The sequence below is a fragment of the Mixta intestinalis genome (genome assembly GCF_009914055.1).
GTDB lineage: Bacteria > Pseudomonadota > Gammaproteobacteria > Enterobacterales > Enterobacteriaceae > Mixta > Mixta intestinalis.
In genome coordinates this window covers 173,014-230,684 of sequence record NZ_CP028271.1, presented here as the reverse complement: position 1 = coordinate 230,684, position 57,671 = coordinate 173,014, and the positions used below count along the sequence as shown (strand labels likewise).

The 57,671-nt window shown below is 53.6% G+C and carries 50 protein-coding genes, 3 tRNA genes, 3 rRNA genes and 3 pseudogenes (1 of these 59 running past the window's edge); 18 read left to right on the top strand and 41 right to left on the bottom strand.

The window, feature by feature from the left end; genetic code table 11:
* Positions 1-215: 215 nt before the first annotated feature.
* Positions 216-365, top strand: a complete 150-nt coding sequence (locus C7M51_RS22200) for a hypothetical protein (RefSeq protein ID WP_167522356.1) — start codon at positions 216-218, stop codon at positions 363-365.
* 81 nt (positions 366-446) lie between these two features.
* Here C7M51_RS22200 and C7M51_RS01005 read toward each other — a convergent pair whose 3' ends face one another.
* The 3 genes and pseudogenes from C7M51_RS01005 to C7M51_RS22375 form a co-directional block, all read right to left on the bottom strand.
* Positions 447-764: a hypothetical protein gene (locus tag C7M51_RS01005; RefSeq protein WP_244323783.1), complete on the bottom strand. Its 318-nt coding sequence runs from the start codon at positions 762-764 to the stop codon at positions 447-449.
* Positions 757-960: a hypothetical protein gene (locus tag C7M51_RS22380; RefSeq protein ID WP_244323782.1), complete on the bottom strand. Its 204-nt coding sequence runs from the start codon at positions 958-960 to the stop codon at positions 757-759. The genes C7M51_RS01005 and C7M51_RS22380 overlap by 8 nt, the downstream gene beginning before the upstream one ends.
* A gap of 174 nt (positions 961-1,134) precedes the next feature.
* Positions 1,135-1,212, bottom strand: a pseudogene (locus C7M51_RS22375) (hypothetical protein); the annotation flags it as partial.
* A 262-nt stretch (positions 1,213-1,474) separates the two neighbouring features.
* Here C7M51_RS22375 and C7M51_RS22855 point away from each other — a divergent pair.
* Positions 1,475-1,619 (top strand): annotated as a pseudogene (locus C7M51_RS22855) (SymE family type I addiction module toxin); the annotation flags it as partial.
* 45 nt (positions 1,620-1,664) lie between these two features.
* Here C7M51_RS22855 and C7M51_RS00990 read toward each other — a convergent pair.
* The 7 genes from C7M51_RS00990 to C7M51_RS00960 form a co-directional block, all read right to left on the bottom strand.
* Positions 1,665-2,111, bottom strand: coding sequence for a hypothetical protein (locus C7M51_RS00990; protein WP_160619752.1), 447 nt, complete (start codon positions 2,109-2,111; stop codon positions 1,665-1,667).
* Between the two features lie 175 nt (positions 2,112-2,286).
* Complete coding sequence (locus tag C7M51_RS22850; RefSeq protein WP_160619751.1) at positions 2,287-2,817, bottom strand: RHS repeat-associated core domain-containing protein; 531 nt, start codon at positions 2,815-2,817, stop codon at positions 2,287-2,289.
* A 229-nt stretch (positions 2,818-3,046) separates the two neighbouring features.
* Positions 3,047-4,048 carry a hypothetical protein gene (locus C7M51_RS00980; RefSeq protein ID WP_160619750.1) on the bottom strand — a complete coding sequence of 334 codons (1,002 nt, stop codon included), beginning with the start codon at positions 4,046-4,048 and terminating at the stop codon, positions 3,047-3,049.
* Positions 4,049-4,057: 9 nt separating this feature from the next.
* On the bottom strand, positions 4,058-6,658 hold the full coding sequence (locus C7M51_RS00975) for an RHS repeat-associated core domain-containing protein (RefSeq protein ID WP_160619749.1): 2,601 nt from the start codon (positions 6,656-6,658) through the stop codon (positions 4,058-4,060).
* Positions 6,659-6,715: 57 nt separating this feature from the next.
* The gene (locus C7M51_RS00970) at positions 6,716-8,713 is read right to left on the bottom strand and encodes a DUF6531 domain-containing protein (RefSeq protein WP_160619748.1); all 1,998 of its coding nucleotides are present in this window, start codon (positions 8,711-8,713) and stop codon (positions 6,716-6,718) included.
* 27 nt (positions 8,714-8,740) lie between these two features.
* Positions 8,741-9,184, bottom strand: coding sequence for a DcrB-related protein (locus tag C7M51_RS00965; protein WP_160619747.1), 444 nt, complete (start codon positions 9,182-9,184; stop codon positions 8,741-8,743).
* Between the two features lie 15 nt (positions 9,185-9,199).
* A complete protein-coding gene (locus tag C7M51_RS00960) occupies positions 9,200-11,236 on the bottom strand; it encodes a type VI secretion system Vgr family protein (RefSeq protein WP_160619746.1) in 2,037 nt (678 codons plus the stop codon).
* A gap of 527 nt (positions 11,237-11,763) precedes the next feature.
* Here C7M51_RS00960 and C7M51_RS00955 point away from each other — a divergent pair.
* The 4 genes and pseudogenes from C7M51_RS00955 to C7M51_RS22845 form a co-directional block, all read left to right on the top strand.
* Positions 11,764-12,993 carry a sensor histidine kinase gene (locus C7M51_RS00955; RefSeq protein WP_208852114.1) on the top strand — a complete coding sequence of 410 codons (1,230 nt, stop codon included), beginning with the start codon at positions 11,764-11,766 and terminating at the stop codon, positions 12,991-12,993.
* 15 nt (positions 12,994-13,008) lie between these two features.
* Positions 13,009-14,061 (top strand): response regulator transcription factor, encoded by a 1,053-nt coding sequence (locus tag C7M51_RS00950; protein WP_160619745.1) that lies wholly within the window; start codon positions 13,009-13,011, stop codon positions 14,059-14,061.
* A gap of 184 nt (positions 14,062-14,245) precedes the next feature.
* A complete protein-coding gene (gene metK / locus C7M51_RS00945) occupies positions 14,246-15,367 on the top strand; it encodes a methionine adenosyltransferase (RefSeq protein WP_425280989.1) in 1,122 nt (373 codons plus the stop codon).
* A gap of 15 nt (positions 15,368-15,382) precedes the next feature.
* Positions 15,383-15,646 (top strand): annotated as a pseudogene (locus C7M51_RS22845) (BMC domain-containing protein); the annotation flags it as partial.
* A gap of 415 nt (positions 15,647-16,061) precedes the next feature.
* Here C7M51_RS22845 and C7M51_RS00935 read toward each other — a convergent pair.
* The 15 genes from C7M51_RS00935 to dnaQ all read right to left on the bottom strand — a co-directional run bounded on the left by C7M51_RS00935 (position 16,062) and on the right by dnaQ (position 30,117).
* Entirely contained in the window at positions 16,062-16,967 is a 906-nt protein-coding gene (locus C7M51_RS00935; RefSeq protein ID WP_160619742.1) for a DUF7973 family transport facilitator, read from the bottom strand.
* 135 nt (positions 16,968-17,102) lie between these two features.
* A complete protein-coding gene (locus C7M51_RS00930; protein ID WP_160619741.1) occupies positions 17,103-18,020 on the bottom strand; it encodes a glycyl-radical enzyme activating protein in 918 nt (305 codons plus the stop codon).
* A 100-nt stretch (positions 18,021-18,120) separates the two neighbouring features.
* Positions 18,121-20,664, bottom strand: coding sequence for a glycyl radical diol dehydratase GrpM (grpM, locus tag C7M51_RS00925; protein WP_160619740.1), 2,544 nt, complete (start codon positions 20,662-20,664; stop codon positions 18,121-18,123).
* A gap of 347 nt (positions 20,665-21,011) precedes the next feature.
* On the bottom strand, positions 21,012-21,314 hold the full coding sequence (locus tag C7M51_RS00920) for a BMC domain-containing protein (RefSeq protein ID WP_167522355.1): 303 nt from the start codon (positions 21,312-21,314) through the stop codon (positions 21,012-21,014).
* A gap of 20 nt (positions 21,315-21,334) precedes the next feature.
* Complete coding sequence (locus tag C7M51_RS00915) at positions 21,335-22,861, bottom strand: aldehyde dehydrogenase family protein (protein ID WP_160619739.1); 1,527 nt, start codon at positions 22,859-22,861, stop codon at positions 21,335-21,337.
* A 49-nt stretch (positions 22,862-22,910) separates the two neighbouring features.
* On the bottom strand, positions 22,911-23,696 hold the full coding sequence (gene pduB, locus C7M51_RS00910) for a propanediol utilization microcompartment protein PduB (protein WP_160619738.1): 786 nt from the start codon (positions 23,694-23,696) through the stop codon (positions 22,911-22,913).
* A gap of 21 nt (positions 23,697-23,717) precedes the next feature.
* Positions 23,718-23,999, bottom strand: coding sequence for a propanediol utilization system shell hexameric protein GrpH (gene grpH / locus C7M51_RS00905; RefSeq protein ID WP_141176918.1), 282 nt, complete (start codon positions 23,997-23,999; stop codon positions 23,718-23,720).
* Between the two features lie 200 nt (positions 24,000-24,199).
* The gene (gene tdcD, locus C7M51_RS00900; RefSeq protein ID WP_160619737.1) at positions 24,200-25,408 is read right to left on the bottom strand and encodes a propionate kinase; all 1,209 of its coding nucleotides are present in this window, start codon (positions 25,406-25,408) and stop codon (positions 24,200-24,202) included.
* Positions 25,409-25,439: 31 nt separating this feature from the next.
* Positions 25,440-25,940, bottom strand: a complete 501-nt coding sequence (locus C7M51_RS00895) for a GlcG/HbpS family heme-binding protein (RefSeq protein WP_160619736.1) — start codon at positions 25,938-25,940, stop codon at positions 25,440-25,442.
* A gap of 22 nt (positions 25,941-25,962) precedes the next feature.
* The gene (locus tag C7M51_RS00890; RefSeq protein WP_160619735.1) at positions 25,963-26,235 is read right to left on the bottom strand and encodes a EutN/CcmL family microcompartment protein; all 273 of its coding nucleotides are present in this window, start codon (positions 26,233-26,235) and stop codon (positions 25,963-25,965) included.
* Between the two features lie 11 nt (positions 26,236-26,246).
* The gene (locus C7M51_RS00885) at positions 26,247-26,966 is read right to left on the bottom strand and encodes a flavoprotein (protein WP_160619734.1); all 720 of its coding nucleotides are present in this window, start codon (positions 26,964-26,966) and stop codon (positions 26,247-26,249) included.
* 63 nt (positions 26,967-27,029) lie between these two features.
* Positions 27,030-27,722 carry a phosphate propanoyltransferase gene (pduL, locus tag C7M51_RS00880; protein WP_160619733.1) on the bottom strand — a complete coding sequence of 231 codons (693 nt, stop codon included), beginning with the start codon at positions 27,720-27,722 and terminating at the stop codon, positions 27,030-27,032.
* 79 nt (positions 27,723-27,801) lie between these two features.
* Complete coding sequence (locus C7M51_RS00875; protein WP_160619732.1) at positions 27,802-28,917, bottom strand: 1-propanol dehydrogenase PduQ; 1,116 nt, start codon at positions 28,915-28,917, stop codon at positions 27,802-27,804.
* 261 nt (positions 28,918-29,178) lie between these two features.
* Positions 29,179-29,255 (bottom strand) — tRNA-Asp (locus C7M51_RS00870).
* A 133-nt stretch (positions 29,256-29,388) separates the two neighbouring features.
* Complete coding sequence (dnaQ, locus tag C7M51_RS00865; protein WP_160619731.1) at positions 29,389-30,117, bottom strand: DNA polymerase III subunit epsilon; 729 nt, start codon at positions 30,115-30,117, stop codon at positions 29,389-29,391.
* On the opposite strand from dnaQ, the gene rnhA reads away from it, so the two are divergent.
* Complete coding sequence (gene rnhA, locus C7M51_RS00860; RefSeq protein WP_167522354.1) at positions 30,071-30,637, top strand: ribonuclease HI; 567 nt, start codon at positions 30,071-30,073, stop codon at positions 30,635-30,637. The two genes, dnaQ and rnhA, sit on opposite strands and share 47 nt — an antisense overlap.
* On the opposite strand, the gene C7M51_RS00855 is transcribed toward rnhA, so the two are convergent.
* Entirely contained in the window at positions 30,622-31,356 is a 735-nt protein-coding gene (locus C7M51_RS00855) for a class I SAM-dependent methyltransferase (protein ID WP_160619729.1), read from the bottom strand. The genes rnhA and C7M51_RS00855 overlap by 16 nt on opposite strands.
* Before the next feature lie 42 nt (positions 31,357-31,398).
* On the opposite strand from C7M51_RS00855, the gene gloB reads away from it, so the two are divergent.
* Both gloB and mltD read left to right on the top strand, forming a co-directional pair.
* The gene (gene gloB / locus C7M51_RS00850; protein ID WP_160619728.1) at positions 31,399-32,154 is read left to right on the top strand and encodes a hydroxyacylglutathione hydrolase; all 756 of its coding nucleotides are present in this window, start codon (positions 31,399-31,401) and stop codon (positions 32,152-32,154) included.
* 70 nt (positions 32,155-32,224) lie between these two features.
* Positions 32,225-33,613, top strand: coding sequence for a murein transglycosylase D (gene mltD / locus C7M51_RS00845; protein ID WP_160619727.1), 1,389 nt, complete (start codon positions 32,225-32,227; stop codon positions 33,611-33,613).
* A gap of 40 nt (positions 33,614-33,653) precedes the next feature.
* On the opposite strand, the gene C7M51_RS00840 is transcribed toward mltD, so the two are convergent.
* Positions 33,654-34,457: an endonuclease/exonuclease/phosphatase family protein gene (locus C7M51_RS00840; protein ID WP_160619726.1), complete on the bottom strand. Its 804-nt coding sequence runs from the start codon at positions 34,455-34,457 to the stop codon at positions 33,654-33,656.
* 195 nt (positions 34,458-34,652) lie between these two features.
* On the opposite strand from C7M51_RS00840, the gene yafC reads away from it, so the two are divergent.
* On the top strand, positions 34,653-35,552 hold the full coding sequence (gene yafC / locus C7M51_RS00835) for a DNA-binding transcriptional regulator YafC (RefSeq protein WP_160619725.1): 900 nt from the start codon (positions 34,653-34,655) through the stop codon (positions 35,550-35,552).
* Positions 35,553-35,713: 161 nt separating this feature from the next.
* Here the strand turns inward: yafC and C7M51_RS00830 are convergent.
* From C7M51_RS00830 to gmhB, 6 genes are all read right to left on the bottom strand, one after another.
* Positions 35,714-35,790 (bottom strand) — tRNA-Asp (locus C7M51_RS00830).
* A 71-nt stretch (positions 35,791-35,861) separates the two neighbouring features.
* Positions 35,862-35,977: ribosomal RNA gene (gene rrf, locus C7M51_RS00825) — 5S ribosomal RNA — on the bottom strand.
* Between the two features lie 114 nt (positions 35,978-36,091).
* Positions 36,092-38,992: ribosomal RNA gene (locus C7M51_RS00820) — 23S ribosomal RNA — on the bottom strand.
* A 195-nt stretch (positions 38,993-39,187) separates the two neighbouring features.
* Positions 39,188-39,262, bottom strand: a tRNA-Glu gene (locus tag C7M51_RS00815).
* An 83-nt stretch (positions 39,263-39,345) separates the two neighbouring features.
* Positions 39,346-40,886: ribosomal RNA gene (locus tag C7M51_RS00810) — 16S ribosomal RNA — on the bottom strand.
* The 16S, 23S and 5S rRNA genes sit together here with 2 tRNA genes alongside, the layout of an rRNA operon.
* 373 nt (positions 40,887-41,259) lie before the next feature.
* Entirely contained in the window at positions 41,260-41,820 is a 561-nt protein-coding gene (gene gmhB / locus C7M51_RS00805; RefSeq protein ID WP_160619724.1) for a D-glycero-beta-D-manno-heptose 1,7-bisphosphate 7-phosphatase, read from the bottom strand.
* 194 nt (positions 41,821-42,014) lie between these two features.
* Here gmhB and metN point away from each other — a divergent pair, with 194 nt between their 5' ends.
* From metN to proS, 6 genes are all read left to right on the top strand, one after another.
* Positions 42,015-43,046, top strand: coding sequence for a methionine ABC transporter ATP-binding protein MetN (metN, locus tag C7M51_RS00800; RefSeq protein ID WP_160619723.1), 1,032 nt, complete (start codon positions 42,015-42,017; stop codon positions 43,044-43,046).
* Positions 43,039-43,692: a methionine ABC transporter permease MetI gene (locus C7M51_RS00795; protein WP_160619722.1), complete on the top strand. Its 654-nt coding sequence runs from the start codon at positions 43,039-43,041 to the stop codon at positions 43,690-43,692. The genes metN and C7M51_RS00795 overlap by 8 nt, the downstream gene beginning before the upstream one ends.
* A gap of 33 nt (positions 43,693-43,725) precedes the next feature.
* The gene (locus C7M51_RS00790) at positions 43,726-44,541 is read left to right on the top strand and encodes a MetQ/NlpA family lipoprotein (protein WP_160619721.1); all 816 of its coding nucleotides are present in this window, start codon (positions 43,726-43,728) and stop codon (positions 44,539-44,541) included.
* 221 nt (positions 44,542-44,762) lie between these two features.
* A complete protein-coding gene (gene rcsF, locus C7M51_RS00785) occupies positions 44,763-45,167 on the top strand; it encodes an Rcs stress response system protein RcsF (RefSeq protein WP_160619720.1) in 405 nt (134 codons plus the stop codon).
* Entirely contained in the window at positions 45,164-45,871 is a 708-nt protein-coding gene (gene tsaA, locus C7M51_RS00780; protein WP_160619719.1) for a tRNA (N6-threonylcarbamoyladenosine(37)-N6)-methyltransferase TrmO, read from the top strand. The genes rcsF and tsaA overlap by 4 nt, the downstream gene beginning before the upstream one ends.
* A 104-nt stretch (positions 45,872-45,975) precedes the next feature.
* Positions 45,976-47,697, top strand: coding sequence for a proline--tRNA ligase (gene proS / locus C7M51_RS00775; protein ID WP_160619718.1), 1,722 nt, complete (start codon positions 45,976-45,978; stop codon positions 47,695-47,697).
* A 127-nt stretch (positions 47,698-47,824) separates the two neighbouring features.
* On the opposite strand, the gene arfB is transcribed toward proS, so the two are convergent.
* Complete coding sequence (gene arfB / locus C7M51_RS00770; protein WP_160619717.1) at positions 47,825-48,235, bottom strand: alternative ribosome rescue aminoacyl-tRNA hydrolase ArfB; 411 nt, start codon at positions 48,233-48,235, stop codon at positions 47,825-47,827.
* Positions 48,236-48,513: 278 nt separating this feature from the next.
* Between arfB and C7M51_RS00765 the strand changes: the two genes are divergently transcribed.
* Positions 48,514-48,714, top strand: coding sequence for a YaeP family protein (locus C7M51_RS00765; protein WP_160619716.1), 201 nt, complete (start codon positions 48,514-48,516; stop codon positions 48,712-48,714).
* Positions 48,701-48,964 (top strand): Rho-binding antiterminator, encoded by a 264-nt coding sequence (rof, locus tag C7M51_RS00760; RefSeq protein ID WP_160619715.1) that lies wholly within the window; start codon positions 48,701-48,703, stop codon positions 48,962-48,964. The genes C7M51_RS00765 and rof overlap by 14 nt, the downstream gene beginning before the upstream one ends.
* Before the next feature lie 30 nt (positions 48,965-48,994).
* On the opposite strand, the gene C7M51_RS00755 is transcribed toward rof, so the two are convergent.
* The 7 genes from C7M51_RS00755 to dnaE form a co-directional block, all read right to left on the bottom strand.
* Positions 48,995-49,303: a c-type cytochrome gene (locus C7M51_RS00755; protein WP_160619714.1), complete on the bottom strand. Its 309-nt coding sequence runs from the start codon at positions 49,301-49,303 to the stop codon at positions 48,995-48,997.
* The gene (tilS, locus tag C7M51_RS00750) at positions 49,300-50,619 is read right to left on the bottom strand and encodes a tRNA lysidine(34) synthetase TilS (protein WP_160619713.1); all 1,320 of its coding nucleotides are present in this window, start codon (positions 50,617-50,619) and stop codon (positions 49,300-49,302) included. Before tilS ends, C7M51_RS00755 begins: the two co-directional genes overlap by 4 nt.
* A gap of 54 nt (positions 50,620-50,673) precedes the next feature.
* On the bottom strand, positions 50,674-51,063 hold the full coding sequence (locus tag C7M51_RS00745) for a VOC family protein (RefSeq protein WP_160619712.1): 390 nt from the start codon (positions 51,061-51,063) through the stop codon (positions 50,674-50,676).
* 78 nt (positions 51,064-51,141) lie between these two features.
* Positions 51,142-53,310 (bottom strand): lysine decarboxylase LdcC, encoded by a 2,169-nt coding sequence (locus C7M51_RS00740; protein ID WP_160619711.1) that lies wholly within the window; start codon positions 53,308-53,310, stop codon positions 51,142-51,144.
* A gap of 105 nt (positions 53,311-53,415) precedes the next feature.
* The gene (locus C7M51_RS00735; protein ID WP_160619710.1) at positions 53,416-53,601 is read right to left on the bottom strand and encodes a YegP family protein; all 186 of its coding nucleotides are present in this window, start codon (positions 53,599-53,601) and stop codon (positions 53,416-53,418) included.
* A gap of 156 nt (positions 53,602-53,757) precedes the next feature.
* Complete coding sequence (accA, locus tag C7M51_RS00730; RefSeq protein WP_160619709.1) at positions 53,758-54,717, bottom strand: acetyl-CoA carboxylase carboxyl transferase subunit alpha; 960 nt, start codon at positions 54,715-54,717, stop codon at positions 53,758-53,760.
* A 12-nt stretch (positions 54,718-54,729) separates the two neighbouring features.
* Positions 54,730-57,671: the 3' portion of a DNA polymerase III subunit alpha gene (dnaE, locus tag C7M51_RS00725; protein WP_160619708.1), read on the bottom strand. Its footprint extends 541 nt past the window's final position; 2,942 of the gene's 3,483 nt are visible here — the last part of the coding sequence; the start codon falls outside the window, past its right edge; it ends in the stop codon at positions 54,730-54,732.

The following is a 57,671-nucleotide window of genomic DNA, read 5'->3' as shown; positions in this document are numbered from 1 at the left end:
GCTCCCGTTAGTTTAGGTGCTGAAAGGCATGAGACAGGATTTTTTCTTGAGAGAGGTTAAATCTTCAGATGTGGAGATTTTAATTGCGCGGATTGGAGCTGCTCCGTTTTCCGTTTTGCTAAGGGAAGTAAGATTTTTAACAACCGTAAAACGGGGGATTTATCGGCGCATCATGCGCAACGGCAAATTCCTGAAAAGCCCCTCTGAGGAGAGGCATGCGCCCGGATGATGTAACGGTGAAGATTTCGAAGGGCTGCATTGTGCTGATGGCCGAGAGCAACGAGGAACAGGAGCTGCGCGAACAGCTTTATCAGGCTACACAGGTGGTTAAGGGGATTAAGGGGATTAAGGATGCGCTTATTTAGTGGATTGAACGGGGAATTAAATAATAAACAAGCCGGAAAGAGTTGTTTTTCTTTCCGGTTTTAAACATTTGTAAAGCATAATTAGGTAAACATATTAATATCGTCAAGTGCATCTTCAGCTCTCGATGATATTATCTCATTTGAACTATTAATTTTCTCTTTCAAAAATGGAATTACAATATTCTTACTAATTTTACTATTTATTCTGGCTATATGTCCCAAGCAAGTTAAGGCCAATCCGCTAATATCCTCATCAAGACTATTTGCCATCCTCATTAACTGTTCTTCAGCCCATTTAATATCATTTATATTATGAGCGATATAAAGAAGAGCCTCTGTAACCTTCTCTGGTTCGCCAGAGTTAAGTAGTGTTTCTAAGCGTAATTTATCTTCAGACACCACAGATCTTTCCTTTTCTAGTTGTTTTACCAGACTTGATCAAGGCAGATTGTTGCTTGTTATCCAAAGCATCCCAATCACGAACATGCCCATGATATTCATCTATTTGATCTGATAAAGATCGCGTTTTATCTAATACAACAATTTCATTATTAGCAATATCAATCCCAACTCGTCTTGGTGATGTTGGTTTCACTTGAACAGAGTTATCTAAAGCTGCCTGACCATTTGTTCGTGCTCGGCTTTTTACTGAATTATCAGAAGTACCATGATACGGAGCATCCTTATATATGTTTACCTTATTACCACTCAGTCCTAACGGATCAACCCACGTCAGCGGATTCGGCGCGTACGCGTACTGGTTCAGCCCGCCCGCCAGCCCGATCGGGTCCGGCTGGGTAAAGTGCCCGTTCTCCGGATCGTAGTAGCGGAAGGTAGTGTAGTGCAGCCCCGTTTCGTGGTCAAAGTACTACCCGGCAAAGCGCAGATTCTGCCGCAGACTTTCCCCTTCTCCGTTACAGCTCTCCAGCTTCAGCGCGCCCCACTCGTCGCAGCGGCCCCGCCACACCGCGCGGCCCGTCCGGTCATGCAGCGACTCCGGCAGCCCGTTCAGCGCCGTACGGTACCAGTACAGCCGGTAGCCGCCGCACGCCTGCCGCTCCGCCCTCGCGCGTCAGCGTCTTACCAATGCGCCGCCCCAATTAGTGACCGGGCGCAGCGTGAAGGTTTTACAGGGGTGTATGTGCTGATGGCTGAGAGCAACGAGGAGCAGGAACTGCGCGAACAGCTTTATCAGCTTAAACAGGTGGTTAAAGGGAGTAAGGATGGATGTTTAGTATGCTGAACGAGGGTTAAATAATAAAAAGCCGGGAAGACTTAATTTCTTACCCGGCTTTTATATCAATTAATTTCCTTTAGCTTTATATTAAAATTATTTTTTACAATGAGATCTTTGAATAACTCGCTTACTAAAAATCTAGTGCTTTCCATAATGTCTCTAGCGATGTAAAAATTCTCTGGAGTGTTACTTAAATAAGCCGGGGAAGTTAAAATAGGCTTATCGCTAGGGTCTGATAACTTCATATATTCAGAATTATCATAATCTATTAATTGACATTTTGTTTTTATTTTACACGCGTAATATTTATACTTATTATCAACTAAGCAAGGGTAAAAAATAACGTCCCTGGACAAAGATTCTCCAGCTTTTATTTTGAAATTTTCTGAAAAAACAGGAATATTTATTGTTGCGTTAACTGCATCAAGGTTAGACAATAGGTTTGCCGTTAGCCCACTCTGTGCGGAAGCCGTTAGCTCTTTTCTTGTTACAGCATTATCAACATCCATAATAAAAAACTTAAACATATCAGGTAGATGTTTTTTTCAAAATCAATAGATGAGTCTTCGTTATCAATTTGATGACATAATTCATATAGTTTCATTACTTACACCCCTTGGAATTTAAAATTTTCCTTGTATCATGCTGTAAATTAAGGGCTTCCTTTGTAGCTCTATTATTATCCTACCCATCTAAAACGGCTCGTTCTTCCAGTGCATCTAATATCCCTCCCAGTTTCTTATTGTAATCTGCATGAGGAAGTCCATCGAGTTTAAAATCTACGTGAATCACTTTCGTCGGATGGACTCCATCAGCAACAGGAAGATATATCATGTTGGTAGCACCATTAATATTTATATTCGTTCTCTGTAAAAACGGATGATTTCTAAATTCATAAGGAATTATATGATGCCTATTATAACCTTGCTTTGTTGGCATCCAAGAAGGATAACGATCTAATCCAAGCGGATCTATCCAAGAGAGTGGATTAGGCGCATAAGCATATAAGTTTATTCCGCCCGCCAGCCCGATCGGGTCCGGCTGCGTAAAGTGCCCGTTCTCCGGATCGTAGTAGCGGAAGGTAGTGTAGTGCAGCCCCGTTTCGTGGTCAAAGTACTGCCCCGCAAAGCGCAGATTCTGCCGCAGACTTTCTCCTTCTCCGGTACAGGTCTCCTGCTTCAGCGCGCCCCACTCGTCGCAGCATCCCCGCCACACCGCGCGGCCCGTGCGGTCATGCAGCGACTCCGGCAGCCCGTTCAGCGCCGTACGGTACCAGTACAGCCGGTAGCCGCCCCAGCTCGTCGTAGCAGTAGCGCCCCCCGGTACGCCGGGTGCCCGCTGAACGCCACCCGCACCAGCGATACTTGCGAAAACTGGAACCTTATAATTACTTGACTATTAAAGTAAATGTTTCATCCCTGTCCAATAAATAATCAAAAAATAATTAAAGTTCAAATAACATAGCGTAGTTATTCCTCTTGAATAACTCCCTTCTTATTTTTAATGATAAAGTATTCAGTGAGTAATTTTTTTCATCTTTGATGAATGGCATAAAGGCATCTATTACAGGATGACTAATAAAATCAACATTTTTACCACAACTCTGCCTTATGACAAGCAAGCAAATAATTTCAACAGGGAAATACTGCCATATTGTATTATCAAACTCGTAGAACGTTTTCCGATTACTTTTGCTTCTTTCCAGGTGAAAATCGCCTAATTCCTTAAATAACGAAGTTACAAACCCTATATCATCACTCAAAAAACCCAACCAAGTCCGTCGGTATAGATCATTAAAGTTTTCTAAAATTATGGGGCTTAAAATATTTTTTTTATCATCCATTAACCCGCTTAAATCAGTTACTATATTTTCTTCACCAGAAAATTTATTATACAAATTTATGCTCAATGGTAAAACTGTATGCCCTCCATAACAAATCTTGTAAACTGGATTATTTTTTTTATTCGCATCTTTGATTCTGTTTTTTAATCTCCTACTCAGCTGCATCATGATTATTTTTTTTTCATCAATCGGAAAAAATGCCATACATAGCATAATAACCAAGCTTAAATTAGTGTCTAACCTAGCAGGTAATTCTTTCCCCTCAAAGTAAGCCGCAATATTGGCTAAAACCTCAACATAATAACAATTAATTAATTTATTAAAATTATCCAAATTAGGAGATTTATTAAATACTTCAGCGGCTAAATAAATTTCATTAACTTTAATACTTAGGACCGTTGCAATTGTCTGGTTTACTATTCTATAACCTACCTTGTCATTAACAAAATATTCATATGAAAAATCTTCTTTTCCATCCAAATACTCCAGGATATTATTATTTATCCTTGCATATTGCTCACTTTCATTTTCCCTGATATAACGCGCAGCTTTTGTTATATCTTTAAAAATGCGAGCAACATTTGAATTTTCTATATTTGCCATAATGTTTTATCACCATGAAATAAAGATAATTTTTTCGACAAACCAGCGCCCATTCACACCACTCCCTACGTAGACTTCAACCTTTTGAGTAATGCCAACATTGTTTAATATATCTATAGGATTATATCCATGTAAATCATAGCCTCCTTTAGGTACATCAATGGTTAAAACAGTATCAATAAAGGAATTAGCATCATATTGCCGAGCTGTTAAATCTCCAGCGACACCTGTTCTTGTGGTTTTCACCTCAAAAATATCAAATTTACCATCAGGGCGTGCTCCAACCAGATCAATACCATGATTCGAAGCATTTTGAATTGAAAAAATTTCATCATATTTCCCCGAGGCTTCTAACTGTGCTTTTACTTTAGCTTCCCCAAAATCGCCTAATCTTTTTTTAACACACCAGCCTAACGGGTCTGTATATATCAGCGCATTCGGCGCGTACGCGTACTGGTTCAGCCCGCCCGCCAGCCCTATCGGATCCGGCTGGGTAAAGTGCCCGTTCTCCGGATCGTAGTAGCGGAAGGTAGTGTAGTGCAGCCCCGTTTCGTGGTCAAAGTACTGCCCGGCAAAGCGCAGATTCTGCCGCAGACTTTCCCCTTCTCCGGACCGGCTCTCCTGCTTCAGCGCCCCCCACTCGTCGCAGCGGCCCCGCCACACCGCGCGGCCCGTCCGGTCATGCAGCGACTCCGGCAGCCCGTTCAGCGCCGTACGGTACCAGTACAGCCGGTAGCCGCCGCCCGCCTGCCGCTCCGCCCTCGCGACGGGCTCGTGGCCGCCTTCGTTATAAAAATAGAGCGTGCCGGTCTCCGGCGCGTCCCCGCTCCGCTCGCCGTACAGCCGCAGCCCGCACCACAAAAATCCGGTCTCCTCCTCCCGCCCGTCGTGGCGCGTCAGCGTCTTGCCGGTGCGCCGCCCCAGCGCGTCGTAGCGGTAGCGCGCCTCCCGGTACGCCGGGTGCCCGCTGAACGTCACCCGCACCAGCCGGTGCTCGTCGTCGTAGTAAAAGCGCTCCGTCCGGTTACGCCGCCTGTCCGTTCGTTCCGCCAGCCGCCCGAAGCCGTCGTAGCGGCAGCGCGCCGTGCCGCTGTGGCCGGGACGGTTGTGCAGGATGTTCTCCTCCTGCGGCGACAGCAGGCTGCCCGCCGCGTCGTAGTGCCACCGCCGGGTGCCCTCCTCATCCTGCGCGCTCAGCAGATGGTCGCGCAGGTCGTAGCGGTACTGCGCCCCGCGCTGCTCCGTGTAGCGCCCCGCCGCCCCGCCGCGCGCCTGCCAGCGGCGCCGCACCAGGCTGCCCGCCGCGTCCCAGCCGAAGCGCGTTTCCGCCAGGGCGGTGCCGCAGGCCGACTCGTCCGCGCTTATCCGCTTTTCGGTGACCCGCCCCACCGCGTCGTACACCACGTGCTGCCACAGCGCCCCCTGCGAGCGCGCGGTTTCCCGGTGCAGCCGGTCACGCCCGTACGCCGCGATAACGTGCCGCTCTCCCGCCGCCAGCAGGTCCAGCTGCTGCAGGTGGCCGCTGCCGTAATAATGGTACGCCAGCCGCTCGCCGCCCGGCAGCCGCGTCTCCAGCAGGTTGCCCAGCACGTCATAACGGTGCGCGATGCGGCCGCCCCGGTTCTCCTCCGCCGTCAGCCGCCCCTCCGGGCTGCAGGTAAACGCCAGCCGCTCCTGCGACCGTGCGGCGCGCCCTTCCCGCTGCGCCTGCTGCCACTCCGCCAGCGCGAAGCGCTCCACCGTCAACGTGCCGCCCTGATGGTCATAGCGGGTATGGTGCCGCGCCGTGGTTTTGCCCGTCAGCCGGTCCAGCGCGTCCCACGTCAGCCGCGTGGTCAGCGGCGGCTCGTCCTGCGCGCCCGGATAAGGGTAATGCACCGTTTCCACCGGCCTGCCCTGCGCATCGTAGCGCCAGGTGCGGCGCTGCCCGGACCAGTCCGTCTCCTCCGTCAGCCGCCCGCGCACGTCGTGGCGGAAGTACCATGCCGCGCCCTTTTCATTAAACAGCACCGCGGGCAGCCCCGCGTCGTCGTAGTCACAGCGCAGCCGCGTGCCGTCCGGCCTGACCAGCTCCGTCACCTGGCCGCGCCCGTTGCGGGTAAAGCGGCTCACCCGTCCGCCCTCGTCGCGCACGTGGCTCAGCCGCCCTGCGGCATCATAGCCGTACTCGCGCCGCCCGCCGCCCGGCAGCGTCTCCGCCAGCAGCAGCCCGGCGGCGCTGCGCTGCCACGACACGTCGCGGCCCGCCGCGTCGCTGATGCGCTCCACCCGTCCCAGTTCGTCATAGAAAATGCGCGTCAGGTAGCCGGAGCAGTCGAAGCGTTTGATAAGCTGCCCGCGGCTGTTGTGCTCCAGCCGGGTTTCATTGCCCGCCGCGTCCACGATGCGCACGGGGTTGCCCTGGCCGTCATAGTAAAAGCGGGTCAGCCCGCCCTCGCGGTCGCGCAGCGCCGTCAGGTCTCCCTGTTCGTTATACTCGCGGTACTCCTGCGTGCCGTCGGCAAAGGTGTGCAGCACCGGCAGCGACAGGTCCTCCACCCAGGTCTGCGTCTCTTTTTCGCCCAGCGGATTAATCCAGGCGATGGGGTTGCCGCGTTCGTCATACTCCATACGGAATTCGTCGCCCGACGGCGTGATGAGGGAAATCAGGCTGGAGGCATCGTCCGGTCAAAGGTCCAGCGGGCGCCCCGTCTCGTCCGTGTAGTCCGTTATCTGTCCCAGCCGGTCCCAGCGGTGGTGGGTGGTGCCACGGTCGCGGCGCGTCACGCTGGCCTGATACGCCTGCGGGCAGTAGTCAAATTCATAATGCTCCAGCGCCCGCCCGCGCTCTTCCAGCCAGTGCTGCGTAACGTACCACGCCTCCTCTTCCCCCTGTACCTGCGCGTTGAACACCGGCAGCCGTCGCCAGCGGTAGTGCGCGCTCAGCCCGCCCGCATAGTGATGGGCGGTCATGCAGCCGTGCGCCGGGTCGTACTCAAAGCGACGGGTGACGCGCCCGTCGGCGTCGGTGACCGCCGCCAGGCTGCCCGCCGCGTCATACGCATAGCCCGCCAGCCGCCGCTCGCCATCGTCGGTCAGCAGCCACACCTCCGCGAGCCGGTTCAGCGCCGGATGCCAGTGCAGCCGCAGGCTGACCTCGTAAGCGTCGTCGTGGATGGCGGTGAGCTGGCCGGCGTGGTTGTAGCGGTAGAGCAGCGCGTAACCGTGGCGGTCAAGCTGCTGCGCCAGCCGCAGCCGCCCCGCCGCCTGCGGGTCGGGCTCAAACACCGAGTAAAGCCCGTCGTCGTCCTCCAGCATGTAGACGTCCTGCAGGCTGCGCCAGAGCCGGAAGCCCTCGTCGGGGTAGTGCACGCCCTGGCCGCGCACCAGCGCCCCCAGCCCCAGGGCGCGTCCGCTGCGGTCGGTGAAGGTCACCTCCGTCGCCGCGGGCTCGTCCGCCACCGGCGTCAGCGTCAGGAAATACTCGTGCGGCAGCGTCCAGCCCCGGCCCAGCGCCCCGGCGGCGGCGTTGCGGCTGTTGTAGAGGCGCTGCCAGACCAGCGGCAGCCGGCCGTCGAGGGTGAAATCGCACTCCTCTTCGCCCGCCAGGATTTTTGCCCCGGTGGGGATATGCACCGGATAACCGCGCGAGGTCGCCTCGCTGAATATCCGCGCGGCCCCCTCGCCCAGCATCCCGGCAACGTAGCCCAGCAGCGCGCTGCCCACCTCTCCGCCCAGTATGCAGGCAACCGAACGCGTGCACATGCGTCCAATGGAAGCAATCTTCCCCGCGGCAAACGCCCCGACGATTTCCCCTGTAAAGGCGGCCACCACATTTTTGCCGCTGCGAATATCGCGTACCGTGACCGTTGGCCCGCCGATACGCACCCTGGCCCCCTGCTGCCCGTGTTTTATTTTCGCCTCGCAGGTGCTGCGGTCGTCGTTGCGGCAGGCGGGCTGACTGTTGATAAAGACCTTTTTCGAGCCTTCGGCCAGATAAAGCTTACTGTCGGAAAATATGTGTAACTTTTCACACGCGATGGTGTCGTGATCTGCCGGGCTGGCGTAGGGGTGCTTAGCGGTCACCACCGGAGAAATCACGCTCTCCCATACAGGGCCTTCCGGCGAGGGAACCGGCTTCGGCGCATCCGGATCGGGCGGCGGTTCTTTTTCCTGGTTTCCCGTCAGCACACCGGCAAGGGCATTTACTAACCCTCCGCCAGGCAGCAGAATACTGGTTAACATCGCCGCGCGCTCCAGCGTGCGAACGGCAATTAACAGCGCTTCAGGGTACTGTGGCGAAGGGTTCGCCCGCTCCGCCTCCAGTTCGGCCCGTATCACCTCCGCCGGGATTTTTCCTGCGGCGCGCGCCGCCGGTTTGCCTTTGGTTCTGACGTCCGGCGAACCGCTGGTGATAATGCCGTCCGGCGGGCCTTTCAGGCCCAACGCCTCTAACGCTTTATCCGTTAACTCACCAACAAAATCGGCTAGCGCATCCACCGCCTCGCCGAAAATAAAGCCGACCGCGATTACCGCCAGGAAGCCCCATGGCCCCATAAGAAAAGCGGCCCCTATCCCGACGGCCGCGTAGATCGCCCCTTTAACCACGCCGCCCATAAAATCGGCGAACCACGAGGAATGCACCAGCGGATCGTCGAGTTTGGCGGCCAGGTAGTCACTTCCCATCGCGTGTTGCTCCCTGCGGTTGCTTTATTAAACGGCCTCGCCCGGCGACGTTTGCGTCAGGCAGATGCTTTCCTTGATGCTTTGCCAGCAGGCGATGCTTTCGGCATCAAAGGGGGAATGGCGGGTAAAGGCAAACACCAACACCTGACGATCGTTAACTGCCATCAGTAACTGCTGATGGATGCTTTTCCCCTGCTGTTGAAACTGGCAGCTGAACTCATAACAGGGAATAGCTGGCGACTGGGTTAGCGTGACCGGCCGCTTTTCTCCAGGCAGAAAATTTTTCATCGATTTGCGTAACAGCTGCATCTGCTGCTGGAAATAATCATCCGGCTTCAGATCCGCAGCCAGCTGCTCCCGGCTGATAACCAACGTCGCCTGCAATGCTTTCAGGCGGAAAATATTCATGGTGCTGTCTTCAACATCTGACGGCAGGCTCAGGTACCCTTCGTTAAAACGATATCCGTTCATTATTACGTCCTTTGTTTACTTATCAGGCTTAGTGGATTTATTCGCGTTTCCGGGTTTATCAGCCTTATTACTTTTTTTCGATTCATCCGGTTCATCCGGCTTAGGCGGAAACTCGCCAGCTACCTTTGCGCTAATCTCACCCGGCTCCGGGGCGGTTCCGGTGCCAGCTTTCGCGCCATCCATATTTAAATCCAGCATATTCCCGGTCGCGATTTGCCCCTCTTTTTGCGCATAGATATTGAAGTTATTGCACACCATGTTGATATTGCCGGCGTTGTCCAGCTCAATTGCCGCTCCGTTGCATACCAGACGGATGCTGGTAGCAGAGGCGATAACCACCGATCCCTGACTCCAGAGATCGGTCTTACCACCAACGACGGTACTGTGATCCTCTTTTACCGCCAGATCGTTATTGATATGAATGTGGGTACGACGATTTTTCTTTACGTTGATGGTTTCGTCTGCCCCGACGCTTTTCGTGATATTGGCACCAATAGTTTTCGTGAGATTCTTACCAACCGTATGGGTTTCGTCTTGCTTGACGTTGGTATCCATATTGCGCTCGGCCTGTAGCCATAGCTGCTCGCTGCCTGCCTTATCTTCAAAGCGCAGCGCGTTGGCGTTAGCGGGCGTACCATCTTTGGTACGGCTTAAAAAGCCCATCTGTGTCGCCGCCGCCGGTAACGTCCACGGCGGCATACTTGCCTCGTTATAGACGCGTCCGGTGATGATGGGGCGATCGGGATCGCCGTTGATGAAATCGATCACCACTTCATCTCCGACGCGGGGAATCTGCACGCCGCCAAATCCCTGTCCTGCCCAGGCGCTGGATACGCGGATCCAGCACGAACTGGTTTCATCGCCTTTGGCTTCACGATCCCAATGGAACTGCACTTTTACCCGCCCATATCGGTCGGTCCAGATGCTTTCTCCCTTCGGGCCGACTACCCGCGCCGTTTGCGGGCCGTAGGTTCTCGGCCAGCGCGTCGTCTGCGGCGGACGCCAGGTCACATCAGCGGGAATTACGGTAAATTCAGTCAGGCAATGACTACCTTCATCACCGCTGGCGTAGCGGTTTTCCTGAAAGTCATATTTCGCTGAGGTGATCAGGTATTCACCGTTGTCATTAAAAAAAGGTGCATGAGTCAGGGTAAAGGTGTGCCCTGGCGCGATACCGCGTGAAGGGCTTGTGGCGGCGGTCTGGTGATGCTCTACCTGCCAGCGCTGCTGGCGGATTTGTGCATAAAACTCGGCATGGCTGTGTTCAATAAATCGCCCTGGCCAGTCGTAAACATCAATACTGCCGGGCGTGGGTGAACTGGGATTCTGGCGAGCCTGGAACATCCAGGCATGGGGCTTGCGGAAATCATAGTCGTCAAGGCTGTAAAGGCCCGGCGTCACGCTATCTTCCGGCGCCCACTGGCTGATGCCATCTTCATCGGTACTGCCGCCGGTCGCGGTAGGCAGGTAGCGAATAACCTCATAACCGGTAAGCGGCTGGTAAGCGCTGGCATCGTCGGTAAGCACCATTACATGACGTTCCCGCTCATGGCGGAAGTGATAACCGATGCCCTCCAGCTCCATCAGCCGACTGATAAAGTTAAAGCTACTTTCCTGATACTGAACGCAATATTCCCAGTCACGATACTTACCGCACAGTTTATCCTCCACTTCAACCTGATATTCGCTTAGCAACGTTTTAATAATTTGCGGCACATTTTGTTTCTGAAAAATACGCAAATTACGATCACGCTGCATCGGCCAGATATCCGGTTCCAGCGTCAAACGATATTCCGCATAGCGCACACCGGAAAGCTCCGTGGCATTTACCGCCACCCGCGTAATTTTCCCGTTAAGGTAGCGAGGAAGCAGGCTGCGGGTCGGCAGAATAACGGTTAGCGGCTGACCCAGCAGACCGGCACGATCGATGCGGGCATCGGTAGCCAGCAGGCTGACGGTAAAAGAAAACGGTTTGCTGAGCGCTTCATTTCCGCTGAGTTTCCAGAAACGCAGCCCCGCTACAGAAAGCTGTATGGTAATACGATCGATCATATTAATTATATCCATGCACAATAGTTTCGGTTTTTGCCGAACAGTGGCAGGCAACAGAAAGAGGAATCGTTGAACCAGAAAATTTCTGTTTTAGCGGCAACGTCAGCCGTCAGAGCGGCAGCCGGAATGACAAACAGAATTTGCCACATTCAATTAATGAAACATTGCCTGTCAGGCAAAGAAAATAATTATTATCCATGTCTGCCACCAGGTGACAACGGCACGTGTAGACAAAAAATAAATAACTTTTATTTAAAATGTCGATAAACAAAAAAGTAGTCAGCGAACGTTATTATTTAATCCCTTCTCATTCGCATCTCTATAAATTGAATTACGATTTATCCTGGATAACCTTGAAAGCCAAAAAAGATAAATAATGTCGAAAAATAACATAATTAGTAAAACATTAAACTATATAAGATAACACTTTTCCTACAATTGGATTTCTTATTTGTGAGCTAATTCATCATTTCAGTTAAGTAAATAAGCTATGGTTTAATATTATTCAGTATGGGCGGATCAATATCATGAACAATAAATATAAGCTACATGAGTTTCTTGATGTTAATCGCCTACAAACGCTTCAGGATAACTTCAGTAAATCGATGATGATCGCGCTGGTGATTGTCGATCGGGAAGGCGTGCCGGTGACGCGTCCCAGCGGCTTCTCAGATTTCTGCGCACGCTCCAGAATGAACCAAACTTTGGCCCAGCACTGCTACGATAGCGATCGTGCGGGCGGCGAAGCCGCTATGCGCGCCGGAAAACCGGTGGTTTATCGCTGCTATTGCGGCTTTGTAGAATTTGCCGTTCCCATAATGATTAACAATCATTATCTTGGCGCTTTTATTTCCGGTCAGGTGAAGGTAGAAGAGGAAAAAGAGCAAAGTATCCCTTTTATTTTAAAGGACAATCTTCTTTATCAGGAGAGTCCCTGGCTCACCGATTTACATGCTCAGACACGTCCGATGCCCTACGAGCGCTTTGAGTCAACCGCAGATACGTTGCTCCATGTCGCTTCCTATCTGGTCGAACAGGCACATGCCAATAACATTCAGCGTGAGCTACGACAAAAAGATCTGGAATTGAATAATGAGCTACATAAGCGCGTTGAGATTGAGCGCTCGCTGCATGAGGCTGAATTCAAAGCGCTTTCTTATCAGATCAATCCACACTTTTTGTTTAATGTGTTAAATACCATTGGTCGGTTGGCCTTCCTGGAAGACGCAAGCCGTACAGAAACGATGGTGCACGACTTTTCAGATATGATGCGCTATCTGTTGCGCAAAAATAATAATGGCCTGATTACGCTTGGGCAGGAGATGAATTATGTCAACTGTTATATGTCTATTCAAAAGGTCAGGATGAACGATCGCTTTGAATACCAATGTGATATTCCATCCAAATATAACGATGTTGTCTGCCCTTTTCTGACTTTACAACCTCTGGTAGAAAACTTTTTTAACTATGTTGTCGAGCCGCGAGAAATGAAAAGCCATATTCTTATTCGGGCTACCGATGATGGGAAAGATGTCATCATAGAGATTACCGATAACGGCGATGGTATCTCCCCGGAAGCAATAGAACATATTCTGTCAGGGAAACAGAATCGACAAAAAGGCGGAATTGGTATTATTAATATTAAAAAACGCCTGCAATTATTATTTGGTGAAAGCTATGGCTTACAGATTAGCAGCCCCTATAAACCCATGCTTGGTACTACCATAAAATTACGGTTCCCTATGGTGTTAGCCTGACGCCGGAAGATGAATATGTATAATATTGTGATTGTTGAAGATGAATATATTGAGCTGGAGTCCCTGAAGCGCATTGTATCGCAATGCGTAGAGAACGCAGTTATTCATGAGGCCACTACCGGGAGAAAAGCTATTCAGCTGATTGAGCAGCTCAGCCAGATCGATATGATGTTTGTAGATATTAATATTCCGCTGCCCAACGGCAACCAGGTTATTGAATATCTGAAGCAGAAAAACCAGGATACCAGAGTTATTGTCACCACGGCGAACGATGATTTTGAGATAGTACGCAATATGCTAAGCCTGAAGGTAGAGGATTATCTGCTGAAACCGGTAAAGCAGAGCGTTTTGCGTGAGACAATCGGCAAGGCACTTCAGGTGGATGAAGCCGCCGCCGCCGCTGCGCGTCAGCTACGACAGCAGGTAAACGATCTTATCAACCGTTGCGATCTTCCCGGCTGGCATGATTTCTTATTCGCGATTCTTGATGCGGCCTGTGCGGAGCGGGAGTTTGGTCACGATCGCTCGAAAACCGTCATCGACGTGCTGGAATTAACACAGCAGCACCTTGCCAGCCTGGGAGACAAATATGCCGACTGCCGGACTAAAATTACAGCGGTCGTCCAGCATATTCGCCAGCAGGAGCTGAACTCCGCGAACTACTGGCAGGTTATGTCATGGCTGTTAACGGTGAGCGAAACAATTTTCGATGCGGCGTTTAAAAACGCCAGCGCCGGAATGGATTTTGTCGCACGTGCACAGTTTCACATCGAAAAAAATATTATCAGTAACCTGACGCTTGACGATATTGCGGCCAAATCGTTTGTCAGCCCCTGCTATTTAAGCCGGGCCTTTAAGAAAACTACCGGCATCGGTTTTTCAAGCTATATCACCCATCGCAAAATTAACATGGCAAAATCACTTTTACAATTCAGTGAGTTAAAGGTGAATACTATTGCGCTGGAGCTTTCCTGGCACGATGCCAACTATTTCTGCCGGATTTTCAAAAAAGAGACCGGTATTGCCCCTTCCGACTATCGCAGAATTGTCTCGGTAGAAGCCTGTTAATTCATCAGGGATTTTTTGCGCTCGGCCTGGCGCGAGCGCAAAAAAGTCCGCTATCCCGGCAAGATAGTTTACCCGTTCACATCCCCCTGGTCGCTAAGATGAGACTCTCTCTTTATAACGTGACCGCGCCGTGGACGACTATCTTCTTACTTCAGAATCAGCTGCCGAAGGGCATCCTGATAAAATGGCAGATCGCATTGCTGACGCCATTGTTGATGCTTATCTGTTGCAGGATCCCTGGGCCAGCGTCAACTGTGAATGTTTAGTCAAGACCGGTGCAGTTATTCTTGCCGGAGAGCTCTCCTCATGTGCAAGCGTTGATATCGATCGGGTCGTTCGTACCACAATTGCCGCTATTGGCTACAACCGCTCAACGAAAGGTTTTGATGCTGCTACCTGCGCCATTATTAACCTGCTCAACAGAGAGCCTGCCGCCCATACGCGCAATGCAACATCGCTGATATCTGGCGATCAGAGCATCGTATCTGGCTATGCCTGCAATGAGACACCGCAGCTTATGCCCGCCTCCCTGTGGTACTCGCACCGCTTAATGGAGCGCTATACCACACTGTATAAAACGCAGCGGCTGAAGCAGCTGCTGCCGGATGGCAAATGTCAGGTCACGCTGCGCTATCAGAACGGCAAGGTGATTGAGGTCAATGCCATCGCTATCTGCGCACGACATCGTCCCGGTCTGGCTTTGCCCGCACTGCGCGAGGCGATGACAGAAGAACTGATTAAGCCAGTGATACCGGCGCGCTGGCTAACCTCAGCAACGCGTCTGTTAATCAACCCCGCCGGGGCGCTGATTAACGGCGGGCCTGCCGTTAACTGTGGGGCGACAGGGCGCAAAACCAGCGTGGATACCTATGGCGGCGTAATTTGCCATGGCGGAGGCGTGCTCTGTGGTAAAGACCCGGCCCAGGTTGAGCGAGCCGGAGCCTATGCTGCGCGCTATATCGCCAAAAATATTGTCGCTGCGGGGTTGGCAAAGCGCTGTGCCGTGCAGCTGGCCTGGGCCAGCGGCCTTACCCATCCGTTATCGCTGAGTATTAATACTTTCGGCACCGCTCGCCTTGCGCCGGAACATCTGACGCGGCTGGTCACCCAACATTTTGATCTGAGCATTCACGGCATCATCGACCAGCTTGATTTGCTGGTGCCGCGCTATCGCCAGACGGCGTGCTACGGTCATTTTGGCCGCGAGTCATTTCCATGGGAGCTTACCGATAAAGCGGCACAGCTGCGTGACGATGCGGCTTGCCAGAACGCTGCACGCTCCCATGCACACCTCATTAAATTTTAATAACAGGAGAAGGTTATGTCGGGGCAGAGTTTAGGTTTGATTGAAGCCGTTGGCTTAACGGTGGCGATGGAAGCCGCCGACGCCGCAATGAAATCCGCTAATGTGGAGCTGATCGGCTATGAGCTGAGCAAAGGCGGCGGTTTGGTAACGCTTAAATTCGCTGGTGAAGTTGGCGCGATGAATGCTGCCGTTGCGGCAGGCGTTGCCGCAGCCAGCAAAATAGGCAGTATTTATGCGTGGAAAGTGATTGCGCGTACCGCGTCCGGTATCGATAAGCTAATCGCATCAAAAGAGAACTGTGGTGTTACCCAACCGGAACCTGTCGCATCTGTACCTGAAGCCGCACCGGACGATGAACAAACTGCGCCGGTGATTCCGGTAGTCAATATCGATCCTGCGCCCGCTTCAACCAGCTGTGCGGATATTGCGGCCAGCACGCTTTCTGCGCCAGCTGAAGTTGCGGCACCTGTTGAGACGCCGGCAATTGCAGCTGCGTCACCACAGATCGCAGAGGATAAGGTAAAACCAGCAAAGCAAACCACTCCCGACGGCCGCAAGCCTTTACGCGTTAAGGCAAAGGGCGCGCGTAAATAGCATCAACTATCCTCTACAGCTCCTGGCACCGCTACCACGATAAAAAAGCCACCTGAAGGTGGCTTTATTTTACTGCGATAATGACGCTGGCAGAAGACGCTTACAACAGCGGGACCAGCGCAAAAACGCCTACCATCGCTGACACATTTATGACGCTGGTCATCAGAGCGATAGTTAACGCTGGAGGATCGATATGCGTATCGCCATGAACCAGAAACAGACGTGACACCCACTCGCCGATTAAGGCACAAACGATTCCCACCAGCGCCGCCCAGAGTAAACTGTGCGATGCGACAGCCGCCAGTGCCGCCGGTAACGCAATATGATGGGAAACGGGAACCTGGGTATTAAAATGGAGGAAAATCAGCGAAAAAGCAGAGATACCAAACGCCAGCAGCGCCCCGTTACCGCCGAAAGTAAGACCAAGATAGCCAGCCATTAACCCAATACCCAGCCCCAGCATTATCAGCTGAGAAAAGCGGCTTTGATAAGGCACCCAGCACATGTCTGACGGTGGAGTAAAACGACGCACGCCTGCCGCCGGTTTGCCCAGTAAGCCCGTTTTACCGAAGGCCAGACGCGCAATAATGCCGGAGATAACTACCGTTAAGGCCACGGTATCTGTCCAGGCGCTTCCTGAAGGCAGCCCCGGAATCTGGTTTAGCAGCCAGGCAATAACATAGCCTAACGCCCCGAAGATGCCGCCCACCAGCAACACGTCCCACGCGCCCAGGCCGCACAGCCCGGCGCTAATTGCCCGGCCGGAAGAAAGCTTGCCCGTTTTAGCCGCCCACGCGGTTGCGGCAATCCCGGCAGCAAAACCGCCCGTATGGGGGCCAAACATGCCGAAAGGAAAATCGATAAATCCTGATGGCGCACCACTGACGATCTGCGCAACGGTCATTGCAATAACCAGTAACCCAACAAATTCAAATGCGGCAAGCGCGCCTATGGCAGCACCAAATATGCCGCCCCCAAAGGCGATCAAAAGATCATAACCATTCATAAATATTACCTTGTTAATATAGGATAGAAATAAGGCATGGAATAAACTGGCATATAATGCAGGTGAGGAAACGCTCCATTTATTATTATTTTATGCTGATTTCAACTATCGTTATTCTGTTACGCCGGGTATGAGTTAGCCGCCGATATGACAGCGGAAGCCCATTGACTCTACAACACTTTTCAGTTCGTTGATTTTATTTTCCGTATGAGAACGGGCATCGCCCATCGGATATATTCTTCCCAAGAGCGTATATTTATTTTCGCCGAAGGTGTGATAAGGCAACAGATGAATGGTATCCACACCGGACATTAACCGGGCAAATTCACCGATGCTGCGAATTTCATCCGGGTTATCATTAACGCCAGGAATAACCGGAATACGCACGATCACTTTAGTAATAAAAGAAATACGGATAAGGTTTTCCAGAATACGGTGGTTGTTTACACCGGTATTTTGTTGGTGGATAGCAGGATTAATCGCTTTAATATCGGTCAGCGCCAGGTCTATCCACGGAAAGACATCTTCCACCACTTCTTTTGTGGTGAAGCCGGTGGTTTCAATGGCCGTGTGCCACCCTTTTACCTTGCAGGCTTTTAACAGTTCGCGGGCAAAAACCGGCTGCGCCAGCGGTTCACCGCCGGAAAGCGTCACGCCGCCGCCTGAACGACGAAACAGGTTTTCCTCTTTTTGCAGTTCGCGCATCACCTCGGCAACCGTCATACGTTTGCCTTTCATCTCCAGCGCCTGTGTCGGGCAAACCTGGGTACAGTCGCCGCACTGGTTGCAGCGTTCACGATCGATGAAAAACGGATTCGCCGGAGAGAGCGCATTCTGTTTGCAGACGTCGATACATTTACCGCACTGGATACAATCGTTCTTTTTATAGATTAGTTCCGGCTGCGGATGCTGCGATTCCGGGTTACTGCACCAGCGACAGGAAAGCGGGCAGCCTTTGAAAAAAGGAATAGTACGAATGCCGGGGCCATCGTGCAGGGAATAGCGTTGTATATTGAATAATACGCCTTCCGTTTCATAGTCGACTCTGTTCATAACATTACTCGTCATAAAATGGCGTCAGCCTCCAGGCAGGCCTGATGCCAAAAAGATCGATGGGGGCCATGCGTACCACATGACCCCGGAGGCAGGAAAATCAGAACTGCTGTTCAGTACGGCTGATAATGTCGTCCTGCACTTCTTTTGCCAGCACCACAAACTGGGCGCTGTAGCCCGCAACGCGCACCACCAGATCCTGGTACTGCTGCGGATTTTGCTGCGCGGCCAGCAGCGTATCGCGGTCGATTACGTTGAACTGCACGTGCATCCCTTTCTTATCGAAGTAGTTACGCACCATGCCGCCAAAGTTACGCAAACCTTTTTCACCGGCCAGAGAAGATGGCAGGAATTTCTGGTTGTAGAGCGTACCGTTTGAAGCGATGAAGTGATCGAGTTTCGCCACGGAGTTAGCGGCAGCCGTTGGGCCAAGGGTATCTTTACCCTGACGAGGAGAGACACCATCCGCCAGCGGCTCTTTTGCCAGGCGACCATCCGGCAGCGCGCTGACATCTTTACCAAACAGCACGTTGGCAGAAACCGGATAGATACCAGCCTGGAAGCGACCGCCGCGCGGATTGGTATATTTTTCCACTTCCTGGCAGTAGATCAGCGCACAGGTACGCGCCACCATATCCACTTCGTCGATGTCGTTACCGAAGCACGGAGTATTTTCCAGAATGTGGCGAATCTCTTCGTAGCGTGAGCCGCTGGTGGCAGGCGCTACGCTGCCGCTGGAGAGCTGACGATAAACTTCATCTTTGATCGCCGCCGGGTTGAGCGAGCCATGCTGCTCCATGATGCGCTTAACGACCTCGTAGATATCCTGCTCGTTCAGGGATGATTTAGCCTGAGCGCAGTTCGGGCTGCCGCCGATCGGATAGCCGAAATTAGCATCCAGCGCGCTCTTCAGCTCCTGCAGCGTCAGCTTACGATCTTCAAATACCTGCTTCTGGATCGCATACACTGAGTCACCGGTATCCGCCACGCCAAACGCCTGCGGGCCGGTAAAGTTATAGATCGCACCACCTTCCTGCAACGATTTACCGCGCCCGATGCAGTCATCTACCAGCGCAGAGAGGAACGGCAACGGGCAACGTTCACCGTGGGCAATATCCACGCTGTTACAGGCTTCCACCAGCTGATGAACGAAATGCGCCATCTGTTTTTTAAAGGCGGTGTAGAAATCATCCATGCTGGTATATTGCGTCATTTCGCCAGTCACCGGACCCAGCTGTTTGTTGCCGACGCGTCCGTTATTCAGGGTGATTTCCAGCACTTTCGCCACGTTGAAGAACGCGGCATCGTGCCAGCCTTCGGTACGGTGCGGTGCCTGCGGCTCCACGCAGCCGATGATGCAGTAGTCACGCGCATCGCGCAGCGATACGCCGCGGTTTTGCAGCGCCGGGATGATCACTTCATCGTTATACATCGCCGGGACGCCCAGACCCAGACGCACCAGTTCACAGGCGCGATAGAGGAACTCATCCGGCGTGCCCTGCCAGACACGGATAGAGAAGGATGGCTGCGGCAGACGCACATGCGCTGTTGCTTCCATACACATATAGGTAAGCGGATTGGTGGCGTCGAGACCATCTTCGGTCTGACCGCCTACGCACAGGTTCTGGAACACCGCGTAGCCCGCAAAGGCCTGCGCGGAGACTTCATCGCGCGTTTTGTTGATGTCGTTAAGCTTAATCCAGCAGCAGTCCACCAGCTCCTGTGCAAATTCTGGCGTAATGGTTTTATCCGCCGCCAGGTAGGGGTACATATACTGATCGAAGCGGCCCGGAGAGATGGAATGACCGCTGGATTCAATTTGCAGCATGCTCTGAATAAACCAGAAGGTCTGGCACGCTTCCCAGAAGGTGGTTGCGCCATGTTCCGGCACACGCGTACAGTTGCGCGCAATCTGCTCCAGCTCGCGCTGACGAATCGGGTTACTCTCCTGCTGCGCAAGGCGGCTCGCTTCCTGCGCATAACGATGTGCAAAATTAATCGCCGCCTGGTAGGTCAGGATCACCGCCTGATAGAACTGCTCTTTCTTAATATAATCCGGAGAGCTGCGATCGAGATTGTTCAGCGCACGGTTTACCTCATCGATAATGCCGCGGAAGCCGATTTTCAGGATTTTGCCGTAATCGACGCTTACGTGACCCACGCCGCCGTAGAAATAGTTACCAACGGTAAAGACGCCGCTGGCGATGCTCTCTTTCGTCTCTTCAGACATGTAGGAAGCGGCCAGAGAGCTGGTGGTTTTACCCGGCCAGTAGCGGAAAGCTTCACGCAGTTCTTCAGCGGTTTTTTTCGGAATAATAAACGGGTCGGCGACACGATGTTCCATAGTGTCGAACTCTTTTTCCACCCATTCATAAGAGAATTCAGGACAAATTTCTGTGGAGCGCGGATTAATGGTCACTGCGCCAACAATTAATTCATCGGGGCGAATAGTAACAGGCAGCTCGTTAAATATTTTCTCAACAACTTTTGCGCGGCGCATAATTGCCGGCAGGTGTTCATTCTCTTTATATGCCGCCGTTGCCAACAGCGCGCGTTCAGACTCAACGTAAGGTTTCGCCTGTAGGATCATATTTTTGAGTCTTACGACACGATCGGTTGGTTGAGTAAAGCCTTTCTCTAACATAGCATAACTCCTGAAATGAGACAGGCATGGCAGGTTAGCACCACGCCAGAATGGTTTACGCTGACGACGACGCGAGATGTTTTATACCCGCGTCGCTAAAGCTAATAAATAATCCAACGGTTTCTTTTTCTGCCCGGCATCGTTAATATGCATCGTGCGATTATGCCGCCGCTAATAATAACGTTATTACCGGTGATATCATTAGTTTATTAATAGCCCGTCAGTTTCCTCGTTTAATTCGCCGACCGCAGCCTCAGTTTAGCTAAATAACGCGCTGCGACAGTGAGTGATAAAATAACGCCATTAATAAATTACGTTTAGCCCTGGATTAAAGCGATATCGACGCGTTAAAAGGCGCTGGCATCTTCTTCAATAATACGCACAGCCTCATTAACGGCATCCACTTCGCCAAATACGGCCAGCGTCGTAATATGCTGCGGGCAGCTGCCGAAAATTTCTGCCACCGCGACATTCGCACTTTTACTGGTCCGATCGGCGTAGTAGTACAAATCCGGCACCGGCAGCATAAATAATCCGATAGCGTCGATGCGTACCCGATCCAGGCGGCTACGCGCCTCTGAGGGCATGCGCCGCTTCAGCATCGCCAGCGTATCCGGCGTTGGCGCGTTGATAATGCGTATTTTCGTCATGGGCTAACCGTCCTGCTTTATCAGCGAATATTCAGCGCTTCAACCATGACGCACCGGCGGCTACGGGCGAAATTACGCGCCGAAGTCAGCCCTTCGCCGGTAGGCCCAGCGATAGTAAAGGTGGTATGACCCTCGCCGCCTACGCCAAGTCCGGCATAGGAAGGACCGTTTTTCACAAAAATGGTGGTCTGAATCAGCTGTGCCATTTTGGTGAGTTTAGCGACGTTGGTAGAGTGCATGATGGCGGTATGGCGATTGCCGTGCTCTACTTTCACCGCCAGATCGATGGCATCATCCACGTTTGCTACCCGCACAACCGGCAGGATCGGCATCATCAGCTCATGCACGACAAACGGATGATCGCTTTCGGTTTCGATCAGGATCACTTTGATCTCTTCCGGCACGCTGATACCAATCTGTTGCAGAATATAGCGAGCATCTTTACCCACGAAGGCGGTATTCGGACCGGTACCTTTTTCGTTCATTACCAGTGATTGCAGCTGCTGGATATGCTGCTTATCGCACAGTAGCCAGGCACCGCTTTTCTTCATGCAGTGAATCAGGTAATCCGCCACGTCATTAACAACGATAACTTCTTTTTCCGCCACGCATGGCAGATTGTTGTCGAAGCTACAGCCGTTGATGATGTCCTGCGCCGCTTTTTCAATATTTGCCGTTTCATCAACCACGGCAGGAGGGTTGCCCGCGCCTGCGCCGATCGCTTTCTTACCGGATGACATTACGGTTCTGACAATCGCCGGGCCGCCGGTCGCCACCAGCATATTGACACGCGGATCTTTAATCAGCGCATTCGTGTTATCCAACGACGGTTGCGTTACCGTAGCTACCAGGTTGGCAGGCGCACCCAGACGGGCAAGCTGCCGATTAATCAGCGCCACGGCGTACAGCGAGACATTGCGCGAGCGCGGATGCGGGCTGAATACCACCGCGTTACCCGCCGCCAGCATCCCGATGCTGTTATTGATAATGGTTTCTGTCGGGTTGGTGGTCGGCGTGATGGAACCAATAACGCCGTAGGCGGAATATTCGGTAATGGTCAGGCCGCTATCGCCGCTCATTGCGCCGGTGATAAGATCTTCCACGCCCGGTGTTTTCTGCGCCGCTACGCGATTTTTCAGCAGCTTATCGGCATAGTTGCCCATGCCGGTTTCTTCCACCGCCATGCTGGAGAGCTGTTGTAAAATCTCTTCCTGGAGGAAAACCTGACGGATGCCGTCAACGAAGCGCGCGCGCTCCTGCATGGAGCAATGGCGATACTGGATCTGTGCCTGCTGCGCCGCTGCAATGGCTTCATCCATGGTGGCAAAAGCGCCTTCGCCAGATACCGGTGCGGGTGCTGGCGCGGTTACCGGCGCAGGGGCTGCCGTTGTCCGGCTGGCCAGCACGCTGGCGACGATCGCCTCGATGCTGGCGCGGTCCGGCTGAGAAGCGGGTACGGTCACATTCTGTACCGGCGCTTCCGGCGTGGTTTTTGTATATTTACTCAGCACGCGGGATACTGCCTGAGTAATTTCATCATCGTTCATGCTAAACCTTCCTTACTTCACAACGCATTATGCACGTTGCCGCTCGCCATCAAATATACGGTGTGGTAGTAGATTTAAGCGGCGTCGGATCCAGCGTTGACAGCAGCTGCTTGCCAACCTCTCTTGCCGCGATGACCGCCTGACGTACCGCACCGGAATCACCGGAGAAGGTAAAGATGACTTCGTTACTGAAGCTGGTGCCTTTCGCCGGGCTGGCATAGCCGACCGGATCGATGATGGCGGCTTTCGCTGCGGCATCTGCCACCACCACGCCAATCGCCGCTGGCGAGGCGCAGGTCATGCCGAAAGATTTGCCCAGCGGCGCGCCGAGCGCCTTGTTCAGAGCATAGCTGGCACGGGCGGTATACTGGAACTCCAGGTGGCCCGCCGGTGAGCCGTAAACATCGCCCATGGTGCGTTCAATTTCAGAGAGCGCCACTTCAACCGCACGGCGGACGTCGGACACATCGGTCGCGCCAAAAATAATTAAGCAACCGTGTCCGCCGCCGCCTTCGGTATCGCGGGCAAGCTCAATAGAAAGAATTTCGCTGTTAGTGGCTTTAATCGCCTCATCCGCCGCGAAAATATGCGGTCCTGCCCCGGTACGTGCGCCAAGGATACCGATTGAGCGATATTTCTTATCGATATTCATGACTTCATGTAACTGATGATCGACATTGGCAATAACCAGCCCAATAGTATGTCCCAGGGCCGTACCGACAAATTCCGTCAGGCCGCAGCCGGTAAAGTCGGCAGCCGTTTTGTTATTTGCGCTCGCATCGGTCTGTTTATTCATTACTTCAGATATAATCTGTTCAACAAGATTATCTCGCATGGTCAGTACCCTCTGGCGTTATTAACCGACGGCTTTCGGCAGAATTTTTTCTACTTCGATATGCGGGCGCGGAATAACATGTACGGAAACCAGTTCGCCAACTTTATTTGCCGCAGCGGAGCCTGCGTCAGTGGCCGCTTTAACCGCGCCAACGTCGCCGCGCACCATAACGGTTACCAGACCGGAGCCAATTTTTTCATAGCCAACCAGCATGACGTTAGCGGATTTAACCATGGTATCTGCGGCTTCAATTGCAGAAACCAGACCTTTTGTTTCAACCATACCTAATGCTTCTTGTTGCATAACGACCTCTTTATTTCAGGTAAAAGTAAAAGCACCTTGTGGAATAACCGCCGTGGGTTAAATCCAGCCACTAATGATTTCATGCACTACGATGTTATTGCGCTCAGGACAAAATGTTTTGCCCGCCAGAGAGACTTTCTTGTTTTTCGTACGGCTGCCGGACAATAAAATCCTCCCTGAGGTCATCGTCACGTAATGAATCAGGCTACGTTCGCCAGGGCAGCAGCAAGCTGAGCCGCATCCTGTGCGATCATTTTCTCTTCATTGGTCGGAATAACCGCCACGATCGGTGAATCAGGCTGCGAGATCACGCCGTCATGTCCACCAACGGCCTGCGCATTTTTCTCCGCATCGAGCCTGACGCCAAAGACCGCCAGCCGCTGCGCTGTCAGCTCACGCACCAGCGCGGAATTTTCCCCAATGCCGCCGGTAAAAATCAGCGCGTCAAAACGATGCAGTGAGGCCAGATGCGCGCCCAGGTGACGGGCCAGACGATGAATCATCACGTCAATCGCCAGCGCCGCGCGGCTATCTCCCGCGCTACGCGCCTCTTGCAGAGTGCGGCAATCGCTGGAAACCCCGGACAGACCCAACAACCCCGCCTCGCTGTTAACCATCTTGTAGAGCGATTCCAGCGTCTGGCCGGTGCGGCGCGCGATATAAACCGCCGCGCCAACGTCGAGATCGCCACAGCGGGTGCCCATAACCAGCCCTTCCAGCGGCGTCATGCCCATTGAGGTATCGACGCTCACGCCGTTTTTCACCGCGCAGACCGAAGAGCCATTGCCGAGGTGGGCGATAAGAATGCCGTGATCGTTGGGATCCAGCCCGAGGCGCGCCACCGCTTCCGCCGCGATAAAACGGTGCGAGGTGCCATGAAAGCCGTAGCGTCTCACCTGATGCTGCTGTTGATACTCCAGCGGAATGGCATAGGTATAGGCTTCCGGCGGCAGCGTCTGGTGGAAAGCGGTATCGAATACCGCCACCTGCGGCAGGCCTGGCAGTAGCGCCATAGCCGCTTCAATCCCGATCAGATTGGCCGGATTGTGCAGCGGTGCCAGCACGGCAAGCTCGCGAATGCGCGCAATTACTGCGTCATCCAGCAGCACGGACTGTTTAAAATCGCTGCCGCCGTGGGCGACGCGGTGACCAATGGCGCTGACCTTCGGCAGCAGCCCCTGGCGATCGAGCCTGGCAAACAGCGCCTTCAGCGCGCTGCCGTGGCTGGATTCATTCAGCGGCTGGGTGGTTTTCCCCTCCGCATCTTTAAAGGTGATGCAGGCCTCCGGCAGGCCGATTTTTTCCGCCAGCCCGGAGAGCAGCGGCGCATCGTCGTTAAGTGGGATCAACGAAAATTTAAGGGAGGACGATCCGCAGTTAATAACTAAAACCAGTGAAGCTAAAGACATGATGACCTCTGTCTGTACATCATTAAAACCATCAAACCGATGGCGTAAGGGGAAAATGTTCGCGGCTGAAACGCGCCAGAGCAGCGCTGGCGATAGCAATATCTTCCTCAACGCTGCCGCCGCTGATGCCAATAGCACCCAACAGTACGCCCTGCGACCAGCAGGGAAGCCCACCGCCCAGACAGCAAACGCCCGGCGTATGTTGCAGCCCGTAAAGTGGGCCGCCCGACTGCACCTTATCGGTCAGTTCGTGGGTTGCCATTTTCATTGCCGCCGCCGTCCAGGCTTTTTGCCCGGCCAGCGTGTGGCTTACCAGCAGCGCGTTATCCATGCTGAAGAAGTAACGTTGCTGCCCTGCGGCATCCACCAGGCTAAAGACAATCGGCACCCGGCAGCTTTCCGCCGCTTCGCGGGCGCAGGCAGCCAGCAGAGCCGCATCGTTCAGGTTAAAGGTGCGCCGTTCTGCCGCCAGATGGCGAGCAACGGCTTCGTTGATACGTTGCTCGATATCGCTATGGAGAGCCTGTTTCATGGTGTTTCCTCTCGCTATTGGGTTACCGATCGATGCAATCGAGCGCGTCGACAATACCGACCACGGCGGCATCAATAACCGAGTTTTCCTGAGTGGCGCTCATGCGGGCCGAACTGCCGGTGGTCACAATCACCGTTTCGCCGTTACCCGCGCCGACAAAATCGACGGCTACCTGTGCGGCTCCGCTGGGCTGACGCTGTTCATTAAGGGGAACGACCATCAGCAGCTTTGCGCCATAGAGCGAAGCGTGTTTGGTGGTCGAAACCAGCGCCCCGGTAACCTTTGCCAGATACATAGTTCCCCCTGTTAATTTGGTATGACGACGATGCCGCGCCGTTGAATCTCATCGCGCGCGGCGGGCGTAATCAGCGTGCGGCTATCGATATGCAACGCCTCGCCTGCCCGGTGCTGGCGTACATCGCTGAGCGTAATAAGCGGTTGTGCGCCAGACGCTTTCTGAGCACCGCCGTTGCTGTTGGTCTGACCGATTACCGTGATGCCATACTCCACCAGCGTGGCGGCATAGCTCATCAGGCGCGCGCGCAGCGCGGCGGAGAAGGCGCAGGTGGTATCGCTGCGGTATTCCGCATTCGGTGTGACGATAACCTGCTTATTCAGGCCCAGCGCATGAAAGGCCCAGCGGCAAACCAGGTTGTCACGAATACCCAACGCAATTTTGCTCAGGCTGTTGCTGGAGAGCGCGGGCAGATACACCCCGTGAAAAGAGGTATCACCCGGTACCGGCTCGCTGTCATCCTGCCACGCTGTAATTCCCCGCTGCGCCAGCCCGTTCAGGCAGGCCGGACGCAACGATGAGTGGGAGGCGCTCCAGGAAAATGCCAGCGACAGGCCATAGCCGCTGCGAGCCAGCGCGCTAAGCGCATCCAGCGTGGCGGGCAGCGTGACGAGATCCTCACCGCTGATGACCACTTTCATTATGCGGTCATGGGTTTGTTGCTGCTTTTTCTGCGCCAGAAGCTCTGCAATAATCTGGTCCAGCAGGCGCGAGAGTGAATGTTGATCCATGGTGTCACTCCTTAACGCAGAAGGCGGTAACCGCGCTTCAGCGGCCACCAGCGTGGCGGGCATTCAACCATTGCACGTTTCCGTCATTACACGGCTGACACAATCGCCGTTGCGCAAGCCAAAGGCGTTCGCCTCTTCTACGTCGATGTGCATTTCCAGTACCGCATCCGCGCTGACGCGCACTACCACGCGGCTCAGCACGCCGCCGCGCTGCCCTGCCGTGCGCACGTCGATTTCCATGCCGTCACGCAGGCCAAAGCGTTGTGCATCGGCGGGAGAGATATGGATATGACGCCAGGCGACAATGACGCCGTCAGTTTTCACTACCCGCCCACGCGGGCCGATAATTTCTATCCCCGGCGATCCCTGCAAATCACCTGACATCCGCACCGGCGCTTTTACGCCAAGCGCAAAGCCATCAGAAACGGAGATTTCAACCTGGGTACTGCTGCGCAATGGACCAAGTACCCGCACTTTGCTTAATTCACCTTTCGGCCCGCGCAGGGTTACCGTTTCTTCGGCGGCATACTGACCCGGCTGTTTTACCGCTTTCATCGGCGTCAGCTCAGCGCCGTAACCAAACAGGGCATTCATATCTTCACGGCTGAGATGAACGTGGCGATTAGAGATACCGATCGGGATCGCCAGCGTTTGCGGCGCACTGGGCTGTTCAGCAATGGCCCATGAGCCGTTCGCTGCCAGCTCCTGCAAAATTTGTTGTGTAATCCATTCGGCTTGCTGCTGGTTGTAATTCATAACGTCAACGACCTGAAAAGTAATGAGATGGCGCGCCAGCCTGACAGAGAGGCTGGCGCAACGCTCCGCCAGAACTAATTTATCCGGCGATGCGCGTCAGTAATCCGTCAACCTCTGCGGCAACGGGCTGGCAGGGGTTGGATGCGGTGCACCCATCCGCCAGCGCGGCGGCAATCAGCTGCGAACGTAACGCGGCGAAACCGGAGAGATCTTTGCCCAGCTCCGCCAGCGTGGCAGGAATACCAAAGTGGCGATTGATATCGCGAATGCTGGCGATCAGCTGCCGTATTGTTTGCTGCGGTGAGCGATCCCGGATGCCCATAATGGCAGCGCATTTGAGATAGCGTTCCCGGGCGCAGGCTGAGCGCTCTGCGTTGAATTCGATAATCAGCGGCAGCAGCATGGCATTGATTTTGCCGTGCGGGATATGCAGCATCCCACCGATCGCGTGCGCCATGCCGTGCACCAGCCCCAACCCCGCCGCATTGAACGCCATACCCGCCATACAGGAGGCGTTATGCATATGGGTACGTGCCTGAATATCCTGCTCGTCGCGGAATACCTGAGGCAGATATTGCCAGGTCAGCGCTATCGCTTTTTCCGCCAGTGCATCGCTGAAATCATTGGCACCGGTTGAAACCAGCGCTTCAATCGCATGCGTCAGCACGTCCATACCGGTATCCACCGCCACCTGACGCGGCACCGATAACACCAGCTGCGGATCGAGGATGGCGCAGTCGGGCACCAGCTCATGCGCGATGAGCGGATATTTCCGTCCGTTTTGTGGATCGGAAATGATGGCGTAAGAGGTCACCTCAGAACCGGAGCCGCTGGTAGTGGGAATAGCAATCAGCTCAATCGCCGTATCGGTAAAATATTCTTCCAGCGTGACCTTAATGCCTTTAGCGGCATCTAAGGATGAGCCGCCGCCAAGAGCGATAATGACGTCAGGCCTGAAGGATTTAAACTGCGCGGCACCAGCATGCAGAATGTTGATGTCGGGATCGGGTTTCACCTCGCTGAAGATGGAGACGGACGCTAACGGCATCTGGTTGATTAAATAGCGAGTTTTACCTGAGGATGCCATAAAGCTGTCGGTAACAATCCCAACTTTTTTATGATTCAACCGACGCAGCGCCCCGATCGCTTCCTCGCCAAAAAAGATTTTAGGAATGGAAAAAAAATAGCTCGCCATCGCTTAACAACCTTATCCCCTGAAGCTGACTGCCGGAGAGGAACCCCGGCCAGAAAAGAGATCTCATGTTGTCACGGGTGCTGGCGGAAGAAGCTAGCCATGTTTGTGCTGTGGCAGGATTATGTTGCTGTTGTGGTTTATCGCTGACAAAAAAATGCAGCCTGAAGGAAAGGTGATACAGGAGGAATAAACGGGAGGATTTCGGGTGGAAAACAAAAAGCAAAAGGCCGATTCATTGCTGAATCGGCCTTTCTGAATAGTTGGCGGTGCGGACGGGACTCGAACCCGCGACCCCCGGCGTGACAGGCCGGTATTCTAACCGACTGAACTACCGCACCGCGCTGTGTTCCCCGTCGGGAACGAGGCGCATATTAAGGGGTGTTGCCCCAGGCGTCAACGCTTTTTCTCTTCAGCGCGATCGTTTGCCTGCTTTTTCGTCTATCCGTTTTTTTTAGCAGCAAAATGATGAATTTATGCCCGCCACAGGCAGCTGCCGCCCTTTTTCATCACCAGATCGAGACGTTGTTCATGTGCCATCACTTCTTCATCGCTGGCGGCTACCACACGCAGCCCTGAAGTACGTGATACGCGCTGGATGGTTTCGCCGCTGGCATTCTGCTGCTGCTCCCCTTCCATAGAGAAAGCCAGCGAGGTTTGCCCGCCGGTCATCGTCAGGAAAACTTCGGCGAGGATCTCGGCATCGAGCAATGCGCCGTGCAGGGTTCGCTTGCTGTTATCAATCTCGTAGCGCGAACAGAGCGCATCCAGGCTGTTACGCTTGCCGGGAAACAGCTTACGCGCCATTTGCAGGCTATCGGTAATCTGGCAAAACGTTTCCGTTTTACCGATGCCGCGCTTTAGCTTGTCGAACTCATAGTCCATAAAGCCGATATCGAACGCCGCGTTATGGATCACCAGCTCAGCACCGCGAATGTATTCCAGAAACTCGTCGGCAATATCGCTGAAAGTGGGTTTATCGGCTAAAAACTCATCGGCGATGCCGTGTACGCCGAATGCCTCTGGATCGACCAGCCGATCGGGTTTCAGGTACATATGAAAATTATTGCCGGTCAAACGGCGATTGACGATCTCTACCGCACCGATTTCAATAATGCGATGGCCTTCATAGTGTACTCCCACCATGTTCATACCGGTGGTTTCTGTATCGAGAACGATCTGGCGTGTAATTGCTGTGCTCATAAGGCTCGTTTATGTCAGACTTGGCGTTTTATCAGGAGGAAGTCTACCAGAGATGCGCAAACAGGTAGAAATTTTCACCGATGGCTCCTGCCTCGGTAACCCCGGCCCTGGCGGATATGGTGCTATTTTACGCTATCGCCAGCATGAAAAAACCTTTAGCGCCGGTTTTTATCGCACTACCAATAACCGTATGGAGATGATGGCGGCGATTGTCGCGCTGGAAGCGCTGACGCAGCCCTGTGAAGTGACGCTTAGCACCGACAGCCAGTATCTGCGCCAGGGGATCACCAGCTGGATTCATAACTGGAAAAAGCGCGGCTGGAAAACCGCCGATAAAAAACCGGTAAAAAATGTCGACCTGTGGCAACGGCTGGATGCGGCGCTGAGCCATCATCAAATCCACTGGGAATGGGTAAAAGGCCATGCGGGGCATGCGGAGAACGAACGCTGCGATGAGCTGGCGCGATCTGCCGCCAGCAATCCAGCCTTTGAAGATATCGGTTATCAGCCGGAGTCCTGATCGTCCAGTTTGCGTAGCTGTCTGGCTGCGTTGACCGTTGCACGTAGTTTTACCTGCCCGGTGCGTTTTTTAGCGGGCGTCATGGTTAGCGGCAGCGTGCGCTTGCGCGCCACCATGATATTAATGCAGCCCAGCGCCGGAACATGCGCGCTGATGACCTTTCCGCCCTGGCGATTCCAGGGCACTACCTGAAAGCGGCTGCGGTAAACCACCTCATAATTCAGCAGGCTTAGCCAGTCCAGCAGGCGCATCTGGCTGAACATCCTGCCATTCCATGGCGCACGTCGATGCAGGCCTGGAATTAGTTTTCCCATTCCCAACAGGCTCAGCGGATTAAAACCGGTAAGAATCACCCAGCCATCATCAATCAGAACGCGATCGACTTCACGTAGAATGCGGTGCGGATCGTGACTCCAGCTTAACGTATGTGCCAGCAAGCAGGCATCTACCGATTTAGCTTCAAAAGGCAGATGCAACGGATCGGCAATAACCTGCACACCCTGCCCCGTTTCGCCTACGCTAACCTGATGGGATATCGCACAGTTTTGCGTATCGATTTCCGCGCTCAGGTTGCCGATTTTTAGCAGATGAAAGCCATACAGCTTGCCAAGGCAAGGCTGTAGATGATGGGATAAGGCGTCGCGAAACGATTCTCCCCACGGCATGTCGCGCCATGAAAGCGGCGCTGCCAGAGACTTACGTGATTTAGCAGGCTTCATTTTTTACCATTACTGTTCCTTCACGACTTGCGAGAGGTGTGTATGAATCTTAACAGTATCCCGGCGTTGGGGGATAACTACATCTGGACATTAAACGATAATGCGGGCCAGTGCCTGATTATCGATCCAGGCGAAGCCGCGCCGATCATCGCGGCGCTGGAGCAGCATCAGTGGACGCCGGTTGCTATTTTGCTGACGCATCATCATCACGATCACGTTGGTGGTGTAAAAGAACTGTTAAAAAAATGGCCTGATATTGTGGTATATGGCCCCCAGGAGACACAAGATAAGGGAGCGACTCACATTATTAGCGATGGTGATATCGTACCTGTTTTGGGCTGCGAATTTAGCGTAATTTTTACCCCCGGTCATACGTTGGGACATGTCTCATATTACAGTTATCCTTATCTTTTCTGTGGCGACACCCTGTTTTCTGGCGGTTGTGGACGCCTGTTTGAAGGCACCGCAGAACAGATGTATGAATCTTTTCAAAAACTTGCTGAATTACCCGATGAAACACTGGTTTGCTGCGCTCATGAATATACGCTCTCAAACTTAAAGTTTGCTAACGCTATCCTGCCGCAAGATTTAGATATTCAGTGCTATTATCAGAAAATTAAGGAGTTACGTGCTAAAAACCACAGTAGTTTGCCATCAAAACTGGGACTCGAACGACGAATAAATTTATTTCTTCGCACGCAAGATGCTGATTTAAAACGCGCACTTGGTTTGAATGTGTCGCCACAGCACGCATGGGACGTATTTGCCCTGCTACGCCAGCAGAAAGACAATTTTTGATTTTTCTGGTTGTGTTGTTGCCCGTCAGCACGTATGATTGCTCGTCTTTTAAGCAACCATTGACACACACATGAAGACTAGAGCGATTATTCTTCTCGCCTCGGTCTTGCTGATAACGGGTTGCCAGGCGTCACGCGATGAAGCCGACGCACCCGAACAGCATGCACAGAGCCTGTCTTCAGCTGGTCAAAATGAGAATGCAAAATTTACAGATCGTATGTTATCCCCGCGTTGGCAGGATGATGGAACGGCCCTGACTCAGGACCAGGATTTGTGGAATTACATTCGCGACGGGCTGAAGATGGAGGTTCCGGAAAATAACCGGATCCGAGAGCAGAAACAAAAGTACTTAAAAAATAAGAGCTATCTCCACGATGTAACTTTACGGGCAGAGCCGTATATGTACTGGATAGTCGAGCAGATTAAGCAACGTAAGATGCCGATGGAACTGGTACTACTACCCATAGTGGAGAGCGCTTTTAACCCCCATGCCACATCCTCAGCCAATGCCGCAGGCATCTGGCAGATTGTGCCAAGCACAGGGCGTAATTACGGTTTAAAACAGAACCAGTGGTATGACGGACGGCGTGATATTGTCGCTTCAACCCGCGCGGTTCTGGATATGATGGAACGTCTGAATGCGATGTTCGACGGAGATTGGTTACTGACCATCGCAGCCTATAACAGCGGCGAAGGGCGTGTGCTGAAAGCGATTAAACAAAATAAAGCGCGCGGCAAACCGACCGATTTCTGGCATCTTTCACTACCGCGTGAGACCACGCTGTATATACCAAAGATGCTGGCATTGCAGGATATCCTGAAAAATAACAAACGTTACGGCGTACGTTTACCCACGCCGGACGAGAGCCGGGCGCTGGCACGTGTTGAAGTTGGACAGCAGATTAAGCTGACGCAGGCAGCAGAAATGGCTGGTTTACCTGTCGCGAAGCTGAAAAACTATAACACCGGCTATAAACGTGGTTCGACAGCACCTAACGGCCCACACTATATTATGGTGCCGAAAGCGAATGTCGCCCAGCTGCGTAACTCGCTCGCTTCTGGTGATATCGCAGCGGTACAGCCGACGCGCCTCGCCGCAAACAGCGCGGGCAGCTATAAAGTACGTAGCGGCGATACGCTGTCAGGTATAGCCAGTCGGGTAGGCGTTTCAGTGAAAGAACTGCAGCGCGCCAACAATCTGCGCGGCAACACGATTAAGCCGGGACAGACGCTGACCTTTGGCAGTAGTAGCGTGACAGGAAGTGAACTGGCCGATAACGGCAACAGCATCACCTATAAAGTTCGTAAAGGTGATTCTCTTGCCAGTATTGCACGTCGACATGGAGTAGATATCCAGGACGTCAAGCGCTGGAACAGCGTGCTGAACGACAGCAGTTCGATTCAGCCGGGTGATAAACTTACGCTGTTTGTTAATAACAGTGCGACGCCAGACAGTTAAGGCTATTGCAGAAAAAAGCCGATCGAAAGATCGGCTTTTTTTATGCCTGAACAGAAGGCGCAGCGGCAAACTCGACCAGTAAGGGGTTATGGTCAGAGGCCCGCGTTACCAGTACCGTGGCATCATCAACCTGCAAGCCACGATAAAAAACAAAATCCAGCGGGCGACCAAATGCTTTACGGCGATGATCGTCAGTAAAGCGCACCTCGCGTAATCCCATCTCACGCGCGAAGCGATACAGGGCATTCATACGCTGGCGGCTCCAGGCGTTAAAATCCCCGGCCATAATTACCGGCCCATTATGATGAACCAGCTGCTCCCCTATTGGGCCCAGCTGCTTACTGTAAACATCAATGCCCAGACTAAAATTGACCGCGTGGACATTTACCACCATCAACATCCTGCCATCGGGTAGCGGATAGGCGGTAATTAGCGCAGATTTAGCGAGGCGCAGCAGCGGCTCACGCTCGCGTAACGGGCAACAGTAAACCGGATGCGCGGCTGCCAGCGTCATCACGCCTGAAGGGTGTTGAGGCAGCACAAAAGCCGGTACCTGATCGGCGGCAAGATAGTTGGAAGTAGCAAAACGAATCAGCTCTGGAGTCGTTTGCGCTTCCTGTAGCAATACCAGCTGCGCTTCTTTACCGAAGGTTTGCAATACTGACATCCAGTCAGCACGTTGCTGTTTGAAGATATTCCATACCAGTACGCGCAGTGAGGCACCTGGAGTAATCGGCGCGCCGGGCGGACGCGCCTGCCCCACATGCAGCATTCCATTAGGAGGAAAGATCCTTTCCACCGGTTGGCCAGCTACATATCTCATGGCATAGGTTTTTTTGCGCACGATACCGCCCGTCTTGAAGTGACTACAACAGATACTGCCTTCAGTTATAGGGTCTACCGCGACGACTTTCAATCAATGTGGTGGAATTTACCTTCCGGACAGGCAAGCAAATGTTACGATAGTAACAAATTTAGACATTACTCATATCTGCTACCCTCTTCGGTAGGCAACAGGTAAAACAGTTAGGGAGACGGGGTGAAAGCATCCTCAGATGAACTGAAGATATTTGTCACGGTGGTAGAGAGCGGCAGCTTCAGTCGTGCGGCCAGGCAGCTTGAGCTGGCAACATCTGCCGTCAGCCGCGCGGTGAAGAAGCTTGAGGCTAAGCTGGGCGTTGAGCTGTTGACGCGGACGACGCGTCAACTCAACCTGACCCAGGAAGGCGAAGGTTACTTCCGCAAGGTCCAGAAACTGTTACAGGAGATGGCGGCAGCGGAAAGTGAGCTGATGGAAAGTCGCCAGGTACCGCGTGGACTACTGCGGGTTGATGCTGCAACGCCGGTGGTACTCCATCTGCTGACGCCAATGATGGCTGCTTTCCGGCAACGTTATCCGGAGATGACGCTCTCACTGATATCTTCTGAAACCTTTATTAATCTTATTGAGCGCAAGGTAGACGTAGCTATTCGCGCCGGTAATCTGACTGATTCCAGCCTGCGGGCACGCCCTCTGTTTACCAGCTACCGTAAAATGGTCGCCTCACCTTGCTGGCTGGCACGTCATGGCTCGCCCGCCAGCGTTGAAGATCTGGCGCAGCATGACTGTCTTGGATTTGTCGAGACGCCAGCACTTAACCGCTGGCCGATAGCCCAGCCTGACGGTGAACTCTATACGATTCAGCCAGCGATATCGGCGAACAGCGGAGAAACGCTAAAGCAGCTTGCTCTGGCGGGAAACGGTATTGCCTGCCTGTCAGATTATATGATCGATAAAGAACTTAGTATGGGATCGCTGGTAGAAGTGCTGGCGGACAGGCGTTTGCCGGTAGCAATGCCGTTTAGCGCGGTGTATTACAGCGATCGCGCCGTCAGTAACCGCGTCAGGGCCTTTATTGATTTTCTTAGCGAATGGATTAACGAGCACCGCATGCCGTAAAACTCATTTGCCCTTTCTCTCTGGCGGAACCCGATAAAGACGATTTAACGGTTAACGACGCTGACAGTGAGGGATTATGGTGTGAAGACGGCGAAACTGCTGCGCTGAGCGCACAAAAGCAAAAAGCCCTGACATGACTGTCAGGGCTATTGCTAATAAAGTGGCGGAACGGACGGGACTCGAACCCGCGACCCCCTGCGTGACAGGCAGGTATTCTAACCGACTGAACTACCGCTCCACCGAATACTGCATTATCAGCACAACTCCGCTGATAACCGGCTCCGCCCGCGGGCGTTACCTTAATTTGATGCCTGGCAGTTCCCTACTCTCGCATGGGGAAGCCCCACACTACCATCGGCGCTGCGGCGTTTCACTTCTGAGTTCGGCATGGGGTCAGGTGGGACCACCGCGCTCTCGCCGCCAGGCAAATTCTTGTCGCCGGAACGCGCTTTTACCCGCTCCCGCTTGATGCTTTAATCCGGTGAACAAACTGAAAATTCTCGCGTCTCTCTCTTTCCCCAAAACGCTTCCGGCGTTGTAAGGTTAAGCCTCACGGGTCATTAGTACCGGTCAGCTCAACGCATCGCTGCGCTTACACACCCGGCCTATCAACGTCGTCGTCTTCAACGTCCCTTCAGGAGGCTCAAAGGCCTCAGGGAAGACTCATCTCGAGGCAAGTTTCGTGCTTAGATGCTTTCAGCACTTATCTCTTCCGCACGTAGCTACCGGGCAGTGCCATTGGCATGACAACCCGTACACCAGCGGTGCGTTCACTCCGGTCCTCTCGTACTAGGAGCAACCCCTCTCAGTCTTCCAGCGCCCACGGCAGATAGGGACCGACTGTCTCACGACGTTCTAAACCCAGCTCGCGTACCACTTTAAATGGCGAACAGCCATACCCTTGGGACCTACTTCAGCCCCAGGATGTGATGAGCCGACATCGAGGTGCCAAACACCGCCGTCGATATGAACTCTTGGGCGGTATCAGCCTGTTATCCCCGGAGTACCTTTTATCCGTTGAGCGATGGCCCTTCCATTCAGAACCACCGGATCACTATGACCTGCTTTCGCACCTGCCCGAGCCGTCACTCTCGCAGTCAAGCCAGCTTATGCCATTGCACTAACCTCACGATGTCCGACCGTGATTAGCTGACCTTCGTACTCCTCCGTTACGCTTTGGGAGGAGACCGCCCCAGTCAAACTACCACCAGACACTGTCCGCAGCCCGGATTACGGGCCTACGTTAGAACACCAGCCATTAAAGGGTGGTATTTCAAGGGCGGCTCCACGCGGACTGGCGTCCGCGCTTCAAAGCCTCCCACCTATCCTGCACATCAAGGACCGGTGTTCAGTGTCAAGCTGTAGTAAAGGTTCACGGGGTCTTTCCGTCTTGCCGCGGGTACACTGCATCTTCACAGCGAGTTCAATTTCACTGAGTCTCGGGTGGAGACAGCCTGGCCATCATTACGCCATTCGTGCAGGTCGGAACTTACCCGACAAGGAATTTCGCTACCTTAGGACCGTTATAGTTACGGCCGCCGTTTACCGGGGCTTCGATCAAGAGCTTCTCCTTACGGATAACCCCATCAATTAACCTTCCGGCACCGGGCAGGCGTCACACCGTATACGTCCACTTTCGTGTTTGCACAGTGCTGTGTTTTTAATAAACAGTTGCAGCCAGCTGGTATCTTCGACTGGCCTCGGCTCCGGGAGCAAGTCCTTCACCTACGCGCCAGCGTGCCTTCTCCCGAAGTTACGGCACCATTTTGCCTAGTTCCTTCACCCGAGTTCTCTCAAGCGCCTTGGTATTCTCTACCTGACCACCTGTGTCGGTTTGGGGTACGATTCCGCGTTACCTGGAGCTTAGAGGCTTTTCCTGGAAGCAGGGCATTTGTTGCTTCAGCGCCGTAGCGCCTCGTCATCACGCCTCAGCCTTAAGCATCCGGATTTGCCTGGATGCTCAGCCTACACGCTTAAACCGGGACAACCGTCGCCCGGCCAACATAGCCTTCTCCGTCCCCCTTCGCAGTAACGCCGAGTACGGGAATATTAACCCGTTTCCCATCGACTACGCCTTTCGGCCTCGCCTTAGGGGTCGACTCACCCTGCCCGATTAACGTTGGACAGGAACCCTTGGTCTTCCGGCGAGCGGGCTTTTCACCCGCTTTATCGTTACTTATGTCAGCATTCGCACTTCTGATACCTCCAGCATGCCTCACAGCACACCTTTCGCAGGCTTACAGAACGCTCCCCTACCCAACAACACTTACGTGTCGCTGCCGCAGCTTCGGTGCATGGTTTAGCCCCGTTACATCTTCCGCGCAGGCCGACTCGACCAGTGAGCTATTACGCTTTCTTTAAATGATGGCTGCTTCTAAGCCAACATCCTGGCTGTCTGGGCCTTCCCACATCGTTTCCCACTTAACCATGACTTTGGGACCTTAGCTGGCGGTCTGGGTTGTTTCCCTCTTCACGACGGACGTTAGCACCCGCCGTGTGTCTCCCGTGATAACATTCTCCGGTATTCGCAGTTTGCATCGGGTTGGTAAGCCGGGATGGCCCCCTAGCCGAAACAGTGCTCTACCCCCGGAGATGAATTCACGAGGCGCTACCTAAATAGCTTTCGGGGAGAACCAGCTATCTCCGGTTTGATTGGCCTTTCACCCCCAGCCACAGGTCATCCGCTAATTTTTCAACATTAGTCGGTTCGGTCCTCCAGTTAGTGTTACCCAACCTTCAACCTGCCCATGGCTAGATCACCGGGTTTCGGGTCTATACCCTGCAACTTAGCGCCCGGTTAAGACTCGGTTTCCCTTCGGCTCCCCTATGCGGTTAACCTTGCTACAGAATATAAGTCGCTGACCCATTATACAAAAGGTACGCAGTCACCTAACAAGTAGGCTCCCACTGCTTGTACGTACACGGTTTCAGGTTCTGTTTCACTCCCCTCGCCGGGGTTCTTTTCGCCTTTCCCTCACGGTACTGGTTCACTATCGGTCAGTCAGGAGTATTTAGCCTTGGAGGATGGTCCCCCCATGTTCAGACAGGATACCACGTGTCCCGCCCTACTCGTCGAACTCACAGCGCATGCGCTTTTGTGTACGGGACTGTCACCCTGTACCGTGCGCCTTTCCAGACGCTTCCACTAACACACGCGCTGATTCAGGTTCTGGGCTCTTCCCCGTTCGCTCGCCGCTACTCAGGGAATCTCGGTTGATTTCTTTTCCTCGGGGTACTTAGATGTTTCAGTTCCCCCGGTTCGCCTCATGCCACTATGTATTCATGACATGATAGTGCAACGGATTGCACTGGGTTTCCCCATTCGGGTATCGCCGGTTATTGCGGTTCATATCACCTTGCCGGCGCTTATCGCAGATTAGCACGCCCTTCATCGCCTCTGACTGCCAGGGCATCCACCGTGTACGCTTCGTCGCTTAACCTCACAACCCGCAAGCGTCTCGTGAGACACTTACCGGCGCGAGAAATTGAGAGACTCTGAACGGCTTCTGTAAAAAAGCCGCTCTTTCAAATTTTCAGCTTGTTCCGGATTGTTAAAGAGCAATATCTTAAAGCCGACTCGCTAAAGTCAGTTTTAAGATATGGGGGCAGGTAACTTTCACTTACGTACCAGCAAGTGGCGTCCCCTAGGGATTCGAACCCCTGTTACCGCCGTGAAAGGGCGGTGTCCTGGGCCTCTAGACGAAGGGGACACTGAGTCTGCTTCGCAAGACGCCTTGCTCATGCTTTCTATCAGACAATCTGTGTGAGCACTTCACCGAATGGTATCCGCTGGTAAGGAGGTGATCCAACCGCAGGTTCCCCTACGGTTACCTTGTTACGACTTCACCCCAGTCATGAATCACAAAGTGGTAAGCGCCCTCCCGAAGGTTAAGCTACCTACTTCTTTTGCAACCCACTCCCATGGTGTGACGGGCGGTGTGTACAAGGCCCGGGAACGTATTCACCGTGGCATTCTGATCCACGATTACTAGCGATTCCGACTTCACGGAGTCGAGTTGCAGACTCCGATCCGGACTACGACGCACTTTGTGAGGTCCGCTTGCTCTCGCGAGGTCGCTTCTCTTTGTATGCGCCATTGTAGCACGTGTGTAGCCCTGGTCGTAAGGGCCATGATGACTTGACGTCATCCCCACCTTCCTCCGGTTTATCACCGGCAGTCTCCTTTGAGTTCCCGCCATCACGCGCTGGCAACAAAGGATAAGGGTTGCGCTCGTTGCGGGACTTAACCCAACATTTCACAACACGAGCTGACGACAGCCATGCAGCACCTGTCTCACGGCTCCCGAAGGCACAACCGCATCTCTGCAGTCTTCCGTGGATGTCAAGACCAGGTAAGGTTCTTCGCGTTGCATCGAATTAAACCACATGCTCCACCGCTTGTGCGGGCCCCCGTCAATTCATTTGAGTTTTAACCTTGCGGCCGTACTCCCCAGGCGGTCGACTTAACGCGTTAGCTCCGGAAGCCACGAGTCAAGCTCACAGCCTCCAAGTCGACATCGTTTACGGCGTGGACTACCAGGGTATCTAATCCTGTTTGCTCCCCACGCTTTCGCACCTGAGCGTCAGTCTTCGTCCAGGGGGCCGCCTTCGCCACCGGTATTCCTCCAGATCTCTACGCATTTCACCGCTACACCTGGAATTCTACCCCCTCTACGAGACTCAAGCCTGCCAGTTTCGGATGCAGTTCCCGGGTTGAGCCCGGGGATTTCACATCCGACTTGACAGACCGCCTGCGTGCGCTTTACGCCCAGTAATTCCGATTAACGCTTGCACCCTCCGTATTACCGCGGCTGCTGGCACGGAGTTAGCCGGTGCTTCTTCTGCGGGTAACGTCAATGACGAACCGTATTAAGGCTCATCCCTTCCTCCCCGCTGAAAGTACTTTACAACCCGAAGGCCTTCTTCATACACGCGGCATGGCTGCATCAGGCTTGCGCCCATTGTGCAATATTCCCCACTGCTGCCTCCCGTAGGAGTCTGGACCGTGTCTCAGTTCCAGTGTGGCTGGTCATCCTCTCAGACCAGCTAGGGATCGTCGCCTTGGTGAGCCGTTACCCCACCAACAAGCTAATCCCATCTGGGCACATCCGATGGCGTGAGGCCCGAAGGTCCCCACTTTGGTCCGAAGACGTTATGCGGTATTAGCCACCGTTTCCAGTGGTTATCCCCCTCCATCGGGCAGTTTCCCAGACATTACTCACCCGTCCGCCACTCGTCAGCGAAGCAGCAAGCTGCTTCCTGTTACCGTTCGACTTGCATGTGTTAGGCCTGCCGCCAGCGTTCAATCTGAGCCATGATCAAACTCTTCAATTAAAGTCTGATGCTCAGAGAAAAACGTCGTAATGAATTACGTGTTCACTCAGAGACTTTGATACTGCAATTAGTTTGCGATATCCGTTCCGTGAGTGCCCACACAGATTGTCTGATAAATTGTTAAAGAGCAGTGCAACAGGGCGCTTCGCCGTGCTGCGAGGTGGCGTATATTACGCTTTCCTCTTTCAGAGTCAACCCCTTTTTCGGGAAGTTTTTCTCCGGCGATTCAGAACCGCTGAACCGCTCAACACCGCGTGGCGTAAGCCGTTGTGCCGTGTCGATGGAGGCGCATTATAGGGAGTAATTCGGGCCTGACAAGCGCTAATTTCAACTTTTTTGCTGTTTGCTGGAATTTCGCGCAAAACAGCCGATTTTAAGCCTGTTTTATCCGTGCAGGCAGCTCTGCGAGGCTATCAATTACCCAATCCGCTGCTTTTTCACCCTCTTCCGTTACTGGCTTGCCGCTGCGCACCAGTACCGTCGTGCCTACACCAGCAGCCTTCCCAGCCAGCACATCATCAATTTTGTCGCCAACCATATAAGAAGCAGCCATATCGATATTGAGATGTTTCATGGCGCTTAACAGCATACCTGGCTGCGGCTTGCGACAGTCACATACCTGACGTAGCGCCTCAACGGCCGCCTCTGGATGATGAGGACAATAATAAATGCCGTCGAGATCAACTCCCCGGTCAGCCAGCGACCAATCCATCCACTCGGTTAACTGCATAAACTGCTCTTCACTGAAGAGGCCGCGAGCAATCCCGGACTGGTTAGTGACCAGCACCAGCGCATAGCCCATTTTCTTCAGCGCCTGCATCGCCTCGATAACGCCATCAATAAACTGGAAATCATCAATCTCATGGACATAACCATGGTCCACATTCAAGGTGCCATCGCGATCGAGAAAAATCGCCGGTACTTTAGCTGTCACGTAGAAACTCCTGCTGCCGAATATAGAGGTCAGTATCGCATGATTGTAATAAAAGAGAGAATGGCAGATTGAATCTCTTAGATTGATTTAGACGTCTGGATGCCTTAACATCCATTTCAAATTTTGTTGGCCCGATCGAACAAAACAGAGCTACACCACGGATAACTTCATCGCGATAGATAACCAATAATTCAATGATAAAACTTAATAATATTACTAAAGTCTTTCAGCAGGGCGTACGTACCATCACCGCGCTGTCTGATGTTACTTTGCATGTCCCGGCCGGACAAATTTACGGCGTGATTGGTTCATCAGGCGCAGGTAAGAGTACCTTGATTCGTTGCGTCAACCTGCTGGAGCGGCCAACATCCGGCAGCGTCCTGGTCGATGGACAGGATTTAACCGCGCTTTCCGAAAGCCAGTTAACGCTGGCCCGCCGTCAGATCGGCATGATTTTCCAGCATTTCAACCTGCTTAATTCCCGCACCGTTTTTGGTAACGTGGCGCTACCGCTTGAGCTGGATAACACGCCACGTGAAGCTATCAAGGCGCGCGTCACCGAGCTGCTGGATCTGGTTGGGCTGGGAGATAAGCGTGACGCCTGGCCTGCCAACCTTTCCGGTGGTCAGAAGCAGCGCGTTGCTATTGCCCGCGCACTGGCAAGCAATCCGAAGGTTCTGTTGTGTGACGAGGCCACCAGCGCCCTCGATCCGGCAACTACCCGAGCTATTCTGGAGCTGCTGAAGGATATCAATCGCCGCCTCGGCATTACTATTTTGCTGATTACTCATGAAATGGATGTAGTAAAACGCATCTGCGATCAGGTTGCGGTAATCAGTGACGGGCAGCTGATTGAGAAAGACAGCGTAAGTGAAGTGTTCTCTCATCCCAAAACGCCGCTGGCGCAGCAATTTATTCAGTCAACGCTGCATCTCGATATCCCGGAAGATTATCAGCAGCGTCTGGCGGCACAGGCATCCGCAGACAGCGTTCCTCTGCTGCGTCTGGAGTTTACCGGTCAATCAGTTGATGCTCCGCTGCTGTCGGAAACCGCCCGCCGCTTTAACGTAAACAACAATATTATTAGCGCTCAGATGGATTACGCGGGCGGCGTAAAGTTCGGCATTATGCTGGCTGAGATGCACGGCAGCGAAGAGGAAACAACAGGCGCGATCGCCTATTTACAGCAGAACCATGTGAAAGTAGAGGTATTAGGGTATGTCTGAAGCAATGATGTGGTTGTTGGCCCGCGGCATCTGGGAAACGCTGATGATGACCTTCGTCTCTGGCTTTTTCGGTTTTGTGATCGGCCTGCCGGTGGGCGTTTTGCTTTATATTACCCGTCCCGGTCAGATTATGGCGAACAACAAGCTCTATCGGGTGCTTTCCGCACTGGTAAATATCTTCCGCTCGATTCCCTTTATTATCCTGCTGGTATGGATGATTCCTTTTACCCGTGCCATCGTCGGCACTTCCATCGGCCTGCAGGCGGCAATCGTTCCGCTGACCGTTGGCGCCGCGCCTTTTATTGCACGCATGGTAGAGAACGCCCTGCTGGAGCTGCCTGGCGGATTGATTGAGGCCTCACGCGCAATGGGCGCCACGCCGATGCAGATCATTCGTAAAATCCTGCTGCCGGAAGCCTTGCCGGGGCTGGTAAATGCGGCCACTATTACTCTGATTACGCTGGTCGGCTACTCCGCCATGGGCGGCGCGGTTGGCGCAGGCGGTCTCGGACAGATTGGCTATCAGTATGGCTATATCGGCTATAACGCAACGGTGATGAATACCGTATTGATCCTGCTGGTTGTGCTGGTTTATCTCATTCAGTTCTGTGGCGATCGCATCGTTCGTGCGGTTACACATAAATAAGCAAACATCAATTCTTACGATTAAGGAAGGGATATGTCTTTTACGTTTAAAAAAATCGCCGCCGTGGGCGCGCTGCTGGGTGCAATGGCACTGACCGGCTGTGGGCAGGAAGAAAAAGATCCGAACCACATTAAAGTGGGCGTGATTGTGGGCGCTGAACAGCAGGTTGCTGAAGTGGCGCAGAAAGTAGCGAAAGACAAATATGGCCTGGACGTTGAGCTGGTTACTTTTAACGATTACGTGCTGCCTAACGAAGCGCTGAGCAAAGGCGATATCGACGTCAACGCCTTCCAGCACAAACCTTATCTGGATGCGCAGATTAAAGATCGTGGCTATAAGCTGGTGCCGGTAGGTAATACTTTTGTTTATCCGATTGCAGGCTATTCGAAAAAAATTAAATCCCTGAACGATCTACAGGATGGTGCCCAGGTTGCCATTCCTAACGATCCGACCAACCTTGGTCGTTCCCTGCTGCTGCTGGAGAAGGTAAATCTGATCAAGCTGAAAGAGGGTGTAGGCCTGCTGCCGACCTCTCTTGATATCGTGGAAAACCCGAAAAAGCTGAAGATTGTTGAGCTGGAAGCACCGCAGCTGCCCCGTTCGCTGGATGACGATCAGATTGCTCTGGCGGTCATCAATACAACCTACGCCAGCCAGATCAACTTAACTCCAGAGAAAGATGGTATTTTCGTTGAGGATAAAGACTCTCCGTACGTTAACCTGCTTGTGGCACGCGAAGATAACAAAGATGCCGAGAACGTGAAGAAATTTGTGCAGGCCTATCAGTCTGACGAAGTGGCTGAAGCAGCCAACAAAATTTTCAACGGTGGCGCGGTCAGAGGCTGGTAATAACGACGTAACAGAGCGGTTTTTTTAGCCCCTCTGCCAGTGGTTATTCGGCTTAATGCCCTCCTTCAGGCGGTCCACAGATTTGACGATAACAGGCGTTTTACGCTTATCGTTGGATCGGGTGGGCCGCTTTTTTGCTGTTTGCCATAAGCGATCGCAACTTGTCATTTAGCAGATTGCTTGCTTCAATAACGCCAATTTTTAGAAATGAGGATAGATTGATGCGCGCGTTACCGCTCTGTTTGTTGGCGCTCTCGCTAACGGGATGCTCTTTGCTGCACAAGCCCTATAAGCCTATTCCCGCGCCAGAGCCTAAACCGACGCCCGTTGAGTCGCATCCCCGTCCAACGCCCCGCCCGGTGCCGGTTAAGCTTTATACCGATATGAATGAACTGGTCAGTAATCCTTTCCGCGATTTAGGCGAAGTTTCCGGGGAAGATTGTCAGGTCAGCCGCCAGGATTCACCGGCCAATATTAATACCGCCCGTAAACGTATGCAGATCCGCGCTTCCTACATGAAAGCTAACGCTGTGCTGTTGCATAAATGCGAAGTGCTGAGCGAAAGCCAGGGCTGCTATCGTCACGCAGTTTGTCAGGGCACCGCGCTGAAAGTCTCCGGTAAATGAGCGAGTTTGCCTTTACACAAATCGGCGTCATTAAATCGCCGTGGAAAGAGAAATTTGCCGTACCGCGTCAGCCTGGATTAATTGAGGATGGCGGCGGCGAACTGCGTCTACTTCCGCCTTATAACCAGCAGGAGGCAGTACGCGGTCTGGAGTCCTTCAGCCACTTATGGCTGTTGTTTGTGTTTCATCAAACGATGGCAGGCGGCTGGCGTCCCACCGTGCGCCCTCCCCGTCTCGGCGGCAATACACGCATGGGCGTTTTTGCCACGCGCTCCACTTTTCGCCCTAATCCAATCGGTATGTCGCTGGTAGAACTTAAAGGGATTCACTGCCCTCAGGGTCAGGTGATTCTGGAGTTAGGCAGCCTGGATCTGGTAGATGGAACGCCGATAGTGGATATCAAACCTTATCTGCCTTTTGCCGAGGCGTTACCCCAGGCGCGCGCGGGTTTTGCGCAACATGCGCCAGAGGCGGAAATGCCGGTACGTTTTTCACCGCAGGCGCAGCAGCAGCTGACACGCCATCAGTCACGCTATCCGCAGCTGACGCGTTTTATTACCCAGGTGCTGGCACAGGATCCTCGTCCGGCCTATCGTAAAGGTGAAGAGCCGGAACGCGAATATGCCGCCTGGCTGCTTGATTTCAACGTGCGCTGGCGCGTAACGGCGGAAGGAACTGAGGTGCTGGCGCTCGATCCGCGCTAATTTATCCTCCCCTCTCTTTTGAGGTGCATCGCTCGCTGTTACACTACCGCCACTATTTTCAGGTCATCCTTTGACTATTTTCCGCCCAAACTGGAATCTTACAGATGCGTACTACTCAATATCTGCTCTCCACCCTTAAGGAGACGCCGTCCGATGCCGAAGTAATCAGCCACCAGCTGATGCTGCGCGCCGGTATGATCCGTAAACTGGCCTCCGGCCTTTATACCTGGCTGCCGACAGGCTTACGCGTACTTAAAAAAGTTGAAAACATCGTGCGCGAAGAGATGACTAACGCCGGTGCGATTGAAATCTGCATGCCGGTCGTGCAGCCTGCCGATCTGTGGCAGGAGAGTGGCCGCTGGGAGCAGTACGGCCCGGAGCTGTTACGCCTGGTTGACCGCGGCGATCGTCCATTTGTACTCGGCCCGACGCACGAAGAAGTTATTACCGATCTGATTCGCAACGAGCTGAGCTCCTACAAGCAGCTGCCGCTGAACCTGTTCCAGATTCAGACCAAATTCCGCGATGAAGTGCGTCCACGCTTCGGTGTGATGCGTTCACGCGAATTTATTATGAAGGACGCCTACTCCTTCCATACTACGCAGGAATCGCTACAGGAAACTTACGACGCGATGTACCGCGCCTATAGTGCCATCTTCAGCCGTATGGGGCTGGATTTCCGTGCAGTACAGGCGGATACCGGCTCCATCGGCGGCAGCGCATCCCATGAATTCCAGGTACTGGCGCAGAGCGGTGAAGATGATATCGTTTTCTCTACCGAATCGGATTACGCAGCCAATATCGAGCTGGCTGAGGCCGTTGCCCCGACAGGTGAACGCCCGGCACCGTCGCAGCCATTAGCACAGATCGATACGCCAAACGCTAAAACTATCGCTGACCTGGTTGCGCAATTTAATCTGCCAATCGATAAGACGGTAAAAACGCTGATCGTTAAGGCCAGTGAAGAGAGCGGTCATCAGCTGGTCGCGCTGCTGGTACGCGGCGATCACGAGCTGAACGAAATCAAAGCGGAGAAAGTGGATATCGTCGCCGCGCCGCTGGAATTTGCCACCGAAGAAGAGATTCGTGCAGCGATTGGTGCGGGTCCTGGCTCACTCGGCCCGATTGGTCTGACGCTGCCGGTGATTGCCGATCGTACCGTAGCGAAAATGAGCGATTTCAGCGCAGGTGCCAATATTGACGGTAAACACTATACCGGCATTAACTGGGGCCGCGATCTGGCAGAGCCGTTACAGATTGCCGATCTGCGCAATGTAGTAGAAGGCGATGTCAGCCCGGATGGTAAAGGCACGCTGCTGATCAAGCGCGGTATTGAAGTGGGACACATCTTCCAGCTGGGCACCAAATACTCTGAAGCGATGAAAGCCGCTGTTCAGGGTGAAGACGGTCGTAACCAGACGCTGACCATGGGCTGCTACGGCATCGGCGTAACGCGCGTGGTAGCAGCAGCGATTGAGCAAAACCATGACGATCGCGGCATCATCTGGCCTGCGGCGCTGGCACCGTTCCAGGTGGCGATTCTGCCAATGAACATGCACAAATCTTTCCGCGTGAAAGAACTGGCGGAAGAGCTGTATACCACGCTGCGCGCCAAAGGTATCGAGGTATTGCTGGACGATCGTAAAGAGCGTCCAGGCGTAATGTTCGCCGATATGGAACTGATTGGTATTCCGCACACTATCGTGCTGGGCGATCGCAACCTCGATAACGATGAGATCGAATATAAAGCGCGCCGTGCCGGAGAGAAGCAGATGATCAAACGCGATCGGATCGTTGATTTTCTGGTAGAAGCGATCCAGGGCTAATTGCCGTTACGCTAAGCGCTAACGAAAAAGCCCCTGAGCTTATTTAATCATGCTCAGGGGCTTTTTTATTACTTCGCCGCGATCCGCTTTTGCGACAGGCATTTTTAATAACGTCAGAATTTATAAATTAACGTACCTTTCCGCGCAATGCTTTGGTGGCGCTACGCTGCGCCTTACCCTCCAGCCGACGCCGCTTAGAGGCCAGTGTCGGACGCGTCGGGCGGCGTGCTTTTTCTTCTACCGTTAACTCGCGAATCAGATTCTCCAGCCGCTTCAGCGCCGCTTCACGATTCATCTCCTGGCTGCGATACTCCTGCGCTTTAATAATCACCACGCCTTCGGCGGTGATCAGATGGTGGCTGGCTGCCAACAAACGTGATTTATAGTATTCCGGCAGTGACGAGGCGCGAATATCAAAACGCAGATGAATCGCGGTGGCGCTTTTATTCACATGCTGCCCGCCAGCGCCCTGGGCGCGGATAGCACTTATTTCCAGTTCGTCGTCACTGATAGCAGCATGACGTGACAATACAATCATAATTTTTATCCAACTGGCGGCGGCGAAAACGGCACGCGACGCTAAAAATGTTCCGGTTACAGTGTGACCTCCACAGGCAAAAGGTCAATGCTTTTGCTCCTGCTCTACTTTTCGGTGGTTGTAATCAAGCTATCTCGTCACCATATCAGCCAGCCTTGCCTGGCACACGTGCTCTGTCAGCAGCACAAATAAATACGCTGCTCGCCAGGCTGATTTCCCGCTGGCGGCTATGTTATAGTCGCTGAAGACAGAGATTTACGCTCTGAAAGGAGGTGCATGTGCAGAAATATTGTGATTTGGTTCGTCAGAAGTACGCTGAGATCGGCGGTGGCGAACTGGGATACGTGCCCGACGCCATAGGTTGCGCGTTAAAAACACTGAATGAGATAGCGGCTAACAGCACGCTAGACTCTTCCGTCAGGGAACAGGCGGCCTATGCCGCTGCAAACTTAATGGTGAGCGACTATGTTGACGAATGAAGCCTATAAACCGATCAATTGTGACGATTACGATACCCTGGAGCTTGCCTGCCAGAAAAACTGGGCGTTAACACTCGATCTGAAAAATGGCGAGCAGCTAACGGTGAAGGCGAAAGACATTTTTACCCGTAAAAATGTCGAGTATCTGGCGGTAGAGGATACCGGCGAAGCACGTGAACTGCGGCTGGATCATATCGCCAGCTTCAGTCATCCAGAGCTGGGTACGGTAGTGGTCAGCGAATCTGATTAACCGGCGGGCGGGCCTGCCCGCCCTGCACTTTTACGGCTTGATCGAGTGATAATAAGCCGCTAAATCCGCCATATCCGCCTCGCTTAACCCGCTAACAAACGCCTTCATCACTTCCGCCTGCCCCCCGCTGCGTTCCCCTTTCTTATAGGCCTGCAACGCATGTTGTAAATAGTCCGCGTTCTGCCCGGCCAGATGAGGATAGAGCGAAACCGAGGCTTTTCCCTCTGCACCATGACAACCGCTACAGGCGGCGGCCTTCTCCTGCCCGGCGGCAACGTTTCCCGCCGCCAGCACGGGCGTGGTAACCAATGCCAGCGTCAGGATTAACAGGCTCTTCATACAGATTCTCCAGTCGCATTTTTTTGCCAGTCGATATGCCAGCCGGTGCCTGATACAGCGCTCCCTTCACGGCAAACGAAGGTATCCAGCGCGGCGATCAGGGTATCGTTGTAATAGATTAGCGGCGTCGTTTCTCGCTGCCAGGGCGGCACACCGCACTCCTGCCATAGCTTTTTAATCGGGCGATGTCCGCCGCGCCCGACAATAGCAAAGCTGCCCTGCGCCTGGAAGCGTATGCTAACCGTTTCATCGGCGCGTGGCGGCCGGATTTCGGTACCCGTCTGCGCCAGACACAACGTGCCAAGCCCGTGCGGCAGGCTAAGCGGCTGCTGCATATCAGGCCAGGCCAAAACCTCATCACGCAGCGAAGGGCGCAGCGGCAGCCAGTAAAGCGCCTGACGATAGCGACGTACTTCATGATCGCCCAGCCGTAGCCGGGGTGCGGCATCCTCGCGGGCGCAAATCACCTCCAGCCACAGACGCTGCATCGCATCACGTGACGGCATTTTTCCGCCGCACAGCGCTATCCAGCGGCGCAGCAGCGCGGCGCGGCGCGCTTCGCTCAACGTATGAAAATCTGCGATTTGCAGCGCACCATCCGGCTGCATACGCTGTTGCAGCGATTCCGCCAGTAGCTCATCCAACAGTTGTTCCTGCTCGCCGCACAGTGCCGCGCTACGCGCTGCCGCATCGGCAAAATGCGGCCAGCGTGCATTCAGCAACGGCATAATCCGCTGGCGCAGGAAATTGCGGTCGTAGCGGGTATCCTGATTGCTTTCATCCTCTACCCAGCAAAGCTGATGTTGATGTGCCCACTGCTCCAGTTCGGCACGGCGACAGCGCAGCAGCGGACGCAGCAGACGATGTTCACCCAGCGTCATGCTAGAAGGCATTGCCGCCAGCCCCGCCGGCCCGCTGCCGCGTTTCAGCGCCAGCAACAGCGTTTCACACTGATCGTCAAGATGCTGCGCGGTCACCAGCGCCTCACCAGGTAGTAGATGGCGGCGAAACGCCTGGTAGCGCCCTTCTCTTGCCGCCGCCTCGATCCCCTTATCGCGCCCGTCCACCGTGATCCGTTCCAACAGAAAGGGGACGTTCCACTGCTGGCAAAGGGCGCGACAGCGATCTGCCCAGCTGTCGGCATTGGCGCTAAGTCCGTGATGAATGTGAATGGCACGCAGATGAAGTTCAGGCAGCCGCTGACGTAACAGCGTAAGCTGATGCAACAGCACGGTTGAATCCAGCCCGCCGCTAAAAGCCACCAGCAGCTTTCGCTCATCGCTCAGCCATTGTTCAAGTTCTGCAAGCTGCGTCATGAAAAATCCGTTGCGGAAAAACGGCCATCACAGGATGACTGTAAAGCGGCTATTTTACGCCTGATAAAGTTCCAGCGGCAAATTATCCGGGTCGTGGAAAAAAGTGAAGCGCCTGTCGGTCAGCGGATCGACGCGCACCGGCTCGCAGGCAATGCCCTTTTGCTGTAAAAGACGACAGGCAGCATCAACATCCTCAACGGCAAAGGCCAGATGCCGCAGCCCGCACGCCTCAGGATGGCTTACCCTGGCGGGCGGCGTGGGAAAAGAGAAAAGCTCAATCATATACTGGCCGTTCAGCGCCAGATCGCCTTTCCATGAGTCCCGCGCCTCGCGATATACTTCCTGTTGCAGGGTGAAGCCGAGAATATCGCAGTAAAATGCCTTACTGCGCGCATAGTCGCTGGCGATAATCGCAATATGATGCATCTGTTTAATGCCTAACATAACGGCTCCTGAATGACCACTTATCGCTGAACCCTACCCGCTCCTTTACGCTGAAGCAAGGCGGCAAACTCTGCAAAATCAATGCTCGCCAACAGGGATCGCCGGTTCCTCCTGCTTTAACACGCGTACCAGGTAGCTTCCCTCTTCCGTCAGCTTAGCGCCGTGAATATCGGTTTCAAAGCCGGGATAGTGACGCCCGACGGCGCAAAGCATCAGCAGGAAATCGAGCACCGGGCGGCTCGCCTCGGTAATCATCTCGCCGGGCATCACCAGCGGTACGCCGGGCGGATAAGGCAAAATCATATTGGCGGAGACGCGTCCAATAAGCTGATCAATCTCTATGGTTTCCACCTCTCCTTTAACCTGAAGCTGGAACGCCTGATGCGGCGTCATTTTCATCTCCGGCAACACGTCAAACGCCTTCAGCATCAGGCGCGGCAGATCGTGCTGGCGGATCAGCTGATGAATGCCCTGCGCCAGCGTCTGGATACGCATATTGCGATAGAAGTCGGGATCTTCCGCATAGAGATCCGGCAGAATATTTTTGACGCGCAGGTTAAGATCGTAGGCGCGTTTAAAGTCCAGCAGCGCACGCAGCAGCCCCATCGCCCTGGTTTTATCAATGCCGATGCTGAACAGGAACAGCAAATTATAAGGCCCGGTTTTTTCCACCACGATGCCGCGCTCATCAAGGAATTTTGCTACCAGCGCCGCCGGAATACCCTCTTCCGCCATCTCGCCCTGCTCGCTCATGCCCGGCGTCAGAATAGTTACCTTGATCGGGTCGAGATACATATGATCGCGATCGGCATCGATAAAACCGTGCCAGTCTTCTTCTCCCGGTTGGATCGGCCAGCACTCCGCCTCATCGATACCGTCCGGCTGCCAGATATCGAAGAACCAGCTGTCAGATTCTTCCCGCAGCCGCTGGATCTCGCGCCGGAAATGCAGCGCCCGTTCCACCGAGCGGTTAATCAACCGACGCCCGGGATTACCACGCAGCATCGCCGCTGCCGTTTCGATCGAGGCAACGATCGAGTAGTTAGGCGAGGTGGTGGTATGCATCATATAGGCTTCGTTAAAGGTCTGCTCGTCGTAGTCGCCTTTAATATGGATCAGCGAAGCCTGGGAAAAGGCGGCCAGCAGCTTATGCGTTGACTGGGTTTCATAGATGACCTTGCCGGGAGTACGTTCACCACTCATGCCGCTTTTACCGGCATAAATTGGATGAAAATTGGTGTAGGGCACCCAGGCGGAATCAAAATGAATGGAAGGCACTTCCAGCGTCTCTTTGATATAGCGCGTGTTGTAGAGCAGGCCATCATAGGTGGAGTTGGTGATAACGGCGTGAACCGGCCAGGCGGCGTGTTCGGTCTGCGCCACTTTCAGCGCGATGCTTTCGCGAGTGAATTCGCGTTTTGGAATGCCGCCGAGAATCCCCAACGCGTTACGTGTCGGCTTCAGCCAGATCGGCACGATATCGCTCATCATCAACAGATGGGTTAAGGATTTATGGCAGTTGCGGTCGATCAGCATGGTGCTGCCCGCCGGAACCGCATACATTCCAACAATTTTATTCGAGGTGGAGGTGCCGTTGGTCACCATGTAGCTCTGCTCAGCGCCGAAGGTACGGGCGATATACTCTTCCGCCTCCAGATGCGGTCCGGTGTGATCGAGCAGCGAACCCAACTCGGTCACGGAAATCGAGGTATCCGCCTTCAGCGTATTCGGGCCGTAGAAATCATAAAACAGCGTGCCGACCGGGCTTTTCTGAAAGGCGGTCCCGGCCATATGGCCTGGCGTACAGAAAGTATATTTGCCCTCTTTGACATAGGTGAACAGCGCGCGGGTCAGCGGTGGCGTAATATTCTCAATATATTCATCGGTATACTGGCGGATTCGCTGGGCGATATCTTCCGCCACGCCAAGCGCATATTCAAAGAACCACAGCGCCATGCGCATCTCATTGATGCTGATATTCATCGTCGAATGGGTATTGATAAAGGCGTAAAGCGGCAGGTACTCATTCAGCTGGTTAATCTCGCTGCATAAATCCAGGCTGTACTCATCCCAGTCAAAGATTACGCCGCAGATACGCGGATTGTGTTCGATTAGCTTGACCAGATCGTTGGCATCTTTCGGGTAGATAGGTTCAAAGCCCTGGGCGATCAGCGCCTGATGCAGCTGGCGCATCGGCTCATCTTTATAAAAGGCGTTATGCGGTCCCATTATCGCAAGAATATTCAATTCGCACCTCCTGGTGATGAGCGATAAAGAATAAGCATAGCGAAGTGTGGGCAAGACGTTAAACAGACCTGCCGGACGGCAGGTCAGGAAAGTGTAACGAAGGGCTTAGCTGCGATCGTGAACGGTTTCCGTAGGTGCATTCGCTCTGACGGACGCGATGCCTTTTTCCGCAGCCTGTTTGCTGCTGTACATTTCACTGACCGCAATAATTTCGTGATTGCCTGCGCGCAGAACAAAATACCAGGGCTGCGAGGTACTCTTTTTAGATTTAAGTATTTCGTAATATCCCATAAAAACTCCTGTTATCAATGGGGATGATTAAGCGGTCCAAATTTAACCACTGACGCGGCAAAAACAACCGGACTTACAGGATTTATTGCAGGAAATTAAGCTGTCGTAATAGTAAAAAAGGCGGCCCGAAGGCCGCCTCGTTGCAAACGCTTTAGATTATGCGTAGCCGTAATTCATCAGACGATGGTAGCGACGGTTCAGTAGCTCTTCGGTATTCAACCCGTCCAGCTCGGCCAGATCGGCCAGCAGCTGCGCCTTCAGCGATTCCGCGATTGCCAGCGGATCGCGATGCGCGCCGCCCAGCGGTTCAGGAATGATCGAGTCAATCAGATCCAGCTCTTTCAGGCGCGGCGCGATAATGCCCATCGCTTCCGCCGCCAGCGGCGCTTTATCTGCACTCTTCCACAGGATAGAGGCGCAGCCTTCTGGTGAAATAACGGAATAGGTGCTGTACTGCAACATATTCACTTTATCGCCCACGCCGATAGCCAGCGCGCCGCCGGAGCCGCCTTCACCGATAACGGTACAGATAACCGGCACTTTCAGACCTGACATCTCACGCAGGTTGCGTGCAATTGCTTCGGACTGACCGCGCTCTTCCGCGCCGACGCCAGGATAGGCACCTGGCGTATCGATAAAGGTGACGATCGGCATTTTAAAGCGTTCGGCCATCTCCATCAGGCGCAGCGCTTTGCGATAGCCTTCTGGCGCTGGCATGCCGAAGTTGCGGCGAATTTTTTCTTTTGTTTCACGGCCTTTCTGGTGGCCGATGATCATGACCGGACGCCCTTCCAGGCGCGCGATGCCGCCGACAATCGCCTTATCATCGGCGTAGGCGCGATCGCCTGCCAGCTCATCAAAGTCAGTAAACACGTTACGGACGTAGTCCAGCGTGTAAGGACGCAGCGGGTGACGCGCCAGCTGTGCGATCTGCCATGCACCCAAATCGGCGAAAATTTTACGTGTCAGCTCTACGCTTTTTTCACGCAGACGCTGAATCTCTTCGTCCAGATTAATATCGTGTTTTTCATCCTGACGGCCAACCGACTTAAGGGAGTCGATTTTCGCCTCCAGTTCCGCGATTGGCTGTTCAAAATCCAGGTAATTAAGACTCATAATGTTCCTGTTTTAGTCAAACTCCAGTTCCACCTGCTCCGATCCTATCAGCGATCGCAGGTCATTTAGCAAACGATCGCAGGGAGATACGCGCCATGCCGCACCAAAACGCAGCCTGGCCCGCGCATCCGCTCTCTGATAGTAGAGATGTACCGGAATTGTCCCCGAACGATGGGGTTCCAGAGACTGACGGAGACGGTTTAAAAGCTGGTCATCAATTTGCCTGTCCGTCAGCGAGATAGCAAGTCCGCGCGCGTATTTTTCACGCGCTTCATCGATATCCATCACTTCACGGGCGGTCATTTTAAGGCCGCCGCTAAAGTCATCAAAGCTGACCTGTCCGCTGACGATCAGGATACGGTCTTTTTCCAGCAGCTGCTGGTATTTATCAAGCGCATCTGTGAACAACATCACCTCCAGACGACCGGAACGATCGTCCAGCGTGCAGATGCCAATACGGTTACCGCGTTTAGTGACCATTACGCGGGCCGCCACCACCAAACCGGCCGCCGTGGTTATCTTCCCGCGTTCGGTTGGGTGCATGTCTTTTAGACGTACGCCACCGACGTAACGTTCAATTTCTTTCAGATACTGGTTAATCGGATGGCCGGTGAGGTAAAGCCCCAGCGTTTCCCGTTCGCCATCCAGCTGTACCTGTTCCGGCCACGGCGTAATGCTGGCGTAGGATTGTTCCACCTGCTCCGGCTCTTCCGCCAGTACGCCAAACATATCCGCCTGACCAATCGCCTCCGCTTTGGCATGCTGATCCGCCGCCTTCAGCGCATCGCCCAGCGCACTCATTAACGCCGCACGGTGCGGGCCCAGACGATCGAACGCGCCGGACATGATCAGTTTTTCCATCACCCGGCGGTTGATCTTTTTCGGATCGGTGCGGGCGCAAAGATCGAACAGCTCGCGGAAATAGCCATCTTTATTACGCGCCTCGATGATCGCTTCGATCGGTCCTTCGCCAACGCCTTTAATCGCACCGATACCGTAAACAATTTCGCCATCGTCGTTAACGTGGAACTGATAAAGGCCGGAGTTAATATCGGGCGGCAACACCTTCAGCCCCATACGCCAGCACTCATCCACCAGCCCCACCACTTTCTCGGTGTTATCCATATCGGCGGTCATGACCGCCGCCATAAATTCAGCCGGGTAGTGCGCCTTCAGCCACAGCGTCTGATAAGAGACCAGCGCATAGGCGGCGGAGTGCGATTTATTGAAGCCGTAACCGGCGAATTTTTCCACCAGGTCAAAGATTTTCATCGACAGCTCGCCGTCGATGCCCATCTTCTCCGCGCCCTCTTTAAACACCGAGCGCTGCTTCGCCATCTCTTCCGGCTTTTTCTTACCCATCGCACGGCGCAGCATATCCGCGCCGCCGAGCGTATAGCCCGCCAGCACCTGAGCGATCTGCATCACCTGTTCCTGATAAAGGATGATGCCGTAGGTAGGTTCCAGCACCGGCTTCAGCGTCTCGTGCTGCCACTCAATATCGGGATAGGAGATCGCTTCACGCCCGTGCTTACGGTCGATAAAGTTATCCACCATCCCTGACTGCAACGGCCCCGGACGGAACAGAGCCACCAGCGCGATCATATCTTCAAAGCAGTCTGGCTTCAGGCGCTTGATCAAATCTTTCATGCCGCGCGATTCCAGCTGGAAAACCGCAGTGGTTTCCGCGCGCTGTAGCATATCGAAACTTTTTTTATCGTCCAGCGGGATGGCGGCGATATCGATTGGCGGCTCGCCCTGCTTCGCCCGGCGCGCGTTAATCATGTCCAGCGCCCAGTTGATAATCGTCAGGGTACGCAGGCCAAGGAAGTCAAATTTAACCAGCCCGGCATATTCCACGTCGTTTTTATCAAACTGGGTGACCGGATGGTTGCCGTGTTCGTCGCAGTAAAGCGGCGCAAAATCGGTAATTTTGGTTGGCGCAATAACCACGCCCCCGGCATGCTTACCGGCGTTACGCGTCACCCCTTCCAGCTTGCGCGCCATATCAATCAGCGCTTTAACTTCCTCATCCGCCTCATAGATTTCCGGCAGCTGCGGCTCGGCGGCAAAGGCTTTCTCCAGCGTCATGCCCGGATCGGGCGGCACCAGCTTGGAGATACGATCGACAAAACCGTAAGGATGACCCAACACGCGGCCCACGTCGCGGATAACCGCTTTCGCCGCCATGGTACCAAAGGTAATGATCTGCGAAACGGCGTCACGTCCATACATATCTGCGACGTGATCGATCACCTGATCGCGCTTTTCCATGCAGAAGTCAACGTCGAAGTCAGGCATGGAGACACGTTCCGGGTTGAGGAAACGTTCGAACAGCAGATCGAACTCCAGCGGATCGAGATCGGTAATTTTCAGCGCGTAGGCTACCAGCGAACCGGCACCTGAACCACGCCCTGGCCCCACCGGAATACCGTTATCTTTTGACCACTGGATAAACTCCATCACGATCAGGAAGTAGCCAGGGAAGCCCATCTGGTTGATAACGTTAAGCTCAATCTCCAGACGCTCGTCATATTCCGGGCGCTTCTGCGCGCGCTCTTCCGGGTCAGGAAACAGAAATTCCAGGCGTTCTTCCAGCCCTTCGCGCGAACGCTTCACCAGATAATCTTCGGTGGTCATGTCGCCGGTAGGAAACTGCGGCAGGAAGTATTCGCCGAGGCGTACCGTGACGTTGCAGCGCCGGGCGATCTCTACGCTGTTCTCCAGCGCTTCCGGGATATCGGAAAACAGCTCGCACATTTCTTCCGCGCTGCGCAAATATTGCTGCGGGCTGTAGTTACGCGGGCGTTTGGGATCGTCGAGCGTATAGCCGTCATGAATCGCTACGCGAATTTCATGGGCGTCAAAATCTTCCTCATTGAGGAAGCAGACTTCATTGGTGGCAACAACCGGAATCCCCTCGGCAATCGCCAGCTCGACGGCGGCGTGCAGGT

Coding starts and splice junctions, on each gene's coding strand:
- grpM (WP_160619740.1), bottom strand. CDS start 20,664: ATGTTAGAGAAAGGCTTTACTCAACCAACCGATCGTGTCGTAAGACTC.
- tdcD (WP_160619737.1), bottom strand. CDS start 25,408: ATGTCTTTAGCTTCACTGGTTTTAGTTATTAACTGCGGATCGTCCTCC.
- C7M51_RS00885 (WP_160619734.1), bottom strand. CDS start 26,966: ATGGATCAACATTCACTCTCGCGCCTGCTGGACCAGATTATTGCAGAG.
- metK (WP_425280989.1), top strand. CDS start 14,246: ATGGCAGATCGCATTGCTGACGCCATTGTTGATGCTTATCTGTTGCAG.
- C7M51_RS00975 (WP_160619749.1), bottom strand. CDS start 6,658: ATGGAGTATGACGAACGCGGCAACCCCATCGCCTGGATTAATCCGCTG.
- dnaQ (WP_160619731.1), bottom strand. CDS start 30,117: ATGAGCACAGCAATTACACGCCAGATCGTTCTCGATACAGAAACCACC.
- C7M51_RS00990 (WP_160619752.1), bottom strand. CDS start 2,111: ATGGATGTTGATAATGCTGTAACAAGAAAAGAGCTAACGGCTTCCGCA.
- C7M51_RS00935 (WP_160619742.1), bottom strand. CDS start 16,967: ATGAATGGTTATGATCTTTTGATCGCCTTTGGGGGCGGCATATTTGGT.
- C7M51_RS22200 (WP_167522356.1), top strand. CDS start 216: ATGCGCCCGGATGATGTAACGGTGAAGATTTCGAAGGGCTGCATTGTG.
- C7M51_RS00895 (WP_160619736.1), bottom strand. CDS start 25,940: ATGAAACAGGCTCTCCATAGCGATATCGAGCAACGTATCAACGAAGCC.
- rcsF (WP_160619720.1), top strand. CDS start 44,763: ATGCGCGCGTTACCGCTCTGTTTGTTGGCGCTCTCGCTAACGGGATGC.
- accA (WP_160619709.1), bottom strand. CDS start 54,717: ATGAGTCTTAATTACCTGGATTTTGAACAGCCAATCGCGGAACTGGAG.
- metN (WP_160619723.1), top strand. CDS start 42,015: ATGATAAAACTTAATAATATTACTAAAGTCTTTCAGCAGGGCGTACGT.
- grpH (WP_141176918.1), bottom strand. CDS start 23,999: ATGCAACAAGAAGCATTAGGTATGGTTGAAACAAAAGGTCTGGTTTCT.
- C7M51_RS00980 (WP_160619750.1), bottom strand. CDS start 4,048: ATGGCAAATATAGAAAATTCAAATGTTGCTCGCATTTTTAAAGATATA.
- gloB (WP_160619728.1), top strand. CDS start 31,399: ATGAATCTTAACAGTATCCCGGCGTTGGGGGATAACTACATCTGGACA.
- C7M51_RS00755 (WP_160619714.1), bottom strand. CDS start 49,303: ATGAAGAGCCTGTTAATCCTGACGCTGGCATTGGTTACCACGCCCGTG.
- C7M51_RS00960 (WP_160619746.1), bottom strand. CDS start 11,236: ATGATCGATCGTATTACCATACAGCTTTCTGTAGCGGGGCTGCGTTTC.
- C7M51_RS00855 (WP_160619729.1), bottom strand. CDS start 31,356: ATGAAGCCTGCTAAATCACGTAAGTCTCTGGCAGCGCCGCTTTCATGG.
- pduL (WP_160619733.1), bottom strand. CDS start 27,722: ATGAATTACAACCAGCAGCAAGCCGAATGGATTACACAACAAATTTTG.
- arfB (WP_160619717.1), bottom strand. CDS start 48,235: ATGATTGTATTGTCACGTCATGCTGCTATCAGTGACGACGAACTGGAA.
- C7M51_RS00915 (WP_160619739.1), bottom strand. CDS start 22,861: ATGAACGATGATGAAATTACTCAGGCAGTATCCCGCGTGCTGAGTAAA.
- C7M51_RS00970 (WP_160619748.1), bottom strand. CDS start 8,713: ATGGGAAGTGACTACCTGGCCGCCAAACTCGACGATCCGCTGGTGCAT.
- C7M51_RS00735 (WP_160619710.1), bottom strand. CDS start 53,601: ATGGGATATTACGAAATACTTAAATCTAAAAAGAGTACCTCGCAGCCC.
- C7M51_RS00795 (WP_160619722.1), top strand. CDS start 43,039: ATGTCTGAAGCAATGATGTGGTTGTTGGCCCGCGGCATCTGGGAAACG.
- C7M51_RS00955 (WP_208852114.1), top strand. CDS start 11,764: ATGAACAATAAATATAAGCTACATGAGTTTCTTGATGTTAATCGCCTA.
- C7M51_RS00920 (WP_167522355.1), bottom strand. CDS start 21,314: ATGACGAAAATACGCATTATCAACGCGCCAACGCCGGATACGCTGGCG.
- C7M51_RS00950 (WP_160619745.1), top strand. CDS start 13,009: ATGTATAATATTGTGATTGTTGAAGATGAATATATTGAGCTGGAGTCC.
- rof (WP_160619715.1), top strand. CDS start 48,701: ATGTTGACGAATGAAGCCTATAAACCGATCAATTGTGACGATTACGAT.
- proS (WP_160619718.1), top strand. CDS start 45,976: ATGCGTACTACTCAATATCTGCTCTCCACCCTTAAGGAGACGCCGTCC.
- pduB (WP_160619738.1), bottom strand. CDS start 23,696: ATGCGAGATAATCTTGTTGAACAGATTATATCTGAAGTAATGAATAAA.
- C7M51_RS00745 (WP_160619712.1), bottom strand. CDS start 51,063: ATGTTAGGCATTAAACAGATGCATCATATTGCGATTATCGCCAGCGAC.
- C7M51_RS00790 (WP_160619721.1), top strand. CDS start 43,726: ATGTCTTTTACGTTTAAAAAAATCGCCGCCGTGGGCGCGCTGCTGGGT.
- C7M51_RS00930 (WP_160619741.1), bottom strand. CDS start 18,020: ATGAACAGAGTCGACTATGAAACGGAAGGCGTATTATTCAATATACAA.
- C7M51_RS00875 (WP_160619732.1), bottom strand. CDS start 28,917: ATGGCGAGCTATTTTTTTTCCATTCCTAAAATCTTTTTTGGCGAGGAA.
- tsaA (WP_160619719.1), top strand. CDS start 45,164: ATGAGCGAGTTTGCCTTTACACAAATCGGCGTCATTAAATCGCCGTGG.
- C7M51_RS00890 (WP_160619735.1), bottom strand. CDS start 26,235: ATGTATCTGGCAAAGGTTACCGGGGCGCTGGTTTCGACCACCAAACAC.
- C7M51_RS00965 (WP_160619747.1), bottom strand. CDS start 9,184: ATGAACGGATATCGTTTTAACGAAGGGTACCTGAGCCTGCCGTCAGAT.
- tilS (WP_160619713.1), bottom strand. CDS start 50,619: ATGACGCAGCTTGCAGAACTTGAACAATGGCTGAGCGATGAGCGAAAG.
- mltD (WP_160619727.1), top strand. CDS start 32,225: ATGAAGACTAGAGCGATTATTCTTCTCGCCTCGGTCTTGCTGATAACG.